Here is a 57671-nt window from a genome sequence, read left to right as displayed (position 1 = left end):
CCGAAGGCGTAGCGCGTCCCATCCGCCGTCCACACTTGCCAGTAATACGGCGCCGGCACGCCGAAATCGCTGAATCCTCCGAACGGCAGCGCCGTCCCGTTGCACGACGTCCCGAACGTGCAGCGATACACCCGCACCGGCGCGTAGTTCTGGGTCACGAATTCGTCCGCCCCGTTGGCGCTGCCCTTGTAGATCAGGTTGTATTCCACGCCGCCCAGGCTGAGCTTGTATTGGTCATAGGTGATCAACTCGTAGTATTGCTGGAACAGCGTGCCCCACTGCGGCGACCAGGTGGTGTACTGGCGCTTCTCCAGCTTCACCCCTCGGCGCACGTGCGGCACGTCCAGGCTCCAGCCTGCGCCCATGCGGTAGTCATCGCCCGAGCCGCCGCCTTCCGCGCCGGCGCTGGAGTAGGCGATGGCCAGGTTGGGCTGCACCCCGTCAGGCAGTTCCGGCAGCTCGATGCTCTGGGCGTAGGTGGCCGACCCACGAAACGGGCTCACCCCGCCCATGTTCGGGGCGAACTTCCACGGCTCCGGCCGCCCGGCCGGCACCTGGAAGATCATGGTGTAGGACGAGAAGTGGCGCAACGGCGCCGTCAACACACCCTGGGCGGCGTTGAAGTGCGCCGGCACGGGTTCGTAGACGACCTGGTGCACCTCGACGGTCTTGGCGCTGCCGTCGGCCAGCTTGGCCTGCTCGGTGCGCGTGCTCACCCGCTGGTAGGCCAGCGCCGGCTCGACGCCCGCGGCCAGCAGCGCCTCGCTCAGCAGCCCGCGCAGGTCAACGGTCGCCGTCACCGGCGCGGCGAAGACCAGGTCCGGCTCCACGCGGAAGGTCAGCGCGGGCAACCCGCCGGCCTCGGCGCGCTCCAGGAAGACGCTGCCGCGCAGCGCCACGCGCGACGCCAGCGCGCCGGGGGCGAAGGCGAGCGTCACCCGCCCGCCGGGCAGCACGAGCGTCCCGCCCTCGGCGGACAACGCCGCCTCGGCCGGTGCGGCGCCGATCACCACCGCCTGCGCCAGCGCCTCGACACTCAGGCCGCCGGCCTCGCCGAGCTGCACCTCGGGGATGACCTTGAGCGTCACGCTGTCTTCGTCCCGCTCAGGCGCACCGGCTTTGACCGCGCTCGCCTGCACCTGGAAGGGGAACTCGGCCAAGCCGGTCTGATCCACGCCGGCCTTCGCCCAGCTCAGCATGCGCGTGGCGGGGTCGTAGCTCGCCTCCTGGGCGCTGCCGGGCACGTAGTCCAGCCCCTCCGGCAGGGTCAGGCGCACGCTCAGGCCCTCGAGCGGCCGGCGTGCACGCAGCACCAGCGTCGCGGCCAAGGTCTCGCCGGGCAAGGCGTAGGCGGGGTCGAAGGCGACGTGGGCGCGCAGCACACCCTCCGGCGGCAGCAGCTCGGGCAGCGGGGCGGCTTCCGCGGCGAGGGGTGGTTCGGCCGCCGGGCGGCCTGGATCGCCGGCCAATTCGGGCAGGCGTTGAAGGGCAGGGTCGGCGGGTGGCTGGGCTGACGGGTCGAACAGGCGGTTGAAGTCGGGGTGGCCGGGGACGATCACCGCACCGAGCGGGTCGTAGTTCACCGGCCGGGCCGGCGCGCCGGCGGACTCGACCGGCGCGGCTACGCCGGTCTCGGCCGGCGGCGTTTGCGGGGGGGGGCGAACGAGAGCGACATCAGCGCCAGGGCGGCGCTCAGCACGAGATTCAAACCTGCTTGCGAGCGAAGGCGTACCGACACGCACCGCGACATGCTTCCCTTCTGTGAATCAGCCGGCAGATGGTCTCTCTTACGACACAGGAGTATATGCCCGCGCCGCTGGGATGCAAGTGGTGCATTTCAAAATGGGGAAGCGCGGACTGGCCCGCAGCGGTATTCGCTTCGGTCGCGCCGGGATCAATCCCAGCGCCGAGCATACAGGCAAGCCGCGCGCATCCCGCCCCTTTCCGCCCAGGCGTTTACGCCGGGACAGCTCTACGTCTGCCCTCGTTGGCGAATGCACCCCATAGCGGCGCTTGCGCGTATCATTCAGGATCGTCCGCGCTCTGTTGGCACGTATGTAGGCACAGCGCTTGCTTCCCCTAAGTTGGTCTGATCTATAGTTTCGACTTCGGTATGCAGCACCAAGTGAACGCGGTCGGCACGACCGATCCACTCGCGGAGAACATCAATGCTATGGGCTATCTGCTCGGCGAAGTGATCACCGAGCTGAACGGTCCGGAGACGCTGGCGCTCGAAGAGCATCTGCGCAAGCTGGCTAAGGACAGCCGCGCCGGCAACCCGCAGGCGGCGGAACATCTGCGCATTGCCATCGGCGAGCTGAGCGCCGACCAGGCCTACGAGATGGCCATGGCCTTTACCACCTACTTCGAGTTGGTGAACCTGTGCGAAGAGCACCATCGCACGATGAAGCTGCGCCGGTATCGCGCCGAACGCGCCGCCGGCCAACGGGCCGAACCGGTGCGCGAATCCATCGAAGCGGCGTTGATCGAACTGAAGCGCCAGGGCGTCACGGCGGGGACGCTCCAGACCATGCTCGATCGGATGTCCATCGAGCTGGTCTTCACGGCCCATCCCACCGAAGCCAAGCGCCGCACGGTGTTGACCAAGCTGCGCCGGTTGTCGGACATGCTCAAGGCGGATTCCCGACCCCCAACTTCCGATGGGGCTGGGCAGTGGGGAGCGGGAAGCGAGGAGTGGGGAGTGAGGAGTCGGACGCTTGCTGCTGCCATCAAGCGCGAAATCGCGTCGCTGTGGTTGACCGATCGTGCGCGCACCGCGCAGCCGGCGGTCACGGATGAGGTGGAAACCGGTTTGTGGTACTTCACCGCGACGCTGTGGCAGGTGATCCCACAGCTATACGCCGACTTGCAAGCCGCCCTCGATGCGCACTATCCGGGGACGCGCGCGCCAGAGCGCTGGCTGACGTTCGGCTCCTGGATCGGCGGCGACCGCGACGGCAACCCGAATGTCACTCCCCAGGTCACAGCCGACACGCTGCAATTGCATCGCGAGCACGCCATTGACAAGCTCCGCCACGCTGTGCACGAACTGTCCCACTTGTTGAGCATCTCGATCAACCGAGATACCATCACCCCGGAAATGCAGGCGCTGCTCGGGCGCATCAACGGCGCTTCGGCCTCGTCGCGCGCGCGCACGATCGCGCAGCGTTATCCCAATGAACCTTATCGGATGGTGCTGGCCAGCCTCACCGCCCAGCTTCAGGAGGCCTTTGAGCAAACCAAACTGTACCCGCTGTATCCGTTCAACGCGGCGCGCCCTACGTTAGCGCTGTCGCCCAGCCTATCCTTGCCGCTTACCCTGCCGCCGGCCATCACGCTGCACCAGGTGAAAGAGACCCTGAACACCATCAGCGACAGCTTGCGGCGCGGACGCGCCGCGCTGCTGGCCGGCGGCGAGCTGAGCGACCTGCAGCGTCAACTCAACGTGTTCGGCTTGCATTGGGCGCGTCTCGATCTGCGCCAGCATTCCGCCTGGCACGAAGAGGCAGTCGCCGCTCTCCTGGCCAAGAGCGGCGTCTGTGACCACTACACACAACTTGACGAAGCGCAGAAAGTAGCCCTGCTCACCGCGCAGTTGTCGCAGCCCAACAGCAGCTTGCTGGACCGCATTGGCCCGCTGGATGAGGGCACGCTGTGTGTGACGGAGCCGCTCGCGCTGGCGCGCGAAGCGATCGAACGCTACGGGCGAGAGGCGCTGGGGGTGTACGTCATCAGCATGACGAACGGCTTGTCCGACGTGCTGGAGGTAGCGCTGCTGATGGCTTGGTGCCGCGTGCGGCTGCCTATCGTACCGTTATTTGAGACGCGCGAAGATTTGCGACATGCGCCCGACATCCTACGCGCCATGTTCGCGCATCCGGTCTACCGCAGCATTCTGCGCGCGCAGTCCGACGAGCAGGTCATCATGCTGGGCTATTCGGACAGTAACAAAGACTGCGGCTATATCACTGCCAACTGGGAACTTTACAAGGCGCAAGAGGCGATTGCTACGCTCTGCCGGGAACACGGCATCCGGTTCACGCTCTTCCACGGACGCGGCGGGACGATTGCGCGCGGCGGCGGTCCCGCAGCCAAGGCGATCCTCGCGCAGCCCATCGGCCTGTTGGACGGACGGATCCGCATCACCGAACAAGGCGAAGTGCTCTCCACGCGCTACCAGGACCCCGACCTGGCGCGCCGGCATCTGGAGCAGGTGGCCTATGGGGTGCTGCTCGGCATGTACCGCGCCGAGCATCCGCTCACCATTCCGGCGGAGTGGAAGGCGGCGATGGAGGAGATCGCCGAGTACGGGTTCCAGGCCTATCGCGCGTTGGTGCACGAAGATCCGGATTTTCTGAAGTTCTGGGAGCAGGCCACGCCGATCGCCGAGATCAGCATGTTGAAGGTAGGGTCGCGGCCGGCGTTCCGCCGGCCGACGCGATCGGTGAAAGACCTGCGCGCGATCCCCTGGGTGTTCTCTTGGATGCAGAGCCGATTCGTGCTGCCTGGATGGTATGGGTTGGGCACGGCTTTGGAGGCGATGCTAGGGCGCGGCAGCGAGACGCGCACGCTGCTGCAGCAGATGTATCGCGAGTGGCCTTTCTTCCAGACCACGCTGGATAACGCCCAGCAAAGCCTGGCCAAGGCCGACATGGGCATCGCGTCGCTCTATGCCACGCTAGTGGAAGACGAACGCATCCGTGAGCGCATCTTCGGAATCATCCGGCGGGAGTTCGACCGCACCTGTCAAGCGATCTTCGCGATCGCCGGCCAGGCCGCGCTGCTGGATAACGAACCGGTGCTGCAAAAGTCCATCCGCCTGCGCAATCCCTACGTGGACCCGCTCAACTACATCCAGGTAGAGATGATCCGCCGATTGCGCCGGCTGATGCATGTCGGCGAAACAACGCAGACGCCGGAGGCGGCCAAGCTGCGCCAGGTCATCGAACTCACCATCAACGGGGTGAGCGCCGGATTGCGAAACACCGGCTGAGTACAATTGCGCCCATCGCTTCATGAAAGAGGCACTGTTGAGTCGCTCTCACTTGCTCTGGTTCATCCCCGGACTGCACGTCAAGCGGTGGTTCATCTTGATGGTTGCAGGCGTGACGCTGATCGGCCTCGGCATCGGCTTCATCCTGGTCGAAATCTACCGCGAAGCGCCGCTGCCGGCGATCTTCTACTACCTCACCCTGCAGTTCATCCCGCGCTGGTTGCGTGGGCTCTTGCTCGGCGTGCTGGGCCTCAGCGCCTTCGTGTTTGGCTTGTATCGCCTGAACCGCACGTTAATCCAATCGGTGCGCGGCAACGACACGCAGCCCATTGTCAAGAAATTGGTGCGCCAGTATGTCACCTCACAGGGGCCACACATCGTCGCCATCGGCGGCGGACACGGCCTGGCAGCGCTGCTGCGCGGCCTGAAACAGCACACCGCCAACATCACCGCCATTGTCACGGTGGCCGATGACGGCGGCAGCTCCGGCCGGTTGCGCCGCGAGTTCGGCGTGCTGCCGCCGGGCGACTTCCGCATGTGCATCTCGGCGCTGGCCGACGATGAATCGCTCGTGTCGCAGTTGATGCAGTACCGCTTCGGCAACGGCGATGGGCTGAGCGGCCATTCGTTCGGCAACCTGTTCATCACTGCCATGGCCGAGTTAACCGGCAGCTTCGAGCGCGCCATCCTGGAATCGAGCCGAGTGGTGGCCAGCCAGGGCCGGATCGTCCCCAGCACATTGACCGACGTCACGCTGTGCGCCGAGTATAAAGCGCCGGACTTGGCCCCCGCTACGATCGGCCCTGCGCCCTCGCCTACGCCGGTGCGCGGCGAATCATCCATTGGGAAGAAAGGTCTGCCGATCGAGCGCGTCTGGCTGGAGCCAGCCGACCCGCCGGCGCATCCGGAGGCGATTCGGGCCATCTTGGAGGCCGACCTCGTCGTCTTGGCGCCGGGCAGCTTGTTTACCAGCATCATGCCCAACCTGCTGGTGCCGGGGATCGTCCAGGCGTTGCGCGAAACGTCGGCCCGGTGCATCTACGTGTGCAACTTGGCAACCGAGCGCGGCGAGACAGACCATTTCAGCATGAGCGACCACGTCCGCGCCATTGAGCGACACATCGGGCCGGGCATCTTGGATGTGGTATTGGCCAACGACTATGCCAATCCCAACTTCAAGGCACCCAGCGGCGTGGACTTCGTCCTGGCCGACGCAGAGGTTCAGGGCAGCACGGTCGCTGTCGCACATGCCGACTTGGCCGACGAAACCGCGCCCTGGCGTCACGATCCCGCCAAGCTTGCCGCCGCCGTATTGAAGTTCATCCAAGGCTGAGAGCGCCGCGGCCCTGAACAACCATGATTAATCATTGCCAACAAGCAGTTCACAGGTGAAAACATGTCAAAGACAAAAATCGGAATCAACGGCTTTGGCCGAATCGGGCGACAAGTGCTCAAGGCGCTGTTCGAATATCATCATGGCGCATTTGACGTCGTCGCCATCAACGACCTTTTGGACGCCCATACCAATGCCCACCTCTTCAAATACGACTCGAACTACGGTCGCTTTCCAGGCACCGTGGAGGTGGACGGCACGGATCTGATCGTGAACGGCGATCGCATCAAGGTGTTCGCCGAGAAAGATCCGGCTGCCATTCCCTGGGGCAGCGTCGGGGCCGACATCGTGATCGAATCCACCGGCCTATTCACCGACGCCGACAAGGCTCGCGCGCACCTCAACGGCGGCGCGAAGAAAGTCATCATCAGCGCGCCGGCAAAGAAAGAGGACATCACTATCGTGATGGGCGTGAACCACGACAAATACGATCCGGCCAAGCACCACGTGGTGTCGAACGCCTCGTGCACGACCAACGGCCTGGCGCCGGTCGCCAAAGTGCTGTTCGACCGGTTCGGCATCGAGAAAGGCATTCTCACCACCATCCACTCCTACACCAACTCGCAGCGCCTGCTCGACGTTGCGGCTAAGGATCTGCGCGACGCGCGCGCGGCGGCCATGAACATCGTGCCCAGCGAGACGGGGGCAGCCCGCGCAGTCGGCCTGGTCATCCCAGAGCTACAAGGCAAATTCAGCGGCATGGCCTTCCGCGTGCCCACGCCGACGGTGTCGGTGGTGGACTTCACCGCCGTGCTCAGCCGGAACGTCACCAAAGACGAGGTGAACGCTGCAATGAAAGAATACGCCGAAGGGCCGATGAAAGGCATCCTCGGCTACACCGATGAGCCGCTGGTCTCGATGGACCTCAAGGGCGACACGCGCTCTTCCATTTTCAGCGCGATGGACACGCTCGTCATCGGCGGCAACCTGGTGAAAGTCGTCGCCTGGTACGACAACGAATGGGGCTACTCGTGCCGCGTCGGCGATCTAGCCGCCTATATGGCGTCCAAGATGTAACCTCAGATGCGCTCGACTTGGCCGCAGCGCCCTGGACTCCCTGCAGAGTCGAGGGCGCTGCACTTTATCGGCGAGGATTTCGCGCCACACGCGCGGGTTCGCGCTGCGCTAAACGCGCGGTCTGATATAGTTCCACCTGTGAGAAGCCCAATACCGCGCTGGGTTGTGGCCGGAGCATTGTGCCTGGTCGCCGGTTGCGCCACCGCCCCGCCCATAGCGCCAACGCGCGAAGCGCCGACGACGGCGCCGAGCGAACCTGCGCCCCCCGCGGCAACCCAAAGCCCGCCCACCGATGACCACACCCCACCGCGCATGAACACCATCCGTCCGGAATTCACGCAGGCGACCACGACGTTTGCGCTGGACTTGTTTCGGCGAGTTGCCCAGCAGGACGCCGACAAGAACGTCTTCATCTCGCCGGCCAATGTCGCCATCGCCTTGGCGATGACGGCAAATGGCGCGCGCGGCGAGACGCTGCAGGCCATGCTCGCCACGATGGGAAACGAAGGCGCCACGCTGGACGGGCTGAACGCCGATTACGCCGCGTTGCAGGCGTTGCTCCGGCGCGACGATCCCGGCCTGGTCCTCACCATCGCCAACTCGCTCTGGGCGCGGGCCGGCGTTCCCTTCAACGCAGATTTCCTGCAACGCGCGCGCCGCTTCTACGCCGCCGAAATCAGCGAGCTGGACTTCACACAACCCAACGCCCCAGGCGTGATCAACGGTTGGGTCAGCGACAAGACCAACGGCAAGATTCCAGACCTAGTGGACGACATCCCCGAAGATGCCGTGCTGTTCCTCATCAGCGCCATCTACTTCAACGGCGCCTGGCAGACGCCTTTCAACGCAGAACTGACCCAGGATTTGCCCTTCAACCTGCTCGATGGATCGCAAAAGCAAACGCCAACCATGTTTCGATCGGGCACCTTCGAATACCTGAAGGGGGGTGATTTTCAGGCCGTGCGCCTGCCATACACAGGCGATACGCTTCGGATGGTCGTTTTCCTGCCCGATGCAGGCCGCACGCTGGCCGAGTTCGAATCCATGCTCACGAGTGAGAACTGGGCGACCTGGCGCACGCAATTCGCTCCTCAGCAAGGGGAACTGTTCCTTCCCCGCTTTAAGGCAACGTATAACATCGCGCTGAACGACGTACTGCAAGCGATGGGCATGGCAGCCGCCTTTGACCCCAGCAAGGCGGATTTCTCCGGCATGCGGCCGATTCCTCCCACCATCTTCATCAGCAGTGTGCGACACCTGGCCTATGTAGAAGTGAACGAAGCCGGCACCGAGGCTGCAGCAGCGACGTCCGTTCAGGCGGACACCACTTCAGCAGGGCCGATCGAGGACAGATTCACCATGCGCGTGGACCGGCCTTTCTGCTTTGCGATCGAGGACAGCAGCACGGGCAGCCTGATATTCATCGGCGCGATCGTTGAGCCTTAAGCGACGCACAGGCGCAAAGCCGCGCACCCCTCCGAGCGACGCCTCATCCCTTGCGAGCCACGCCGAAGAGGTAGGCGCCTATCTCAGGCAGCGGTTCGTCGTATAACGGCCTCAGGGAGCGCTCTAACATCCTGAGTAAAGGATTCTTCACGCTGGGGAAGAGCACCCACCGGCCGGTCAATTTCTTAGAGATGAGATTCGGCAGCCCAAAGTAGTGGCCCAGTTCGAGCGCGCGCAGCGCGCGGGGAGAGAAGTAGTACCACACGCGCTCGACGGTGAACCCGGCGCGCCTCAGGCGTTCACGCCACACGGCTGGGCTGTCGCAGTGATGGTGGCGCGCGATGCGATTGAAGAACCGGCGATAGGCATCGCCGGCAATTACGGCGCCAACCAACCAATCCGTAAAATGATCGGAGGGGGAACAGAAGAGCAGATGCCCGCCGGGTTGCAAGACGCGATAGCACTCGGCGAGCACGGGATCGAGATCGGGAATGTGCTCCAAAACCGAGTTGCTCACGATAGTCCGAAAGGCGCCATCGGCAAAGGGCATATGCGCGCCGTCGGCCAGCGTGAGCAGTCTATGGGCCTGGCGCATGCGCGACTCCCACAACGGGCCGCGCCATGGATCGAGACCAACATCCAGGGGCCGGGAGAAGGTATGCGCAGCGAAACTGCCATCGCCCGACCCTAGATCGAGCACCGGTTCGACGACCGGAAGTTCCTGATAGAACCGGGATTCCACCGCGCGCAGCAGGGCGCGAAAATAGGGCAGTTCGACGAGCTGGTTCCACAGGAAGTCATACCCCGGCGGCTGCGCGAAAGCGTTCCTCATCGTAGGTCGGTGTCGCCCTCCAAAGGAGACCGGATTCTAGCACCCGGCCCTCGGCGCAGCCAGGTCATCGCGCCCCCGACCCAGGCGCTGAACTTGTGCTATCCTAAGCTGCGCATCTCCACATCGGCTATGGGCTTCGTTCACCTGCACGTGCATTCCGAGTATTCGCTGCTCGATGGCTTCGGCAATATCAAGAAGCTGGTGCGGCGCGCCAAGGAGCTGGATATGCCGGCGCTCGCATTGACCGACCACGGCGCGATGTATGGCGCCATCGAGTTCTTCGATGTGTGCAGCGAGTTGGGGGTCAAGCCCATCATCGGCATCGAGCTCTACCTCTGCAAGCGCGGGCGCCGGATGCAGGACAAGGATGTCAATTTCGACCGCAGCCCACATCATCTGCTCCTGCTGGCAATGAACAACGAAGGCTACAAGAATCTGATGCGGCTCTCGTCGCTGGCGCAATTGGAAGGCTACTACTACAAACCTCGCATTGACCACGACGCGCTGGCGCAGTACCACCAGGGCCTGATTTGCACCTCCGGCTGCCCATCGGCCGAGATCCCGCGCCTGATCCAGCAGGGACAGTTCGAGCAAGCGCGCCACGTGGCGCAGTGGTATCTCGACCTGTTCGGCGACCGCTTCTACTTCGAGCTGCAGGATCACGACCTCCCCGAACTCAAACTGATCAACGAGACGCTCATCGCCTGGTCGAAGGAGATGGGGGTGCCGCTGATCGCCACCAACGACGTGCATTACGTGCTGCGCGAGGACGCGCCGTCGCACGACCTGATGCTGTGCATCCAAACCGATGCGCTGCTGAGCGACAAGAATCGGATGCGCTTCAACAACGACTCATACTATTTGAAAAGCGAAGCGGAGATGGCCGAACTCTTCGGCCAGATCGCGCCCGAAGCGCTGACCAATACGCTCGCAGTCGCCGACCGCTGCGACGTCACCCTGAAGTCGAAGACGTTTCACCTCCCCCACTTCCAACTGCCGGACGGCTTCGCGTCGGACGCCGACTATCTGCGTCATCTGTGCTACCGGGGCTTTGAGGAGAAGTACGGCATCCCGGCGCAAGCGGCGTCGGATGCCTCAGCGGATGAGCCGATTGACCTGACCCGCCGTTCCCCCCTCGCGCTGCCGGAATCGCGCAACAACCCGGCGCTGCGCCCCAGCGCGCTGCGCCAGCGCCTGGAGTATGAGCTGAGCGTGATCATCGAGATGGGGTTCGCCACCTATTTTTTGATCGTGTGGGACCTCATCCGCTTTGCGCGCGAGGCCGGCATCTGGTGGAACGTGCGCGGCAGCGCCGCCGGCAGCATGGTGTCCTATGTGCTCGGCCTGAGCTACATTGAGCCGGTCAGCAACGATCTGCTGTTCGAGCGCTTCCTCAACCCCGGGCGCGTGTCCATGCCGGATATTGATATGGACTTCCCCGACGACCAGCGCGGCCTGTTGGTGGACTACACCATCGCCAAATACGGGCGCGAGAACGTGGCGCAGATCATCACCTTCGGCACCATGGCTGCGCGCGCTGCGCTCAAAGATGTGGGGCGAGTGTTGGACATTCCGCTCAATGAAGTGTCGCGCATCACGGCGCTCGTGCCGGCCATCCCCGGCAAGCCGATCACCTTGACGCAGGCCCTAGAGCAAGTGCCCGAACTCAAGCGGCTCTATGAGGGCGCGCCGCACGTGCGCGAGCTATACGACCGCGCCGTCAAAGTCGAGGGCACAGTGCGCAACGCCGGCACCCACGCCGCCGGCGTGGTCATCGCCGACCGCCCGCTGATCGAATACACGCCGTTGAACCGCTTGACCGGCACGCCGCTCACCCCGCAGCTCAACGCCGTCACGCAATTTGAGATGACGCACCTGGAGTCCATCGGCCTCCTGAAGATGGACTATCTCGGCTTATCTACGCTGACCATCATGCGCAAGGCCTGCGAATTGATCGAGCAACGCCATGGCGTCAGGCTGAACCTGACCAACATCCCGATCCACGACCGGCGCATCTACGAGCTGTTGTCGCGGGGCGACGTGCAGGGGGTGTTCCAGGTGGAAGGCACCGGCATGCGCAATCTGATGATGCAGATGAAGCCGACGCGCTTCCAGCACGTGGTGGCGGCGCTGGCGCTCTTCCGGCCCGGGCCGATGGAGTACATCCCCACCTATATCCGACGCATGCACGGCGAGGAACAAGTGGAATACCGGCACCCCGACCTGGCGCCGGCGTTAGGCGAGACCTACGGCATCTGCATCACCGGCGATGCGGTGTTGTTCGACCCCATCACCGGCCGGCGCTGCCGCATGGATGAAGCGCAGCATGTCCCCGATCTTCATCTGCAGAGCGTCGCGGAGGATCTTTCGCCGGCCGTCGGCCGCGTCGTTCACTGGGTACACAACGGGAAGAAACCGGTGTATCGATTAACGCTGCGCAACGGCGCCAGCATCAAAATGACGTCCGATCATCGTGTGCTGACCGAGGATGGTTGGATGCCGCTGAGCGCGCTCAAGCCTGGTGACTTCATCGCCACGCCGCGACAGTTACTGGGGCCGAGCCGCGATTACGATCGAGACCGTCTGCGTGTGCTGGCTTACCTGATCGCCGACGGCGATTTGGGCAATCTCGCCGCCGTGAACTTCGTCTCTAAGGACCCGGCCTTGCTCGACGAGTATCGGCGCTGCTTGCGCGCGTTCCCGGATGTGCGCGAGACGAAAGTGCAGCAAGCGCGTCAGGTTTGGCGAATCGGCGCCGCTAAAGCGCAGGCATCGGCATATCACGAACCCAATGCTGTGTTAGCCTGGTTGCGCGAACTCGGGCTCAAACATATGCCAGGCGCCGAAAGAGGGGGATGCCGGAGCGATGAAAAGTGCGTGCCAAACTTCGTATTCGGTTTAAGCCAAGAGGCGATCGCGTTCTTCCTCGCTTCGTTGTGGGATTGTGATGGCTACGTTGGGCGTAAGCTATGCCACTATCGCACAATCTCCGCTCAGCTTGCCCATGACATCCAAACACTTCTGCTTCGCCTGGGCATTCGCTCGGTCATTTACACCAACGCCTACCATGCCCCTAGCCGAGGCGCGCGACTCGCTTACCAAGTGACGGTCTATGAGACTACAGCATTAATGGAATGGCTCGCGCCGTTCATGCTCACCCAGAAGCGAGCAGTTGCTTGCAAGAGTCGCGACGGACACACGATTCGCCGTGCCGACTTCATCGCCGAGGTCAATGCGGCGCTGTCTATCTCGCGCAAAGCCATGCAGCGCAACTTTGGCTTGAGCGCCCAACACTTCTACCCCCGTGCGCTTCAGCGTCCGCGCATCAGCGCATACGTTGTCGAGCCGCTGGCGCAAGCAGCACCCCTCCCTGAAACCCTCAAGCGATTGAGCGTGATCTGGGAAGAGATCGTCAAGATCGAGCCGGCCGGGATAGAGGACGTTTACGACCTAACCGTTGAGGGCTTCCACAATTTTGTCGCCAACAACATCATCGTCCACAATTGCGTATACCAAGAGCAGATCATGCGCCTGGCGCGCGACATCGCCGGCTACTCGGTGGGCGAGGCCGACACCATTCGCAAAGCCGTCGCCAAGAAGAACGCCGAACAACTGCTGAAGCACAAGACCAAGTTCCGCGAGGGCGCCGTCAAGAAGGGCTACAGCGCCGAACTGGCCGACGCCATCTTCGGCGACATCGAGTACTTCGCCCGTTACGGCTTCCCCAAGGCGCACGCCGCCGACTACGCGGCCATCACCTGTCAGACGGCCTGGCTCAAGGCCTGCTATCCGCTCGAATACATCTGCGCGCTGCTCACCTGCGAGAGCGGCAACACCGAGAAGATCACCGCCCTGATCGCCGACGCCAAGTTGCACGGCATCAAGATCCTGCCGCCCAGCGTAAACGCCAGCGACGCCGATTTCACCATCGAAACCCCGCCGAACTTCAAGGCCAAGGACAGCATCGGCGCGATCCGCTTCGGCTTGATGGCCATCAAGGGAGTCGGTGAAGGGCCGGTGCGCGCCATTGTCGAGGCGCGCAAGCAGGGCGGGCGATTCAAGTCGCTCGACGACTTCTGCCGGCGCGTGGATATGACGGCGCTGAACAAGCGGGCGCTCGAGTCGCTCATCAAGGGGGGCGCCTTCGACGACTTCGGCTCGCGCCCGCAATTGCTGGCGGTCGTGGATCAGATGATCGGCGTGGCCACGACGGCGCGCCGCGCCGCCGAGCGCGGCCAGGGCATGTTGTTCGGCGGGCTGGGCGACGCCGGCGGTGAGACCCTGATCGTCCTGCCCAAGCACGTCCGCGAGATCCCGCGCAAGCAACTGTTGCAAGACGAGAAGGAGCTGCTCGGCACCTACATCTCCGCGCACCCGCTCCAAGCGCAACTCGACGCGCTTCAGCATCAGATCACGCACACCAGCGCCTCGTTGACCGAAGGTGACAACGGACAGAAGGTGGTCGTGGCCGGCGTAGTCAGCTCCATCCGCCCACACACGACCAAGGCCGGCAAGCCGATGGCCTTCGGCGAGCTGGAGGACATGTACGGCCGGCTGGAACTGACGATCTTCCCAAAGACCTGGGAGAAATTCCAGGACAAGTTCCAGAAAGATAAGGCGCTGCTGGTGTGGGGCAAGGCCGAAGTGCAGCCGGGCGGCACACCGAAGATCCTGGTCGAGAAGGTCCGCGATTCATTCGAGATCGCCCGCAGCGCCGACGACGCCCCCGCCGCCTATAGCGACATCTCCGAACCCAGTCATGCCGTCGCCGAGGAAGTCATCAACGCTTACTTCGACTCGCAGCCGGCCCAGCCAATGCACGCGCCACCGCCATCTTCAACCGATGCAGCCGCCCTGGACGAGATCAACTTCACCGATGACAACATCTCGCCCCCTCATCCTTTCCCGTCCGGCACCGATGATCTGACCGTCACATCGCGCCATGGAGCAAACGAGGCGGCGCCGTCGCTCGACACATCGAATGACGGTGGGCAGCCGGCGCTTGCTGCTGAGGGCGAGCCTGCAGCTATCGAAAATCCGCATCCGAGCGCGAAGGACTCCCCCTCCATTTCTGCCGACCGTAAGCCGCTGCACATCGTCATGCACCGCAACGGCGACCCGCGGAGCGACGTAGCCAAGCTGGAAGCCGTATTGCAGACGCTGCGCAAATATCCGGGCGATCAGCCATTTGCCCTGACGCTGCAGCAGGCGAACGGCAAGGCCGTGACGCTCGACTTCCCGAACGACGCCACGCGCGACTGCCCAGAACTGCGCAGAGAACTGACCGCGCTGTTGGGCGCGCAGTGCATCGTGTGACGGACGAACGCCAGCCCAGCCTGACGGTCGCCATCCTATGCGGCGGGCAATCCCGCCGGATGGGTCAGGACAAAGGGCTGATGCCTTTCCTGGGCCGGCCGCTCGTTCAGCGGGTGGTCGAGCGCGTGCGGCCGCTCTCGGGCGAGATTGTCCTCGTCACCAATCGCCCCGACGACTACCGCTTCCTCGGCTTATCCATGCTGCCGGATGCGTTGCCCGGCCGTGGACCACTGGGCGGTGCGTTCACTGCGGTGATGGCGTGCCGATCTACTGCGCTGGCGCTGGTGGCCTGCGACATGCCGTTCGTCAACGCGGCTGTGCTCGCCCGCGCCTACCAGGTGTTAGCGGCGGAAGGCTGCGACGCCGTGGTGCCCTTGACGGCTAACGGGACGGAGGCGCTCCATGCAGTCTATCGCGCAGCGACCTGCGCGCCGGTGATGAAAGCCGCCCTGGATGCCGGTGCACTGAAGATGGACGGTTGGCTGCGCCAGGTGCGCACGCGCTTCATCACGCCGGACGAGATTGCCCGTTTCGATCCGGAGGGACTGGCCTTCGTCAACGTTAACACGCCGGAGGATTTTCGCGCCGCTGAACAGCGCGCGAGGAGATAGCGCAGTGGGTCATTCGGACGCCGCCGGTGCGTCGTCGTTCGCCTCCCAGCCGATGATCCACACGCACAAGCCGGCCAACCCAATCGTGGCCAGGATCAAGAACAACCACTGGTTCCACAGCAGGCCGACATCGCGCGCGGCGATGATGAGGATGATGACCATGCCGGCGGCCAGCGCAATCCACGCCGCCAGCCGAGGATGCTTCTCGGCGAACGCTTTCAGTCTCGTCAGCATGCGCGGATTCTAATCCGGCTCATGGGATCAGCCGGCTGCGCGGGCGCTTCTTCGGCGGCGATGGCGCGTCCGCGTCATCCGCCGCTGGAGCCGCGCCGTCCGAAAGATGCGGCGACGATGGCGCGTCAATCACCGGTGGGGATGGAGGCGGTGCGACGTCCATCGGGCTGGCCGGGAACTCGACGTACTGCCGGTTGGGCGACATGCGGCTCAACGCCTCGATGATCTGGGCGCGCATCACCTGGGCCAGCTCATAGGGCGCGTATCGGGCAAGATCGAGGGCGTTCGCCCGGCGCTGGGCGATCTCGGCGAAGCGGTAGCGCAGTTCCGCCGGGGGTGTCACGCCGAGCAAGAGCATCTGCGTCGGCTCAAGCCCCAATTCGCTCACCAGGTCCTTCAGGAGGCTCAAGGTGCGTCGCTCGATCTCCTCAAACACCAGGCCGCGACACACCTCATCAACGGTGAACGCCGGGAGCACCTTCTGCAGCACGCCGCGCGTGCGCCAACACAGCGCGTCACGCCGGTCTTCCCGCGTCCATTTCACGACAAGATGCGTGATCTCGTGCAGTGCGCGCTCCGGTGCAAAATTGAACATCAGCCCCATCTCGAGATCCACCGGCAGCCCATCGCGCGTCTGGATGCCACGAAACGGGACTCGGATCGCATCGGGCGCAACGTTGATTACGGCGCGGACATCCTGGGTGAGAGGGTCAATGGTGAAGAAGCCGGGTCCGCGGTGCAGCGCGTGAAAGCAGTCGTTCTCATACACGACGGCGACTTCGTCTTCGCCCACCCAGTGCCGGCCGAATAAGCGACCGAGCGCGCGTTCCAGGCGATGAAAGAGCGGGAGTCGTTTGTCAGATGGTTTCATAGCACGAGTTGGCATGCGCCGTCCGGATAGATCCGCAGGCAATCGAGCTTGATCAGGTCGAGCCGGCGCTTCAGGCCGGCCAGATATTGCGACAACCGAGCCTCCGGGCTGCCGCCATACTGACGCGCAAGCGATTCGTGGCTGAGCATGTCCGCGAGCAGATCGGCGCGCGACACCGGCTTCGGATAGCGCTCGCAAATGCGCCGCAGCAGGCTCAGCTCGACCAGGCTCAGGTCGCGGATGGGATAGCCGTTGATCCGCACTTCGTTCCGCGCCGAGTCGAACTCGAAGGAGCCGCGGCCGGCCTGCGATGGAAGCTGCGATGCGACGAACGCGGCGAAGATCGGCGAACGGATTGCATAGCCGCCGGCCCGCGTGTGGATCACCCCCTTGGCCTCCAGCGACCTCAGCCCATCGCGCTCGGTCGGCGCCGTCCCGCACGCGACGGCGATCAGTGCGGCCTGCTCTTCTGCCTCCAAGCTCTCCCAGATATGCCCGCATTCGGGCAGCACGTCGCAGTGGGATTGCAATCGGCTTAGTGTTTCCGTCGCGCCGACACGGATGCTCGGCTCGCGATGCATCGCCGTCAGGATGGCGCGCAGCAGGCCGGGATGGTTGCCCGACCAAGCGAGCAGCGTCTCGACCGCTGCCGGTGATAGCCCGCCGATACCCCACTGCTCACTCAACTCTCGCACCAAGGCGCGGGCATCGTCATCGCCATACGGGCCGATGGCGATGGTATGGGCCGCCACCAATTCGTAGAACTCCTGAAACTGGGCTTCGGCCCGCAGGTAGGCCAGCTCGCGCCGGGTGAAGGTGGCATACATCAGCTTGCGCTTGTGATCGTCGCGGAACGGCCTCAGACCGTTCAGGGTCGCCGTCGGCGCACGCTGTGCCACGGGGTCGAAGTCGTCCAGCAAGACGAAGAGCTGATCGAAGCCGGATCGAAAGACCGTAGCGAACGCATCCTTGAGGTTGATTCGCGCGCGCTCTGCCGACGCCGATGCGATGGCCTGGTCGCGCAGCGCCACCACTTTCGCAGTTGCGCCGTTGGGTGAGGGAACGGCGTCTTGCAAGGCGCGCACCAGCGCGTCGAGCATCAATCTATGCAGGGCGACCGGCGTGTATTCGGTCAGATCGGTGCAGTTGACCAGGACACTCAAGCAAGCTGCGGCGCGCGCGCCGAGGTGATAGGCGAGCACGTCGCGCCGGGCCAGGTGCCGGGCAACGTTGGACTTGCCCGAGCTGCCGACGCCGACGAGCGAGCACGACTCACCGCTCGTTAGCACATCCAGCACCCGCCGAATCAGGTCACGGCGGAAGCTTACCGGTCGGCCGCCCATGGTTCGTTCGTCCTTCATCTGTTCCATCGCTCCCTCCCGTCTCTCCCCCAAGGCCGCCCTCGTCTCCGTCCATCAGCTTGTAGCCCTTGCCGCGCACGGTGATGAGATAGCGCGGGCGGTCGGGCGCCGGCTCGATCTTCTTGCGGATGCGTTTTACCAGGGCGTCCACCGCGTTGTGATGTAGCGCTTCGAAATGTTCGTTGGGGTTGAGTGTCTCGAGGATCTCCTGGCGGCCATATACATGCCCCGGCGCACGGGCGAGGATGGCCAGCAGGTCGAACTCGCGCGCGGTCAGGTCGGTACGCGCCTGCCCGCCTACCCACACGGTGCGGGTGTGCTCATCTACCACCAGCTGGCCGTTGGCCGCCGGCACGCCGTGCTCGCCGACGTACTGCGCGAAGACCGGGCTGAAGAGCTGGCCATCCCGCACCAGCCCTTTGAGCACGAGCCCCTCCAGTGCCAGGGCATCGTGCACGGGTTGCCCGCGCGCTATCCGGTAGAGCGCCATCTGCTCGTCCGATGGCACGCTCATCCACAATTTGTGGCACTCCTCGCGGACTGCGTCCCCCGGGGTCGCCCGTCCATTCGTCACTGCGTCGAACATGGCCCCGATCAGCCCGGGATGCCCGCCGCTCCTCTCGACCAGGGCTGCGCGCATCTGTGGCGTGAGCTGCCGGCCGCGGCGCGCCTCGATCTGTTCGACCACCGCATAGGCATCGCCGAGGCTGTAGGGCGGCAGGCCGATCACCGAGCGCGAGAACAGCTCGTAGAAGCCTTCGCAGTCGGCCGGCGGGCGGATGCGTTTCGGGTGATTGCGCACCACGAGCAGGTAGCTCAGCCAGGCTTTGTTGCCGTCGCGCAGTGCCCGCAGGTTGGCCAGGGCCAGCGGCGGCAATGTGCGATACGCTTCGTCGAACTCGTCGAAGACGACGCGCAACTGGAAACCGCGTTCACGGCAGAGCATGAGCGCGGCCAGCTCGACGTGCCGGCGGGCCAGCAAGGCATTGTGGCCGGTGATCACCTCGCGGCGTAGGGCGTTCAGCTCGTTGCGCAGGCCGTGCAGGTCCGTATGCTGGCCACACGCTTCGACCATCGCGGTGAGGATCAGCTCGAAGAATCCCCACTCCGAGATTTCGGCCAGGCGGTTGCAATCGCAATAGGCGAACAGGGTGGTGGCGGCGTGCTCGCGCAGGTAATGGGCGCGCGTCTCCGGCTCGAGCATGAAGCGCAGCAAGCGCGACTTGCCCATGCTGGCGCCGCCGACCACGGCGCACGACTCGCGCGTGCGGATCAGCTCGAAGAGCGGGATGAGAATTTCGGCGCGGTAAGCAGGGTTCATGGCCGCAACGGCGAATTCACTTCACATCAGGTTCAACCGGAGTGATGCTACCAAGATGTTCTGGCAGATCCTCCGGTCGTGGCCAGTCGTTGGGTGGCCAGTCACTGTTCCATGCAGCTAATCGCTCGGCGATGAGCGCGGCGCTCAGCAACGCGCGCATGCGCGCCGCGTTTCGCGCGCTGGCGTCCACGTCGGAGTATTTGCGCAGCAACGAGATCAACGTCTCCATCAGCAGCGCCCAGTAATACTGTTTCATTTCGGCCAGTTCGCCGGTCAGCTCATGGGCCAGTTGGCGTAGAACACAAATTGCGTCGAAGGCTTTCCGCAACTCACGAATGACGCTGGAATCTAAGCCGCCAATCTCGTGCCAGGGAAGCGACTGAGGCTTCACATTTCCTTTACGAGGCGCAAGCAAAGCCATATCCATTGCATATGACAAGCGCAACTGCTCCGGCGCTATCGGTGCGAGCCGAAGACGAATATCGGCTTCTAGTTCGGCGAAGTCGCGCAAGATATAGCCAGGACCGGATCGCTCGTAATCCAGCACGTATGTTTTGCAGTGCTCATCAACGAAGATGTTGCCGCTGTGCAAATCGCCGTGAGTCAGCGCTTCCCAGCGCGAGCGGAAGGAGGATTGTCCACGATGCTCATAGGCCCACCTCACAGGATCGCGTAGTTTGAGTGGTACTCCGAGCAGCAATGCCGCATCAAACTTTTTGTCGTTCTGAGCACAGTAGTCTTGAATGCGGCTCTCGAAGTCGGGAGTAAACATGTGGCTGATGTAGTAGCCATAGACCGACTGGCTGTCTGCGCCACGGTGCTCTTTGTATAGCGGGCCCAACGTCACGTTGAACAAATCTTCGAGGGCTCGCGTCACTTGCTCGCTTGATGCAGCAGGATACCATGCCCGAAACAATCGGCGATCATCGCGGGCGATGTTGGTGTAACGAATCGCCCCGATATTCCAGAGAGTGACGCTATGTCCTTTGTCCTCGATGCGCGCGCAGCGGTCGGTGAGCAGCAAGCCCTTAACCCATGTCTTGTAATTGTCTACTTCGCGCTTGATCTTCTCTGCGTCAGCCACTTTCACGACTTCTCGCTGTAGTGGGAGACGATCAGCACGGATGGGTTCAGCGATATAAACAGCAGAGCGTGCAGGTACAGTAGCCGTCGTCTGAGAGGGATAGGGCGCGTCGGGCACGATTAGATGCAACTTTTCGATCCTCGGATTTTCATCACGATAGAGGAGTACAAGAGCGCACCGAATCTCTTCTTCACTGGCCTCTGGTGTGTCCTTCAATGTTTTGCTGCACAGTTCGTCATAGCCTGGGCCATCTGGTTTTAGGCTACAGGGACAGAACTTCTCTAAAGCGTTATACACCTCACCCATGAGCTTATTCGGATCGTCACCTTTCTCGAAGAAGCCGACGATGTTGTCGTAACGCCTAGACCGGTTGGTGGCCGGGATGTTGCCGTAGGCAGTGACGATGATGCACATCGTCGGTGCAAGCGCGCCGGCCAGCATCAATCCACTTTCATCGCCTTCAGCTCCGAACAGGCGCATATCCACGATCGCCACGTGGCAGCGATGTCGGCGCGCTTTAGCCTTCGCGTCTTCGATCAGTTTCTCGCCTTTCCCTTCAGCGACAATGGGCTCATAGCCCCGATCCCGAAGGTCTTCAGCATGGTCCTGGCTAGTTTGGAGGTCATCATCCACAACTAGTACGCACTTTTTGGTGTTACATTTACTACAGTTCAACTCATCCAGGCGATTACCCATCTGGTTCATTGCGCGCCTCCTTCACTTCCTCGCGCGACGCGCAGGGTAATAGCAAAAACCGCTCCTCGACCCGGCTCGCTCTCTACCAGGCGCACTGTCCCGCCCATGGCCTCGACATATTGACGGACGCGGAGCAGGCCGGTCCCACGCCCTGGCCGATCGGGGATCGCTTGTTGAAACAGAAGTGGGCGCAACGCCGGATCTATGCCCGGACCATCATCCTCGATGCGCACCTCGGCCCACTGGCTGGCCCTGAGCCGGGTGCGCACGGTCAGCCGACCAGCAGCCCTCATCGCATCGAGGGCATTCCCCACCAGGTGATCCAGTGCCCATCTGAGCGCCTTACAGTTGACCTCTACAAGCATGTCGCCACAGTTCAGGTTGAACTCGAGTTTTATATTCCTCGATAAACGCTGCTGACATGCCTCCTCAACCACCTCACGGATCAACGTATCGCAAGGCACGGGCTTTATGGGTGGCTCATGGTCGCTCCCTTGTGCTTCGTTGCCCAACTGCGCTTCATGGAAAGCTAGCCGCAGCCGCTCGGCGCTCTCGTCTATCTCCCGCGCCCAGCGGCGGCCATCGTCGGAGAGACTCGGTTCCTTGCGGGATAACCGCAAGGCGCGCCGCCGGATCTTCAACAACTCCGTCCGAGCGACGTGCGCCAAATCCACAAACCCTCCGGTGGCCATCGCCAGCGACGTCTGATAGACGAGCCGGTTGACCAGCTCGGCGCGTTCCATCACTAGGCTGATCTGGCGGGCGATGCCGCGCACTTGTTCCTCGTCGTCCTCGTCGAAGGCAGCAGGTCTCGAACTCTCCAGGATCAGGACGCCGAGCAGGTCGCGTTCCACGCTCATCAGCGAGACGCACAGCTCGGAGTTCATGCCCTCGGTCCCCGGCAGGAAGTAAGGGTCTGAGCACGCGTCTTTGCAGTTGTAGGATTGGAAGTCTCGCGTCTGGAGCGCCAGCCGAGCCACGTGGCCTGCGATGCTGCCATCGTCGATTTGTAAGGTTCCGGTCTCGCTCACATCCTCGAACGGGTAGAAGTCAGGCGAGGCGGGGGTGACCTTCAGGACGTGTTCCGCACGCTCATAGGTATAGATGGCGACGTGAGCGTACGGATAGTGATCTTTTATTAGCTGCATGATCCGGCGCAGCGCCTCATCCTTGCTGGAGGTGGTGGCAGCCAATTCGGCCGCCCGCTGGTGAGACGGGTCAGGGCGCTGCTCGAGCACATGAACGCTGGAGGTGGTGGCAGCCAATTCGGCTGCCCGCTGGGCCAGATCGCGTTGATCACGCTGCCGCTCCGCGAACTCCAGCAACAGCGCGTCGCGGATACTGCTGGCGGCCAGCCCGGCTAGCACTTCGAAGAGGAATTGCTCTTCTAGGGCGAAGATATGTGGATGACGATAGCCCAGGAGCATCACGCCGACGTTCTGGTCTTCGGCCCGCAGCAGCAAGGCGGCGAACGAGCGAATATCCTCGCGAGCGACGAAATTGCTGCTGGGAGAATGGACTTCGGCTTGCGGGGCGAAAGTCGGCCGTTTGTCCTCCAGGACGCGCTGGATGATCCCGCCTTCAGCCGCGCGCTCCCTATGGAGCGCGTCCAAGTCGCGCACGCCGAAGTGCGTCCCTAGCTTCATCTCTTTGTTATCCATGCGCACATGCCAGAGGGTCAGGAGCGACAAATCCGGCGCAACCTCGCGCACGACCCGCCGAATTTCGCCCAGAGTCTTATCCAGGTTGATCGACGCAGCGATTTCGTGCGCCATCTCCAGCACGCGCCGCCGGCCTGCCAGGCAACGCGCATTGTCCAGCGCCGGCGCAGCGACGCCAGCCAAGCGCTCCAAGGCGCGGGCGTGCGCTTCGCCGAACGCATCCGGGAACGGCGCCTCCGCGTTGATCGTGCCGATCGCTTCCGCCGAGCCATGCTGATCAATGCGCAGGATCGGCGCGACCACTTGGCTGCGCGTCCCACGGTTGTGGACATCGTAGAAAGACGCGCGCCATTCGGGTGCCGTCACGTCCGCCGCCAGTTGGGTCTGCCCGCTGTACAGCGCACACCCGATGATGCCTCGCAACGGCTCGGACTCTCGGTCGCACTGGAGCGCGCCGCTCGCATCGAGAAAATATTCGCGGCGGATCGCGCGAGGTTCGGAGTCTGCCGGGTCATCGGGCCGCTCCCAGTCGCGCAGGTTGACCTCGACGACGAGCTGCGACAGGTTCAAGACGTCGCGGGCCGCATCCAGCAAGGCGCGAACCACGTCCTCCTGGCGCGCACCCGGCTGCAACGCCGCGGCCATCACCCGCTGGTGGATCACCAGCTCACGGCCACGGGCTTTCGCCTCGGCCTCGGCCGCCTCAGCTGCGGCGCGCGTCTGCTGCGCCGCGCGCCAGTTCTGGATCGCCACGGCAGCCAGGCGGGCGAACATCTCGGCCTGCGTCCGCTCAGGGTTGCCGAACACTTGTGGCGACCGCCAATACAGGCGCAGCGCGCCGAGCGTCTCGCCCGTCTCCATCGCGCGCACCGGCGCGCAGATCAGCGCGCGAACCCCCTCTTCGTACAGCACCGGGTGCTCGCTGACTAGCTTCCCAATGTCGGACGCCTCATACTTGCCGACGTCGGGTACCACAAGCATGCCCTCACGCAGCGACTTGGCCGTCAAGCCGTCTGGACGCGGCTTGCGTATCGGATCGGACACCTTTCGCCAGCCGGCATGGCCCGCGCGTTCGACATCGTAGGTCACCTGCGCGCCGTCCTCCGTCACCGGCACGATCGAAGCGCAATCCATGCCGGCCACCGCGAGCGCGACCTGGCAGATTTCGGTCAGCGTGTCCCTCAGGGACGGTCGGTCGGCGTGCGAGAGGATGTCGCAGGTGAGCGCGTTCAGCCGCTCGTGCGCCTTGCGCTGCCGGTGGTCTTCGTAGATCAGTGCGGCCTGCGCCAGCAGCGACTCGAGGTAGTCGAGCGCGAGCTTGGGGATGGGCTTGCCGTCGTGCGCGTTATCCACGACCACCAGGCCGATCACCCGGCTTCCGGCGCGCAGGGGGACGACGGCGCAATCGTGCGCGCCGAAATGGGTGACGAACAGCTCTGGCAGGCGCTGCGCCACTTCGCCGGCCGAGATGCACATGGGCTTGCCCTCGCGCAAAACGTCCTGAAAGGCATCTCCCCTCTGTGGTGGTAGGGCGATCTCCCAATCGCACACATAGCGATGCAGCGGCGTGAGCTCCAGCCTGCCCTGTCTCAGCCGTTCCAAGGCCTGGTCGAAGTCCATGTGGTTATCCCGGTCGGCTTCCCAGGCGGCATGCGCCTCAGCAGGGTTGAAGTGGCCTACGCCGGCACGGCCGATCACCTTCGCCCCGCCGTCCCGCGCTAGGAACAGCGCGGCGCGGTTGAACTGCAGGCCGTAGTCAGCCGTAGCCACCGTCAACGCAGCCAGCCACAGCGCCGCTTCGTCCCGCTCGTCCACCAGCTTCATCATCTCTTCGCTGGCCCGCTGGAGCAGGCGCAGCCGCCGGCTGTTCTGCGCCTGCTGCTCCTCAAGCCGCGCGACCCAAATCGCGCCCTGCACATGCTCGACGACCTCGACGAACTGCTCGAACTCCGTCCAGGTGAAAGCATGCGCCTTCTGGTTGTTCTCAAGGGCGATCACGCCGACGGCTTGGCCCTTCACGCGCAGTGGCGCGCCCATCCACGAACGGGCCGGCTTGCCGAAGGTCTGCAGACCGTGCTCGACGCGGTAGCGTTCCGCATCTGGCGCGAAGACTGGTTCGTTGCGCTGGATCACGTGTGCCAACAAGCCGGGTTTCGACAAGAAGCGCCAGACCGGCGGCTGCCAGCGGCCATCCTCATAGCGCACTCGGTAGTGCAAGTAGCGTCGGTTGCCTTCCTCCTCAACCAGCGCAGCGATGAAGTTGTGCGCATTGGTGAAGCGCCTCAACTCCTCGCGCAGCCGCTTCAGCACTTTGTCCAGGTCGCTGTGGGCGGCCTGGGTCATGATGCGCGCGCCGATCTCGTTCAACCGGCGCCGGCGCTCGTAGCGCCAGGCGCGGGCCAATACGGTGGACGCGTCCCGGCAGAACTTTCGTAGCAGCCGAAGTTGCTCAGGCGTAATCTCGCGCGCCTGCGTGACGTTGTCGAGCACGAGCAGGCCAATCGAGCGCCCCTCGGCGCGCAGCGGTGCAACCAGCCAATCGCCGAGCGGGGGGGGGCGATAACCTTCGGCCAGCTTTTGGCGGGTGAGATAGCTCGGGCCGAGTTCCTCGCCGTGAAAGCGCGTGAATTCCGCCGGCGATGCCAACGCGTGGCGGGCGTAAGGAGACTGGTCGAGGGGGATGCGTGCCTTCGGCATCTCGACCGGCGCATACGCACCGTCGGCGGCCAGCCCAACCAGGGTCTGCATCGCGCCATCATGCGCCGACGCATCTTCAAGGCCGTCCACCCACCATAGCCGCGCGCGCTCGAACCCCATCTGCAGGCTGCTCTGGACGATGACGTCAGCAGCCTCCTTGCGCGATTCAGCACGATCCGCCTGCCGCGTCGCTTTATCCAGCGCGCGCAAACCATGTAACCAGCGCAGCCGCCAGATCAACTCCGGTATTAGTCCGTCCGTCTTCAGGAGGTAGCACAATGCGCCGGCCTGCAAGGCGCGATAGCCGACTTCGAGATCGTCGAAGCCGGTGAAAACGATCGCCTCGGCGTCCGGCTGTAGGCGCATGAGGTCCTCCATGGCGGAGATGCCATCTTCGCCAGCGCCTAGCCGCTCATCAATCAGGAAGACGTCGAACGTCCGCGAATCGCCCTGCACAAGCTGCTTGGCCGCTTCCAGCGTCTGGGCAACGACGGCCTGGATCGGCACGTCAGATTCGCATGCCAACCGGTCGGCCAGTAGGCGCGTGAATAGCGGATCGTCATCCAGGATCAGCGCGCGAATCATCTCATCACCTCCCCCTTCGTAGAACCTCAGGGCTTCGAGCAGCCCGTTGCTGATCAAACCCCTCCCGGCAACTCCACGACCATGCGCGTGCCCCACAACATAGCGCTCTCGGCGACATAGACGCGCCCATGCATCGCCTCCACCAGGTGGCGCGCGACATATAGGCCCAACCCACTGCCGCCGTCGCTGCGCGTGGTGAAGCCCAGGTCAAAGATACGCTGCACGTGCTGGCGATGGATGCCCGGCCCGTCGTCCTCCACGCTGACGATGGCAACCGGCCCGGCACGGCGCTGCCGCTCCTCGACCCGTACGCGCACGCGGCCCACGTGGCCTTGCCGATGCTCCTTCTTGGGCCGCAGCAGCGCGATCTGCTGGACCGCATTCATCATCACATTCAGCAAGACGTGTTGCAAATAGATCGGGTTGGCGCGCACGATGACCATGCGCTCGGGCATTTCGACTTCGACATCCACGCCGGCGCGCTCGGCCTCATCGCGCAGCATCTGGGCGGCTTCCTGCGCCTCCTGCTCCACGCGCACGGTGCGGATGCTCGACTGCGCCGTGAAGCGCCGGAACAACTCATTCATGTGCGACAGCGACGCGATGCTCTGCGCGGCATTCGCCAGCATGCTCCGTACGCGCTGCACTAGGTCGTGCGCCGATGCCGGCGAGGTGGCCAGCGCGCGCTCGATTTCATCCAGTTGCCGCTTCAGGGATTGCACTGCGTCGCTCGTCATGGGGATGCGGTTGTTCATCTCGTGCACCAGCCCGCGGTTCAGTTGGCCAAGCAAAATGTCACGCTGAACGGTGACGATGCGGGCGACCACCTCACGACGCTCCAACGCTGCGCCGACGGCCAGCGCGCCGGCCCGCGCTAGCTCGCGGCGCACCTCGTCGAAGGCAGTCGGGCGGTCGTAAAAGAAGAATAGGGCGTAACGCTGCGCCGCATCGGTGAGCACCGGCGCGCCCAGGCACGCTTGGAAGCGCAGCAGGGGCAGCAGATAGCGTGCCTTGCCGGCAGCAGCCTCGACATCCTCAATGAAGCAAAATTCGCGATCCTCGGCCACGTCGCGCACCGGGCTATGGATCAGGTTCAACGTCGCTTCGGCCGCCAGCTGCTCATCGTTGCGCGGAAGCTCAATCTCTACCTTGCGAGCCGAGGCGTCCAGCTTGAACAGCACGGCCAGTGAGGCACGGGTCAGGCGCTGGGCGCGCAGCACCGCCTGCGCCAACAGCCGCTGTGGTTCGGCGTAAGCGCTTGCCGGCGCCTGCAGTTCATGCGCGGATGCCTGCTCCGCCGGGCCAGTGGCGCTCAGCGACATGAGCACCTCCAGCAGGTCTTCGGCCCCGAAGGGCTTCGGCAACACCCGCACGCCGCGCACCATCAACTGCCTCAGCGCCGGATTCGCTTCTTCATGCAGGCAGCTCCAGTCACCCGAAGTTAGCACGCCGCGCGCCTCCGGCGCATTGTCCAAGATGCGTGCCAGCGCCTCTGGCCCCGACATGCCCGGCAGGTGAACATCCATGATGACCATGTCGAACGGTTCGCCCGCAGCCACGCGCCCGAGGCCCTCCTCGGCCGTCGCAACCCCCACGGCGTATTGGCCGGCGCCTCGCAGCCACTGCACCCACCGGTCGCGGTACTCGCCGTCGTTATCCACGATCAATACGGCATACGTGCGCGGCAGGACAGCCAGGCCCAGCGGCAGGCGCACCGCTTGCTTCGGCGCAGCGAGCGACTCGGCCGTCGGCTTGCCGTTCTGGCGCGCGTCGTCAGTCCAGCGCACGGCGCGGATATCTCGCATGGTCAGGGCGATGCGGCGCTGATGGAGGTCAATCTGCTGCACCACCACCTTCACGGCGTCACCCGGCCAGAACGCATCGCCGATCGGCCGCTTGCACCAGGCCGGCAGGTTCGACTGGTGTAGCAGGCCGGTGACGCCCGGCTGCAGCTCGACGAAGACGCCGTACGGCTGCACGGCCGTGACGACGCCCTCGACCAGTTGGCCGGGGTGAAGCCAATCGGTGAGGGTGAGCCAGGGGTCGGCGTGTGCCAGACGAATGCTCAGCTCCGGCGATTCACCGCCCCGCTCGTCCAGCATCACGGCCTGCACTTTGACGCCTGGCCGGTAGGTCTGGCGCCAGTTTCGCCGCTCCTCTGCCGTCCAACCCAGCTCGCGCTCGCGAATGACGGCCGTCCGGCCATCCTCGAGCTTGACCAGCAGGCCAAACGGCATAATGCGGATCACCTCGCAGGTAAAAAGCGCGGTCAGCGCGGGCGCGTTCGACATGCTGCAATCATCCTAGCATATCGCTGGCTGTCAGAAACGCACAAGTCTACGACGGTTCTATGACTTTTCTGACAGGGAGCAGAGTCGGAGGGTCAGAGGTCAGACCATCAGAAGTCAGAGGTTCAGAAGTCAGAAGGTCAGATTGCAGGTCAGAGCGATCTGGCCTATCCCTATAACGTCCGCTAAGCTCAAACGCCGGCGGCCAGCACACGAACAGCCGACTTAAACAGCGCCAGCCCTAATCCCCCGCGTTCACCGCGCGTCCAGCGCGGGTGCTGCCAGGGATAGATATGGTTCTCCGGATGCGGCATCAGGCCGAGCACGTTGCCGTGCGCATCACAAACGCCGACCATGTCCGCGACCGAGCCATTCGGATTGTCGGGATGACCAAGCTCGGCAAAATACACATCGAGGCCGAGCGCCACCAACCGGCCGGCTTCGACCGCCCCCGTCCATGTGAAGTGTTATCCTTGACCTGCAGCATGGCGCAGCGCCGAGTTGAAAATAGTCAAACTGACGGCTACGATTGTGCAGAGACAACTCGCGCGCTCACGAGATGCCTGAAAGATCGTTGCGTCGTCGGGGCCGCATTCGAGCATGCAATATGAAGCCGACTGACACCGCCAAGCATCAACAGGAAGTCGAATGGCAGTTTGATACGGACGACCTCGACGCGGTAAAAAGCTGGCTGCGCGAGCGCGCCCACATCGGCGACCTGCAATTACGCTTCGACGCGCCGAAGGAGCACGTTGATGGCTACTACGACACACCCGACTGGCGGATCTTTCGGGCGGGCTACGTGCTGCGCATACGGCAGGTCGAAGGCGAGCCAGCCGAGGTCACGCTCAAGTCATTCGGCGCTCGGAGGGATGGGCTGCGTCAGCGGCGCGAAATCAACGAGCAACTGCACCTCAAGCGCGCCGGAGGCGACTCCATCATCCGTAGCATAGTTCGCGCGCGCGGGCCGGTCGGCCAGCGCCTGAAAGCCGTGTTGGGCAGGCGCGCAGCGCACACCCTGCGCCACCTCTTCGATGCGCGCACCCGCCGCCAGCGCATCGGCGTGTACCAAGATAGCGCGCAACTGGCCGAGATCGCCCTTGACGAAGTGTCTATCGCCGCCGATCTGCGCCACAAACCGATGCGCTTTCTGCGCGTCGAAGTGGAACTCTCGCCCGAGGCCCCATCAAGCGGCGCGCGCGATGTTGTAGCGGCCTTCGTCGCCGAAATGCGCGCGGCCTGCCGGTTGCAGCCGGCAGCCGATTCCAAGTTTGAGCTTGGCCTGCGCGCACAACATTTGCAGCCGGAGTTCGCGCCTGACCTCGGCCAGCCCGCGGGCGCCGCCCAACTGAATGACGACCCGCGCATCGGCGATTTGGCATGTGCCTTATTGCGTGAGCATTTCACGCGTTTTTTGAAGCAGGAGCCGGCAGTGCGGCTAGGCGAGGACAACGAAGCCGTGCATCAGATGCGGGTAGCCACACGCCGGCTGCGCACGGCCCTAAGACTCTTTCGCGATTACTTGCCGTCCGCCGCGCAGGCGCTGCGCGACGAGCTGCGCTGGGTGGCCCGCCTCCTCGGCAAGGTGCGCGACCTGGACGTGCAATTGGCGCACCTGGCAGACTGGCGCATCAACGATGCGCTGCACGCCTTGGATGACGTGACCGCGCTTTTGACCCGTCGGCGCGAGCAAGCACAAGCCAAGCTGCTCAGAGGACTCAACTCGGCGCGCTACGAGCGACTGGTCACCGAATTGACCGGCTTTTTGCGCGACGACGCGAGTCTATACGCAGGCGAGCAATACATGAAGCCGGCCCGCCAGGAGATGCCCGGCCTGATCCGCCGCCGCTACGACAAGCTGCGCAAGCTGGGCGACGCCATTCGGCAGGATTCGTCGCCGAGTGAATATCATGCGCTGCGCATTCAATGCAAGCGGTTGCGCTATGCGCTGGAATTTGCGACGCCGCTCTACCAGAAGCAGAAGGCAGCGCGCGCCTATCTGTCGCGCCTGACGGCGCTGCAAGACTTGCTCGGCCTGCTCCAAGATGCGTATGTCGCCATCGAGGAGATGCGTCGCCTGAGCTTGGCGTCACAGCATGGGTTGTCGGCGCAGGCCATCTTCGCACTCGGCGAGGTCTCGCAGCGCTACGCCCAACAGGCCGAGGCGCTGCGCGCCCAGTTCCCCCAGGTCTATCGGCGCATCAAGGGCAAAGCCTGGAAGAAGCTGTGGCGCATCCTGCGATGCCCCCTCTAACAAGGCAATCCATCGTGCCAGAGGAGACGCATGAAGACATTGATCTTGGTTCGCCACGCCAAATCGAGTTGGGATGACCCGTCGTTGCCCGATCACGACCGTCCGCTGAACCCACGCGGCCAACGCGATGCGCCCAAGATGGGCGAACGCCTGGCGAAGCGCGGCATCCGTCCAAACCTCATCTTGTCCAGCTCTGCCACGCGCGCAATCCACACGGCGCAGCTCATTGCCGAAAAGATCGGCTATGCCCGCGAGGCTATTGTGGTGGACCGGCGCATCTATGGCGCGCAGGTCAGCACCCTGCTCTACCTGATCCAGGAACTCGATGACGTGCACGAGCAGGTGATGCTCATCGGCCACAACCCAGAGTTGACCGAGCTGGCGCATCGCTTCAGCAACGACATCGAAGACCTGCCCACCTGCGCCGTGGTCGAACTCACTTTCGACGCGAAGCATTGGGTGGACGTAGTGAACAGCAAGCCGGTCGAGGTGCACTTCGACACACCCAAGAAGCATACTTGAGGCGCACGATGCTCAAGCCGGCTCGGTTTGCGCTGTTGGCGTGCGGAAGCCGGCCGCAACGCCCGGCCGCGTCGCCATGTAGGCGCATAAGCCAAGTGGACCAGTGAGCAGAATCGCGATCAGCCAATAAGTCTGCGCTTGCGCCGCGACGCCGCGACGCTGCATGTCAGCCTGGGCCAGCGGCAGCACAACGATCTGGTTGAGCGCGATGTCCAGCCACATGAACGCCAGGCCGAGGTTGCGGCTCATTGTGTCCACGAGTTCCGGCAGCGAGCCGCGCGGCAGGAAGAACGCGCCGATCAGGATCACGGCGGCGCACAGGATCCACCACAGCCATCGCAATTCGAGCAGGCGCGGCGTCTCACGCTTGGTCAGGTCCCCGGCCGGCCGGCGCGCCATGTACACGCTGAGCGCGAGGATGCCGACGACGAACATGGGGACGACATAGAACGGCCAGCGCATCTTGCGACGCAGCGCATCGTCAATCACCAGCCCCGCCAGCGGCATAAGCAGTATGCCGAAGTAGTTGAAGCCCCACAAAAACCAGTTGTCGCGCAGCAACGCGCTGGGGTCCTGCGGCGGCAAACTCGGCCAGGGCAGGTTCAGCGCGATGACGAGCAACAGACAGACGACGAACAAAAGCCAATACAACCAAGCGATCGGCGAACGGCGCATGATGCGATTGTAACCGCGCTCGTCTCTACAATAATCCTTCGGTCCAGCCAACCATCCACAGCCCCGCGGACGCCCAGAAGGTAAACGGCATGGATGACCGCGGAGGCCGGCGTTACCAACCCCGTCTAGGCTGTGGTATTGATCAGGACATCTTTTAAGGCTGACGCAGGCAACGCTTGTGCCCTCCCCGGTTTTGCGCCTGCAGAGAAATGCGACCCCGCCGAAACTATAAAGCGGTAACGACTGTTATAATCACCAAGGCTAAAGCCAATGCCGTTCACCGTCTCTGATTTTCACGATCTGGTTGAGTTGCTGGAGCAACAGCCAAGCTGGCGCGCTGAGATGCGCCGCTTGTTGCTGACGGATGACATTCTGCGGCTGCCCAAGACGGTGGAGAACTTGGCTGCTACTGTGGATCAATTTGCGCGCAGCACCGAAGAACGCTTCCGCCAAGTCGAGAAAACACTGGCCGACTTGGCTGCCGCCCAGCAGCGCACCGAGCAGCGCCTCGAAGAGCTCGCTGCCGCCCAGCAGCGCACCGAGCAGCGCCTCGAAGAGCTCGCTGCCGCCCAGCAGCGCACCGAGCAGCGCCTCGAAGAGCTCGCTGCCGCCCAGCAGCGCACCAGCGAACAGGTCGCCCGTCTTCAGAACATCATCGGGGTGACTGTGGAAGAAGAAGCCGCCGCTGTTCTGCGCGTTGTGCTCGAAGAGAAAGGTTACCACATCCTGACCGAGGCGCTATATCTGCGGCTGAACGGAGACGTAGACGTTGCCCAGCAAGTGGAAGACGCTCAGGGGCGGCGCTTATGGGCTGTATTGGAAGCCAAGACGCGTCTGGGATGGCAGGCGGTAGAAGCCTGGGCCAATCGTATGCGATCGGAAGGGTTCCGCGCCGCGCTGCGCCGAGTTGGGGTAGAAGGCCCATTCCTCGTGTATGTGTATGGGATGCGGGCAGACTTGAGCGCGCGCAAGGCCGTCGAGAAGTTCGGTGTAGGCTTATTGAGCAGTCAGGGCGAGATCGTGCCGCCCAACGAAGAGCTACCCGCTTAGTGCGCGCAGCGCTGGAGATATAAGCACAGCAGCGCGCCGCCAATTGGCCTTCGGCTGCAGCTCCCTGCCGCTGCGCTCGGCCTCATCGCCGAGAGCAGCGCGAGCCGCACGTTTGCATAGGTGCATTGACGCCTGCCGTTGCACATCTCTGCCGGTGGGTCGCTCTTATTCCGCGTAAAATTCGCCTGGGCTGCTCACCGCTATGCGTCTTGACCGAATGGATCGCGCCGCTATTGGCAGCATCCTCGCCCTCATCTTGCTCATCACCTTCTTCATCGTGCGCGGCGACCAGGTCGGTGTGCGCATCACGCGAACCTCGCCGGCGATGAACGCCGACCGCGCCCCTACCCGCAGCCTGATCGCCATCACATTCAGCGAGCCGATGAGCGCGACTACGGTAGAGCAGCGCCTCGACATCACGCCGCCGGTCCCTGGCGCTTGGCGCTGGAACGGCAACACGGTCTTCTTGTCGGCAGCGCAGCCGCTGCAGCCAGACACGCGCTATACCGTCACGCTCGCATCGGGCGCAGCGAGTGTGCGCGGCCGACGGGTGCTGCGCGACGTAGTGTGGACTTTCCGCACCAGTCGCCCGCGCTTGCTCTACCTCGCGCCGGCCAGCGGCGCTGCCAACTTGTTTGCGATGGATCCACACGACGGCACGACGCAGCCCCTGACGAATGAGCCATACGGCATCTACGACTTCGCGGTTAGCCCAGATGGGTCGCGCATCGCCTATAGCGCCGACCGTGGCGCAGAGTATGCGGAGCGCGACATCTACATCATCAATCGTGATGGTTCTGGGCGAGAGCAGCTGGTGAAATGCGATGGCCAGGTGTGCCAGGCCATATCGTGGTCGCCCGACGGGGCGCGCATCGCCTTCGAGAGGCGGGAGTTGGTGCAGGGCGCTGTCGGCCGCTCGCCCGGGCCGGCACGCGTCTGGCTGGCCGACGTCAACACCAAAGAAACCGCGCCGCTGTTCGGCGATTCGCAGCAGATCGCGTCGCTGCCACGCTATGCGCCCGCCGGCGAGAAGCTGGCCTTCTACGACGGCAGCACCAACAATATCGTGGTGCTCGACCTCGCTACCAATCAGCGCGTTGAGCTGCCCAGCGTGCTCGGCGATCCGGGCACATGGTCGCCCGATGGCAACCAGCTCATCTACCCCGAACTGGAAGCGTTCGACGCCGGCCGCTACGACCAATTGCTGCGCGCCGACCTGCTCGCCAACACCATCACGCCGGTCACGCCGCTAGGGGCGGCGCGCAACTCCGGCGCAGCCTGGTCGCCGCTGGGGGATGTGGTGGTATTCGGCCGGCAGGAGACAGGCGGCGGCAGCGGCATCCTCGGCCCACAGATGTGGCTGATCGCCCCCGACGGCTCGAACATGCGCCGGCTCACATCCGAGCCGGAGGTCAGCCACGGCGCTTTCGCTTGGAGCCCAGACGGTCAATGGATCGCCGTTCAGCGCTACAACCTGCTAGAGATCAACGCGCTGCCAGAGCTATGGTTGTTCAAGGCCGATGGCAGCGCGCGCCGCAAGTTGATCGCCGACGGCGCACAGCCGGCGTGGCTGCCGTAAAGGCTATACACTCAGCCGCTATAATCGCGCTGCTCACGTATGCGAGTGCTCATCATTGGCGGGGCTGGGTTTATCGGATGCAACCTGGCCGCGCATCATCTCGACAAAGGCAACCACGTCATCCTGCTCGACAACCTCTCACGGCCGCGCACCCATCACAACCTCGACTGGCTCCATCGCAAAGCGCAAAGCGAGGGCCGCGCTGATCACTTGAGCTTCCACCCAGTGGACATTCGCGACTTCCCGCCCCTGCGCCGCGTTTTGGCGGAGACCGAGCCGGACTTGGTCGTGCATTTAGCCGGTCAGGTGACCGTGACAAAAAGCGTGCTCAACCCGCGCGAGGACTTCGAGATCAACGCACTTGGCACGTTCAATGTGCTGGAGGCGATTCGCACGCAGCCGCGCCCGCCGGCCATGATCTATGCGTCTACCAACAAGGTGTATGGCGGTCTGGAGGACGTCGCCGTGGTGCTGGACGGCATGCGCTATCGCTATCGCGACTACCCGAACGGCATCGCGGAAGACCGGCCGGTAGATCCAAAGTCGCCCTATGGCTGCTCTAAGTGCGCCGGCGACCAGTATACGCGCGACTACGCTCGTATTTACGGCCTGCGCACCGTCGTCTTCCGCCAGAGCACGATTTATGGCCCTCATCAGTTCGGCCTCGAAGATCAAGGCTGGCTCGCCTGGTTGATGATCGCGACAGCCACCGGGCGGCCGATCACGATCTATGGTGACGGCAAGCAAGTGCGCGACATGCTGCACGTGCATGACCTGATCGCCGCCTACGACGCTGCCTGGGAACGCATGGACACCGTGGCCGGCGAAGTGTTCAACATCGGCGGCGGCGTAACGAACACCCTCACCATCTGGTCGGAGACCGGGCCCTGGCTGGAGGCGCTGGCCGGCCGGGCTATCCCCGTCACCTACGCCGACTGGCGCCCCGGCGACCAGCGCGTCTTCATCAGCGACAACCGCAAGGCCGAGCGACTGCTTGGCTGGTCGCCGAAGATCGGCATCCGCGAAGGCGCGCAGCAATTGTGGGATTGGGTCACCGCTAATCGTGACTTGTTCTCCTAGCCGCGTCCGAGCCGGCCGAAGTTGGCGAACGCATCACAGTCTTGGACGCCGCCTACGCGGTGCGACCTCATCGCAGCGCCATCCCGCGCGATTCGGGGCGCAGCGTGGTGTCTCGCGTAAGACTCCAGCCATATCACAAAAGACCGCTTCCTCCCGCTCGCGCGCAGCAAGGTTTCGTCCATCGAAATCTGCCCCGCACAGGTGCGCTTGGCAGCCTGGCGACGGTGGCGCACGACGAAAATCGCCCGCTATGGCGCGTACAATGCCGCTCGAGCATGGAACTCGATCAACTCTGGGAAAGCATTTTTAGCGAGGACGCCGAGCGCGTGCGCAACGCATGGCGCTGGCTCAGCCTGCAAGAACGGCTCTCGGTGATTCAGTTTTTAGAGCGCGTCACCCAAGACGGGCAGCGCATCGCGGCGCAGCGTATCGCAGCACAGTTCGCGCTGGACACATTGGCGGGTGACGCCGACGCCCCTCCATCCGGCGATCACCTGCCGGAGGGGGCGCTGGATTTTGCCCGCAACCTGGCGCGCGAGACTGCGCAACGGCTCAAGGCAACCTTCGGTCAACTCAGCGCCACGCTTAAGCATGACGGCACGCTGGTCACCCAGTCCGACATCGAAGCCGACCGCCGACTCAGCGACGCCATCCTCGACCGCTATCCCACGCACGGCATCCTATCCGAAGAACGCGACCAAATCTTTCGCGGCCAGGAGTGGTGCTGGGTTATTGACCCCATTGACGGCACGACCAACTTCACATGGGGCGCGCCGACGTGGGGCGTGCTGATCGGCCTGCTGCACTTCGGACGGCCCGTGTTAGGCGTGGCCGACTTTCCTATGACCGGCGAGCAGTTCTACGCCGCGCGCGGCAGTGGCGCCTGGTTGAACGAGAGACCGATTCGCGTCGCGGCATTAGAACAAGACCAGCACACCGGCGAGCCGCTAATACACAAGACGCAGCTTTTTGCCTGCTGCACGCGAACGCTCCAACGCGGGATGCCGGATATTCCCACGAAGTTGCGCGTCTTCGGCACAACCGGCTACAACCTGGCCTTGGTGGCTAAAGGGGCTTGTCTCGGCAGTTTAGATATTCTCTCCCATGTGTGGGATGTCGCTGCGCTGTGGCCGCTGGTCGAGGAGGCCGGCGGATGCATCCGAACCAACCTGCAACGTGAACTCTTCCCCTTACAAACGGGTCGAGATTACGGCGCAACAACGTTCTCCATCCTCGCAGCCTGCTCACCGCACATGATGGCTTACCTGGAGCACCGATTAAGCGACCGGTTTTTAACATAAATAAACCACGAGTCGCTTCCACTCCTCCAGGCTCAATGTCTCAGCGCGCCGGCCAGGCTCAATGCCACTCTGTCTAAGCGCCGCCTCTGCTTCAGACTTAGTGATCTTCAACCCAGCAGCCAGAGTGTTGCGCAACTGCTTACGTGGCTGGCTGAAGCCGGCTTTGACTACGCGAAAGAACTTCTGGGCGTCTATAGCGGGCGGCCGGTTGTGCGGCGTGATCCGCAAGATGGACGACTCGACCCCCGGCTGAGGGTAGAACTGGTTTGGGGAGATTCTGAACAGCAAATCGGGCCGTCCATAGAACTGCACACTAACAGCCAGGAGGCTCATGTCCGGCGGTTGCGCGGTCACGCGTTTGGCCACTTCAGTCTGCACCGTAAGCACGACCGATGCTATGGATAGGCCGCATTCGAGGATGCGCCGGATGGCCGCCGATGTTATGTAATACGGCAGATTGGCAACAAAACGAGTGACCTGAAACGGTCTGCCAAACATGCGCGCCGCATCCTGGGCCAATTGAACGAAATCCACTTTGAGCGCATCGCCGTGAACGATGGTGACATTCTGCGCCTCGCCCAGCTCCTCCCGCAGCGCAGGGATCAGCGTTTGATCGAGTTCGATGGCAACAACCCAGCCGGCGCACTTCACCAGGTGCTTGGTCAGCGCGCCGGCGCCTGGGCCGATCTCAAGCACCAAGTCGTCCTGTCCGACCTCGGCCGCATCAACGATGCGGCGTGCAGTAGCTTCATCGGCGAGGAAATTCTGTCCCAGGCTTTTGCGCGGAACGATGCCATGGGCCTTTATTCGGCTACTCAAGGCGATAGCGGATTTGATTAGGGACAGGGGTTAGCAGATAGACATCCACCCAGCGGTACCACAGCTTAAGGTTGTCGTCGTCGTAGCCCAGGTCTATGCGCTTGCCGATGATCGCGCTGCCGGTATCGCACGCGTTACCGATGCCGTAGCCCGGCACATAGACGTTCGAGCCGAGGCTAATCACGCGCGGGTCCACAGCTACAATGCCGAAGCGCATGCGCTGCCCACAGCGCGCCAGCCCGTACCACGACTTGCTGCGTGAGACGCCCGCGGTGCTGGCCGAATAAGATGTCGCCAACATGCGGATCTTGCGCCAGTACTGCACCGGCCCTTGCGGCGTATCGAGGGTGCGGATGACGATCTTGGTGCCATATTTGTAGATGCGCGGCTGAGGCGCTCGGGCGACAAAATCAGCAATCAATTCACGTTTGACTTCAAGGCCGTCCTCGAATGTGACCAGGCTGCGCCGTTCGCGCACCCCCGGCGTGCCATCCTGGGCCAGCACCTGCGTATCCAACTCAAGCTCCGGGTCAGGCTCCCAAACCGTATCGAAGGGGATGTACTCATGCGCGATTTGAATTTCGCGTTTGATGCGCACTACGCGAATCTCAGCATTCGGGATCACCGGGGCATCGAGCGCCGGCTGGGCGTAGTCCTGCTCAAGCAGCACGATGTTCATCTCGGCCAGCACATCGGCTACGGTGTCATGCAATGTGCGCGTGCGCAACTGGCGCCCATCCACCCAGATCGTGATTGGCTTGGCCCGCTCGATCGTCACCTGCATCCCTGGTTGCACCGGCGTCCCAAGGCCCGGCGCAACCCTATCGGCCAGGTACACCATGAACCCAGCCTGCAGCAGCGCCTCGCCGACCGTCCTGGCCGACGTTGTAATGACGAGGGGCTGGCCGCCCACCTCCTGAATGGTGAGAGGCACGGCACGACGAAATTCAATGCGCGCATCCGGCAGGCGCACCGACTCAGACGCCCATCGCGGTTGCGGTGCAGCGGGCAGCGTGTCTTCAAAGCTGCCGTTGACCGATAACCAATCGTTGATGCTGAGCGAATAGCCTAGGTCGGCAAGGACTTGCGACCCGCGCGTTCGTTGCGTTCGCAGCAATCGCGGCTCTTCGTCGTCCACAGACAACTGCACCAACTTGGCGCGCTGAACGACGATCGTATCATTGCGGTTGAGAGGAGCGGTCTTCTCCGGCAACACAATGTCCTCAGGCAAAAGTTCGACGCCGGCCTCGCGCAGCGCTCCCTCAACGGTGGCCTGATGCGTGCGCACGTTGATGACCTTATCCCCATCAACGATAGTCACCGGCGTAAAGGTGTTGAGGTAGCCTACGGTCAGCAGGCTAAACGCGCCGAGGATGATCGGGATAGCCAGCCAGGGCAGCCGAAAGGCACGAAGATTGCCGGCCGATAAAGGGGGTTCCGACACAGACTTCTTTTCGGTCATGACCGCTGGATCGCTTTGAATCCCAAAATGTGTGTTGCCGGGCATCCCTACGACGCCCGAAAGAGACTTCTTACCGTTGCTACCTTCCGGTCCTGGCGGGGTTCGAAGGCTTCCGCCGCGCAGGACCCGGCAACACGCCAGACATGATAATCAGTTGCTCGGATCTGTCAAATGTGATAAATTCTACGCTGAAACTTGCGCCCATAGCTCAACTGGATAGAGCACTTGACTTCGGATCAAGGGGTTGTGGGTTCGAATCCTGCTGGGCGCGTCCATTGCGAGGGTCAGAATGCTCAAGCGTTCTGACCCTCATGTTGTTTCATGTAAAATTTCTCCGTGAAACACACACATGAAGACAAACCCAAGACAAGCGGTATTAGTGATTTCGATCTCGGCTACATCATGGGTATCATCGTCGGTGAGGGGTCATTCACCGGCGACTGGCGTAACCCCTGCCTGCAGATCAAGTTGCACCAGCGCGATCTCGCCGTGCTCGAGTTTCTACAAAACGCGCTGGGCGGCAAAATCTACGGGCCATACCATCATGGCGACAGACACTATTCAATGTGGATGCTGCGCGGCGACGAATTGGATCAAGCCGTTGACCTGTTCGTCCGACATCTCCCGCCCAGCCATCGTCGCAGCCAACTTCTGGCCTGGTTAGCAAAATATGCCCAATGGAGCGAGCGATACGCCGACTATCTGAGACCCACCAACAACCCAGAATCCATCTCATGAACGACCAGATTCTTCCCAAACTACGCGAGTTGTTGCTCAACGAATTCTCCGAGCCCGAGTTGATCGCCCTCTGCAAAGAGATTGGCCTCGACTACGAAGCGTTGCCCGGCACCGGCGCCTTCGGCAAAACGCGCGAGATCCTCGCGGCAGCGCGCGCCCAAGACAAGTTACGAATGCTACAAAACCGACTGCGAGAATTGAAACCCGAAGCCTATGCGATCAGCATCGGCGCCGCGGTCACACCGGCGGAGGCGCAGGCCGACAGCCCGGCACATTCCGAGCGAGGAACGAAAGCCGGCTCTCCCGCGCCTCGCACGATCCTACCGCTGCTGATGTTGCTCGCCTTGGTGATTGGCGCATCGTTGATTTTCCCCACACTGAGCGGAAATCCTGCAAGCCAGGCGGCACCACAAGCCGTCCCAGAGGTGACGTCTACCTCGCGACCCCAACCCACGCTCGCGGCGAGCGCGCCGACTGTTCAGCCAGAAACCATCGCCGCAATGGCAACACCGGCCGACAGCCCATCGGCCACGGCCGATGGCTTCCAAACCGCTCCGGCCGAAATGCCAGAGACAGACAGCAGCACAATGGCTACTTCGACAGCACTACCCACACCCGAGCCGACAGCGCTACCCACGCCTGAGCCGACGCCAACTCCCCTGCCGTCGCCAACCGCAACCGACGCGCTCTCCGCTGAAGAAGCGCATCCAGCCGCTATGACCATCCGCCAAATCAACGACCAACTCCTGCTGTTCTACTCCGGCAAAGCGAGCGCTGAGGACCTGGAATATTTCTGGACGAGCAAGGCGCTGAAGACGGTCGTGGACTTCGGCAACATACGCCTGCCACGCGCGATGCGCATCGCGCCCAATCGGCGCGACGCCCTAGAAATTAAGCACGAGTATCTCCGCGCGCCTCGGATCATCTCGGAAACAGAGAGCAGCGCAGTCGTTGCCAGCCGCGAATTCTGGCACTATGCCAACTCATTAAATCGCAACGAGGTCTGCGAAGTGCGCGACTACATCTACGACATGGTGCGAGATGAGGAGCGCTACCGCGTGCGTTCGATACAGAGCCGGTTAGTGCGGTCGGGTTGCGAAAGCTGAAACCGTGCGCCGATGACCAGAATCAGCCTTTGGCATGGCAGCTCAGGGCTTCCTTGGTGATGATGACCGGCTGAGCATAGCCCTCGATCGATCAGGCCGGCGATTGTGACGCGCGCCCAGCGCACCTGGACGCTCAACCCGTCTGAGTTGCTCGCTCATGTATCCATGCCACTGTGTCACCCGCCGGCGGCGTGTGGATATAGCGGCTGTACCGCTTCAACATTTGTTACAGCGTAGCCGGATGCAGTTTAACATAAAGTTTAATTTTGCCAGGGAAACAGGTTTCCGGTCACCGGCGGCAGGGTCGCGCATCTACCACTGCTCTACCGATGAGCGCCATCGTGCAGCCGCTTCATCAAGGTCAACTTAACTCACCTCTCATGCAAGGCCGATACACTGAAATCTAGCCGTCGGCTGGCGCGTGAGACGATTCAAACGCGGCAGAAAGGACGCCTAAGGAGGCAAAATGACCGAACAAAAAACCGTTGCCGGAAACGGCAACCGCACGGCGACGTGGACGCTCATCGGCGTACTCGTTGGATTTTCGCTGCCGATCTTCATGTGCGTGTGCTTAATGTTGGCCACGCTGGTTGGCTTCGGCGCATCGCTCGGCTCGCTAGGCACCCCCACAATGGCGACGAGCGGGACGGCGATCATGCCACGCCACATCTCCGGCCCGCTCACCGGCCCGGCGGTGGCCGTCATCAGCGTCAACGGCCCGATTGTCAGCGGCGAGGCGCCGGAGTTCGACCTCACCGGCCCTGCGGCCGTCGCGGCTTCGGGCAGCATCGTCCAGTTGATCCGATCGGCAGCACGCGACCCGGAGGTCAAGGCGATCGTGTTGCGCGTGGACTCGCCGGGCGGCAGCGTGATCGGCAGCGACGAGATCTACCATGCGCTAAAGCAGGCGAACAAGCCGGTGGTGGTGCACATGGGCGCGCTGGCAGCGTCAGGCGGCTACTACGTCAGCATGGCTGCAGACCACATCGTCGCACATCCCGACACGCTCACCGGCAGCATCGGCGTGATCAGCGAATTCACCAACATTGAGGGCCTGTACGAGAAGCTGGGCTTGAGAAGCACGGTCATCAAATCTGGTGAGTTCAAGGACTTCGGCAATCCCACCTCACCTTTCACCGAAGAAGACCGTAAGCTATGGCAAGCGGTGATTGACGAGACTTACGAGAACTTCGTCAAGATCATCGCCGACAACCGCGGCATGACGGTCGAGGAGGTGAAGCAATTGGCCGACGGGCGCATCTACACCGGCCGGCAGGCGCATGCGCTCAAGCTAGTGGATCAGCTCGGTTACTTGGATGACGCAGTCAAGGAGGCTGCATCGCGGGGCGGCATCACCGGCGAGCCGCGCGTGATCGAGTATCGCCGCCAGACGCCGTTCGCGCAGTTGTTCGGCGTGTCCGTGGCACGCGCGATCCTGGTCGCCCTAGGTGTGCCGGTCGAGCGGCTGAACGCAGCGCCGGGCGCGCTGGAGTATCGGTAGCCCATCGGCGCAACGACCGGCCTGGCGCCCATGCGATTGCGCATCGGCAGTCGCGCGTGCGATTCGTCAGCGGGGTAATTCGGCGCTACAGCGCTACGGCCTGCTTGATGATGGGCCCGGCGACGGTGAACGCCACGCGCACCGTCTGGAGCGGCGCTTCGTCGCCCAGCACCTCGATCAATGCGACGAGCGGCGTGCCCTTGGGGACACCCCGCGGCAGCCACATCGTCGGCGCCGGCCGACGCTCCATCGCGCCCACCAACGAAGTGCAGCGCAACACCTCGCCATCCTCGGTCAGGATGCTCACGTCAATCGAAGGGAATTCCTTGAACGGCGTCAGGCCCATCTCCACCGTCACGCGCGTGCCATCCGGCCAGGGCATCACGCGGTAATCGGTGATGCGCGCGTCGCTCGGCGGGCGTGTCGGGAGCTTATCGAACGGCCGACCGTTCGGGTTATCGTAGAACTGGATATCGTTAGGCATGGCGACATTATCCCGTTTTCACGGAAAGCACTGCGTGAGCGGCTTGGGACGACGATGGCCCCATTGCGACCAATGAGCCGTATTGAGAAGGGATTGATCATCGTCGCTTTCTTCGTGTGGAGCGCGATGATGGTTGGCGCGGGATACGTGGGCCGCATGTTGCTCGCCCCGGTTGAACTGCGCATCGAGCGCATTGACCACTACGGCAGCAATCCACACGCATTGCTCGACGAAGCGTGGGGCCATGTGCGCGACCATTTCGTCGGCGTGGTGCCCAGCGATACCGTGCGCGAGTACGGCGCCGTGCGCGGCGCGCTGGCCACGTTGAATGACCCCTACACGACGTTCGTCGAACCCCAGGCGCGCGCGCTGGAGCGCGATCATATGCGCGGCAGATTCGGCGGCATCGGCGTCAGCTTCACCCGCAACGAACGCGGGGAGATCGTGCTATCGCCCATGCCCGATGGGCCGGCGGCCAAGGCCGGCGTGCGTGAGGGCGACATCCTGGTCGGCATAGACGGCACGCCCTTGCCTTCGCCAGCCGACCTGGAAGATGTTGCGCGTATCCGCGGCGAGGTCGGCGCGCCGGTGACCATCGAGGTGCTGCGCGGCCCACAACGCGAGCGATTGACGTTCACCATCATCCGGCAGACGATCGAGGTGAACTCGGTTGAATGGCGCACGATCACCACGACGGTGCGCGGCGCGTTGGCGACGATCGGCCACGTTCGCATCCGCAACTTCACCGAACGCACAGGTGAAGAAGCCAAGCGCGCACTCTCAGCGCTGTCCGCCGCGGACTCTCAGGCCTATCTCATTGACCTGCGCAACAATGGTGGAGGTTCACTGGCCGCCGCAGTAGAGGCAGCCAGCGAATTTCTGAACGACGGCATCGTCGCTATTGAGCAGCGGCGCGATCAACCTGAAATCGTGCATCGCGTGCGAAAGGGACACACCAAGCCGACGAATGGCAAACCCATCGCCGTATTGGTGAACAGCAACACGGCCAGCGCAGCGGAAATCTTCGCCGCCGCGATTCAAGATCACAAACGGGGCTTGCTCATAGGCGAGAAGACCTTCGGCAAGGGATCGGTGCAATTGATCTTCGACCTGTCGGATGGGTCAGCGGTGCGCGTGACGGCAGCGAAGTGGCTCACGCCGGAGCGACGAGCACTGGACGGGGCCGGCCTGACGCCGGACATCGAAGTGGTCGGCTCCGAGGACGCACAGCTCGAACGCGCCATCCGCGTGTTGAGCGAGGCCATAGGCAACGCCCGACGATGAGGTGGCGATTTGCAGAAAAAGACACGACGGGTTACACACGAACCACAGGTGAGGTAGATGATGGATAGATCGGACTCGGCCAGCAGCAGCCTGGTCAAAAACATCGCGCTGGGGTTGCTCGGCATGTTCATCGGCGCGCTGATTTTCATCCTCGGCATGACCGCCGGCGTTGTGTTGTCGCGCCCCGGCGGCCTGCTGTTCACAGGCGCCTCGCCCTTTCCGCCGAACGTCGCCGCGAGCGCCGGCGATAGCGACGCCGCAGCCGGACAACAGGAATTGAACTTTGCGTTAATCAACGAAGTGATCAACCGTTTACGCACACAATGGTATGGCGAGATGCCGTCGAGCGCGCAGCTCACTGATGGCGCGATCAAAGGTCTGGTCAACGCGCTGGGCGACGAATTCACACAATACGTCGAACCGCGCTTCGCCAAGCTGATGAACGAAGACATCACCGGCACATTTGAGGGCATCGGCGCGACGCTGAAACAAACGCCGTCGGGAGGCGTTCAGGTTGTGCGCACCTTTCCCGGGATGCCGGCCGATCGCGGCGGCGTGTTGCCCGGCGACATCATCGAGGCGGTGGACGGCGTCAGCACGCAGGGCCTCAATTCGACCGAAGTCGCGGCGATGGTGCGCGGGCCCCGCGGCACGACCGTGACGCTGACCCTGCGCCGCGCCAATCGCTCGCGGCCCTTCCAGGTGACGCTGGTGCGCGAGCGCATCGAGATCCCGCTCGTCTCAAGTCGGATGGTCGGCGATGGCTCGATTGGTTACATCAGCCTATTCGACTTCAGCCAGCCGGCCAGCAAGCAACTGGAAAAGCACCTCAAAGCGATCCTGGAAAAGCAGCCCAGGGCGCTGATCTTCGATCTGCGCGATAACCCCGGCGGGTTGCTCAGCCAAGCCAAGGAAGTCGGCGATATCTTCCTCAAGCGAGGGACGTTCGTCATCGAGCGCGACTATCGCGGCAACAAGAAGGTCACATCAACATCTGATCGCGGCATCGCGCAGGATATTCCCATGGTGGTGCTGGTCAACGGCGGCTCGGCCAGCGCGGCGGAGATCGTCGCCGGCGCGCTGCAGGATAGGGGGCGCGCCACGCTGATCGGCGAAAGAACCTTCGGCAAAGGGTCGGTGCAATCGCCACAAACGCTTTCCAACGGCGGCCAGTTGCGCATCACCATCGAGCGCTGGTACACGCCGAACGATCGCGCCATCCACGGCGTGGGCATCACCCCCGACTACGTCGTGAGTAACCCGCCGGAAGACGCGCGCGACGGCAAAGATCCGCAACTCGAAGCGGCTATCGAGTTCCTCATCACGGGGAAGACGCCGGCGCCGACACCCATCCCAACCGTCGCCCCGACACCGCTGCCATGAGATTTGCTTCTGGGCAAGAACAGGCCACACGCGCTGCAGACGCATCGGACAGGGCGTGCGCTTCCGACGCATCCGCCCTGTTGGCCCATCTGCCCAGAGCGACATGGCTGGCGCCGGTCGCCGTGTTCGGCGGCGCAGCATCCTCCGGCGCCGCCTTCGCGCGCCCTGGCTGGATGTTGACGCTGGCGATGGCCATGTTGCTGAGCCTGGCCTGGGTAGGGGTGTGGAGCACGATCGCCAGCGTGAACTGGTCCGCTCCCCTGTCGCTCTGGCAACGCTGGACACAAGGCGCGCCGCTCAGGACGCTCCCCTACACTCAGCCGGATTCCGACGCGGCATACGTCTCGCTCCGCATCGGCCAGCTCGTGAATTGGCTAGAACGCGAACTGTTGCCGCGCTACGGCGCAATCCTGCTTTTGGGGTTGATGGGGCTGGCCATCATGATCGTGTTGGCGGCGGCGCTGGGGCCGGCAGCAACGCTGTTAGCCATCGGCGTGATTTGCCTTGCCCAGGTCGCCGTTGTCGCCTGTCGCGGAGATGGCGCTCCGAACGCCTTTCTGGAGGGCGCAACCGTGGTCGGGCTGCCGATGCTGCTGGGCGCTGCGACCTTCGCACCGGTTACGCCGGACGTGTGGCTGGTCAGCGTGGCGATGGCCATAGCGTCCGCCGGCATTCGCGCAGGAGCGCCGCGCATGCGCAACGCCGGATATGTGTTAGCCATTCTGGCGGCCACGCTCACGCGGCAGCCCATCGGCGCGTTCGCCCTAGCAGTCCTCTGGGCGCCGCAGTTGATCCTAAACTTGCCACGCAACAACTACGGCTGGCTGGCAATTGGCCTATTGGCGTTCGCCGTCGTGCGGGCGGCTGCCGGCTAGTCGTCAGCGGCGGGTCGCGCCGGCTCGCATCGGTTGCGCCTGCCATCGCAGAAATGCCCCTGGCCCTTTTCTTTCGCGCGGCGCTTATAATCTCCGTCAACCTCCATCGTGGTGGAGGGCGAGCACTTGGACTATCGCGCCAACGCGCGACGATCAAAAAGGAGCGCAAAAAGCATGCCACACCTCGGACCGTTAGAGATCATCATCATCCTGGTCATCGTCATCCTGCTGTTCGGCGTCGGCCGCATCGGCAAGATCGGCGGTGAGCTGGGCAAGAGCATTCGCGAATTCCGCAAGGGCCTGGAAGGCGACGAGCCCAAGAAGCCGAGCGAGACGAAAGCTGAAGGCAGCGAGACACAGGCCTCGTGAACTGAGCGGCGGAGCGTCATCTTCCTGCGGTTCTCTCAACATTTCGGATGGCCAGATCGCTCTTCTCTGCGCTCTCGTCGCTTGGGCCGTTTAGCGCGATCTTGAGCGTGCTGCGCGAGGTAGACGTGCGCCCGGCGCGCATCGCGGCGGAGACACCCTTTCTGATCGCGTTCGTCAGCCGCGACGCGCAGTTTGCCGAACATCTGGCCGCCTTGATGTATCGCGGCGACCGACCGACCGATACGCCGCCTTATCGCGCAGCCATCGGCGCGCCGATCACCGACGCCGCGCCAATCTCGCGCGCGAACGTTGTGGTCATCGTCACGCGCGACACCCCCCAGCTCCTCGACGAAGCATTGCGGCTGAAGCGCGCGTTGGAAGCGTCGGACGTGCCCGTGCTCATGTGCTTCGTGCAAGAGCGCGGCGCGCCTCCGCCAGCGCAGAGCGTCACCTCCGGCCATGCCGTCACGTTGCCGCTCGATAACGGCGCGCTCGACGAGCAGACGGCGATCGAGCGCCTGACGGCAGCGATCCGCCAGCTCAACGCCATTGACGATCTGGCCCTGGCGCGTCATCTGCCTGCCTTTCGCGCGCCGGTGGTCCGCGCGCTGATCGAAGACGTCGCCACGGCCAACGCCACGTATAGCCTGGGCTCCGGCCTGCTGCAAATTAACCCTGCCACCGGCCTGCCGGTCGCCGTCGCCGACACCGTCATCCTGACGAAGAACCAGGCCATCATGGCCTACAAGATTGCGCTGGCGATGGGGCTGCCCGCAGATTTCAAACACATCATGCCGCAGATCGCCGGGGTGATCGGCGGCGGCCTCATCCTCCGACAAGTCGCGCGCCTGGCGATCGGCTGGCTGCCGGGGCTGGGCATCGCACCCAAGGTGGCGATTGCGTTCGCCGGCACCTTCGCCATCGGCGAAGCCGTCTATCGTTGGAGCCGATCGGGCGAACGGCTGACCGAGGATGGGCTGAAGGCGATCTACGCGCTGGCCCTAGAGCGCGGCAAGGCGCTGGCTGCCGGCCTACGTCAGCGGCGCGTCTCGCGCCCGGCCAAAGCAAAGGCCAACCCGTCCGAGCAAGCGATGATCGCGCTGCCGCCTTCGCCCAGTCACAACGGCGCGGCGCGACCGCATTGATGCGCTATGTTGAAAGTTGGCGATCCCGTCCCTGAGTTCGAGTTGATGTCCCAAAATGGCCCGGTCAAGTCGTCCGACCTGCTCGGCAGGCGCTACGTGCTGTATTTCTATCCGGCCGACGACACGCCGGGCTGCACGAAAGAAGCCTGCGGCTTCCGCGACAACCTGCCCAAATTCGAGTCGCTCGGCGTGCCGGTGTATGGCGTCAGCCCGCAAGATGTGTCGTCCAAGCAAAAATTCGCCGCCAAGCACGCGCTGAACTTTCCGTTGCTGGCCGACACCGACCACAAAGTGGCCGAAGCATTCGGCGCCTGGGGCGAGAAGAGCATGTATGGCAAGAAGTACATGGGCGTCCTGCGCACCACGTTCGTCATCGGCGCCGATGGCAAAGTCGAACATGTCTGGGAGAAGGTGAAGCCGGAAGGCCACGCCGAGGAAGTGTACCGCTGGTTGAACCCGACGGCTGAGGCGGCGGCCGCGCCCCGACCAACGAAGAAAGCCGCGCCGGCCAAGAAGAAGGCCGGCGCGAAGAAGTGACGGCCGTCCGCGCTCGGCGCGCGCGAGTCGGGTTCTTGTTTCGCGCGCCACGCAGACCATCATCGCCGACAATCGCAGCCTCGATGCACCGTGGATGATTTCACCCCCGACGTCCTCGTCATTGGCGCTGGCCTGACCGGCGCGATGATTGCCGCGCAGTTCGCCGAGCGCAACGCGCGCGTCGGCGTCGTGGATGCCCGGCGCGTCGGCCAAGGGGCGACGCGCCGCGCGCTCGGCTTGGCGACGCTCAGCCCCCACATGGCGCACATCCAGGAGACGAAGCATGGGCTCCAGCGCCTCAAACGCCTCGCTGCGCAGCACGGCGCGCTGCTCCAATCGTGCAGCGCGCTCCATCTGGCGACCGCTCCCGAAGGCGAGCGGGCCTTACAGCAACTCGCCGAAGCCGCGCCGGACGCCGGCCTCGAGTGGACGACCCAGCGCGACCTGTTGCCCCCCGGCTTCTCAGGCGGCCTGTTGGTGCACGATAGCGCGCTGGTGGACATTGACCGGCTGCTCGTCCGCCTGTTGCGCCATCCCAACATCGCGATTCGCCAACACGCCGAGGTGCTCCGGCTGGAGCGCAGCGACCGGGCGACCTATGCGCTGTGCAAAGACCTCACGATCAAGGCGCATTGCGTCGTATTGGCGACGAACGTCTACGTCGGCTTGCTCTCACCCTACTTAGCCGATTCGGTGCGCGGCGCGCGCGGGGCGATCTGGTCCTCGCAGCCGCTGCGCGACACCGGCACGCTCGGCCATCCCTACACCGGCATGCCGCTGCTCTTCGACGATGCGCAGTGGGCACTGATGCCGGGCAAAGACGGCGAGTGGCACAGCGCCGTGTGGCTCTGGCGCGAACGCGACGCCGACAAAGACCCTTCCGAAGTGTTGCGCCGCTTCCTCAGGCGATTCGACCTGGGCAAGCCCGAACAGACCCGCCGATGGATCACAGGCGTGACGACGACTACTGACGACGGCGCGCCGCGCGTCGGCCGCCTGGATGTCGAAGGCAACTTGCTTTATGCCCTCGGCCTGGGCGCGTATGGCTTGGCCTGGGCGCCCGTCGTCGCCGAGCAAATCGCGGCGTTGGCATTCGCAGGCTGAGCACTGGCGATGAGGCTTGCCCTAGTGGTCGCAACCGCGCTGTTTGCGCTCGCTAACGCCGCGCGCGCGTTCCTCGCCGTCCAACAGGCCGCGCGACTGCTGGATTTACCGGCTGCCGCGCCGGCGCCTTACGTCGCGCTCATGAGCGTCGCCTGGGCCATTGCCTTCGGCGCCTGCGCCGCTGGGCTGGCGCGCGCGCGCCGCTGGGCGGCGCGTGTTACCATCGTGGCCATTGTGTTGTATCAGGCCAATCTTTGGCTGAACCACTTGGCCTTCACCCGTTCGTCCGAAGCGAGCGCGCGCGCTGGCTTCGGCGCTTTGCTGAGCGCACTTTCCATCCTGTGCATCGGCGGGGCTGCGCTATGGCTAGACGTTCGGTCCGCAGGGCGCCAGGCCGAGGCACAACCATCGCCAAAATCCGATACCTGAATTTGATCATTTGACCGCACCATGCCCGACTCACCCGATCCTCGTATCCGCAAGCTGCGCGAACTACGCGCACAAACCCTGGTCGCCGGCGGCGAAGACAAGATCAAAGCGCATCGCGCCAAGGGCAAGCTCACCGCGCGCGAGCGGCTCGATCTATTGCTCGACCCCGGCTCGTTCCGCGAGATAGATGCCTTCGTCACCAACCGCCCCAGCGGCATTGGCATGAGCACCCAGCACTGGTTGACCGATGGCGTGGTGACCGGTTGGGGCACGATTGACGGCCGGCTCGTTTACGTGTTCTCTCAGGATTTCACGGTGATGGGCGGCAGCTTGGGGGCCGCTCATGCCAGCAAGATCGTCAAAATCCAGGAGATGGCGCTGAAGAACGGCGCGCCGATTATCGGCATCAACGACAGTGGTGGAGCACGCATCCAGGAAGGGCTGATGTCGCTGGTGGGCTACAGCGACATCTTCCTGCGCAACACCCTGGCCAGCGGCGTGATCCCGCAGATCAGCGCGATCATGGGGCCGTGCGCCGGCGGCGCGGTGTATTCGCCGGCGCTGACCGACTTCATCTTCATGGTGAAGCACACCAGCCACATGTTCCTGACTGGCCCCGACGTGGTGAAGGCGGTGACTCATGAGGATGTGACGTTTGAGGAACTTGGCGGCGCGTTGGTCCACAACACCACCAGCGGCGTGGCCCATTTTGCTGCGGAGAGCGAAGGAGATTGTCTATACCTGATCCGCAGGCTGCTCGGCTATCTGCCCAGCAACAACATGGAAGAGCCGCCATGCGTGAAGAGCAAGGACGATCCACTGCGCACCGACGACGCGCTGGATACGATCGTGCCCGATAACCCGAACAAGCCGTACGACATGAAAGAGGTGATCACCAGGATCGTGGACGACGGCCATTTCTTCGAGGTGCAGGAGCACTACGCGACGAACATCATCATCGGCTTTGCGCGCCTGGGCGGCCATTCGGTCGGCATTGTGGCCAATCAGCCGGCGGTGTTGGCCGGCGTGCTCGACATCAACGCCAGCGAGAAGGCGGCCCGCTTCGTGCGCTTCTGTGACTGCTTCAACATCCCGATTGTCACCTTCGAGGACGTGCCGGGCTTTTTGCCGGGCGTGGCCCAGGAGCACGGCGGCATCATCCGCAGCGGGGCGAAGTTGCTCTATGCCTACTGCGAGGCGACCGTGCCGAAGATCTGCGTGATCACGCGCAAAGCCTATGGCGGGGCCTATTGCGTGCTCAGCCCGCGCGCCACGCGGGGCGACCTGGTGCTGGCCTGGCCGTCGGCCGAACTGGCCGTGATGGGCGCCGATGGCGCGGTGAGCATCATCTACCGCCGCGAGATCGCCAACGCCGAAGACCCAATCGCCAAAAAGGCCGAGTTGGTGCGACAGTATCAGGAAGAGGTGACGAATCCCTACGCCGCTGCGCAGCGCGGCTTCATTGACGACATCATCGAGCCGCACGATACCCGCCCGCGCTTGATCAACGCGCTCCAGATGTTGCGCAACAAGCGCGACGCTAATCCGCCCAAGAAGCACGGGAACATTCCGCTGTGAGCACGCCACCTCCCTGGCACTTGACCGGCGACGGCTTCATCTGGCTGTTTCGCTTCTCGCGCGCCTTTGTCGAGCGCGACGGCTTCATGGCAGATTGGCAGCGCGCTCACCTTCAGGACACGCTCGGCGCGGTGATGCTGGTGAATTACCACGAGACCAGCGCAGGGCCGTATCACGAATTACTCTTCATCCCCGGGCGATTGCAGTTGATGGGCCGGCGCCTGTTTTCGATCAGCAAAATCTATGTGAGCACCGAGGCGAGCATGCGCGGCGGCATCGAGAACTGGGGCATTCCCAAAGAATGTGCTGCTTTCGCGCGTGAGCAACACGCCAACAGTAGCGTCTCCTATCGGGTCATGTATCCTGGCCGGGTGCTTTTCTCCGCAACGCTGGCGCCGTTTGGACCGCGCTTCCCCATCTCGTCCGCACTTGTGCCCTTGGCCGTGGCCCAGGCGCGGAAGAGCGATTTGCTCATCACGCGCCCCACCGCTCGGGGGACGGCGCGGCTGTGCCGTGTGCGTGAACTTAAGGTGGAGCCGGCATTCTTCCCCGACATCACTGCTTGCCGTCCGCTGGTGGTGATCGCTGTGGAGCGATTTCGGATGACCTTCCCGCCGCCCGAGGTGGCGCAGGGATATTTCATCAGAACCGCGCACGATGTCGCCGCCGCGCCGGGGACGGGCTGAGTTTGTGTCAGGCGGTTGATCGCAATCGGCGGGCCCACGCCACCAATGCGTTCAGTACTTCCCGGAGCTGGTCGCGCGCTTCCGGGTCGGTCAGCGCGCCGTCGGCGTCGAATTTTTGATGGGCCAGGGGGATCATCAGTTCTGGCCTGGGCAGCATCAGCAGGTTGAGATAGCCGGCGATCTGGCGGAAGTGAAGCTGGGCGCGCACCGTGCCGAAGCGCCCGCCCGCGCCGATAATAGCCGCCGGCTTGCCGTTGAAGGGCTGCTCATTGTAGGGCCGCGACGCCCAATCAATCGCGTTCTTCAACACGCCGGGGATCGAGTAGTTGTATTCCGGTACGGCGAACAGCAGCGCATCTGCGCCGGCGATCTGTGCTTTGAATGTGCGCACGGCTTCGGGGGGCGCGTGCTCATGATCCTGGTTGAAGAGCGGAATGCCGGATAGGTCGGCGATCTCCAGCGAAGCGTCTGGGGGCAACATCGCCTGTGCGTTGCGCAGCAGCGCGGTGTTGAACGACCCGCGCCGCAGGCTGCCGGAAATGCCCAGGATGTGAACGTGTATGGCCATACCGCGCGCAATTATCGCCGAGCGCGCATGTCGCGCGAGTAGGCGCCAGTTCGGCGACCCAAGCGGCCTGATCTGCGGCCGGCGCATCCCTGCAGCGCCCTCTGTGGCGGCGTGAATGGCGCGCTGCGATGTTGACGTGTGCCATCTCGCACGCTCCGCGCTTGGGGTTCACTTCAACGCGGAGGCGCCGATCACGCTTCGCGCCGGTTGTGATTCTACGACTTGGACACGATGTCGGTAGGCTTCTCCTGCTTGGTCAAGGAAGCCGTTTCGGCTGATGCCAGGTAGGCGTTGAGTAACGCCTTGAACACCTTGCCGTGGTTGGGCACTTTGAGATGGAGCAACTCGTGCACAATCACCTCGCGGCGAAACTCGGCGGGCTGACGCAAGAGGTTAGTATCGAAGGTAAGCCGGCCACGCGAGGAACAACTCGCCCATTTGCGTTTCATAGGGCGCAGGTGAATCTCCCGCACACACTCTGTAACGCTGAGGCGCTTCGCCCACGCCCACACCTCGGCATGAAACACGTCTATCGGGACGGCTTCTTCCAATGGCTGCCAATCCGGTCTTGTCTCTTTCTTCATTCGGCGGCCCTCCGCAATAGGTTCAGGATGGCGTCCGCCCAGGCGACAACCTCGCTGATGCCAGCCGCCAGCAACGCCTTGTACAGGGCTGTGCGCAATTCGCCTTCCTGCTTGCGGCTGCTCATCCAGTGCGGCAGAGCAGCAAAAGCGTCCTCCATCTTCTGCGCGACCGCCCGGGCCTCTTCTGCCGGGACCTGATGGGTGCGCAGCCACCATTCCACGGCAAACGCCTGCGGCGCGTAGGGGCGATCCGACAGATCGCCCATTTTGCTGCGGCGTTCTTCTTCAGCTTCTCGGAGTTGTCTCACCAAGTCCTCTAATTCCTGCAGTGCCTGCTGGGACTCAATGAGGCGCTCCTCAAAACGCCGGCGAATCTCTTCGGCGCGCTCGCCGATGGAGAGCAGGTAGGGAGCAGCGCGCCCCTGTTCCTCCACCAGACGGTGTAGTTCCTTCAGCAGGTTGAAGACTTTGACCGTTTCGGGTCTTTCCGCGGTCAGGAGCGCCAGCAACGCGGCCGGGCCGATTTCGTAGGTGGCCTGTGGCTCACGGAGGGCATCGGTGCGGCTGTGCTGCTGAACGATCTCAGCCGTCTTGCGCAGGAAGGATTTGTCCACCGGCACGTGCGGCTCGTAGGCGGCGCGCAGCAGGCGGTACATCTCCACCAGCCGCTGATAGTCTTCCAGGTAGGGGCGTAGGAAAGGATCGGGGGAAAGGATTTCGTAGATTTCCTCGACCTCGCGAAAGTAGCGGTAGAAGGCTTCCCGCGGCTCCTTATCCCGGAAGTGCTCCAGCACGGTTTCCGCTGCCTTGTCTGCGGACTTGCCGGCATATAGAGGCAAATAGTCGGTCCGGGCTGTGCTCATCAGGGCAGCAAAGCGCTTTTGCAGCACTTCGATGCCCTCCACCACGCCGCTCACGTCCTGCGAATCGAAGGCCAGCGCCCGCTCCAGGTTCTCGAAGACGCCGACGAAGTCGAGAATCAGCCCGCTGGTCTTGCACTGACCGTCCTCGCTCTCGTACGGACGATTGACGCGGGCGATCGCCTGCAAGAGCACATGATCCCGCATGGGCTTGTCGAGGTACATGCAGTAGAGGATGGGGGCGTCGTAGCCGGTGAGCAGTTTCTCGGTGACGATAAAGATCTGCGGGTCCTCACCCGGCTTGCGGAAGGCGCGGCGCAGACGCGTTTCCTCTTCCTCGCTCAGGTGATAGCGCTTGAGGTGCGGAGGGTCGTTGTGGCCGGCGCTGATGACCACCGCGCTCCACTCCGCAGGCAGGTAGCGGTCGAGAGCTTCTTTGTACAAGGCGCAAGCCTCGCGGTCGGCGGCGACCAGGAAGGCCTTGTAGCCCATCGGCTGGACATACTGCCGGAAGTGGTCGGCGACAAAGGCGGCGACTTTGTCCACCCGCTCACGGTTCTTGAGCATGTTGGTCAGCGTCACGGCGCGGTCGAGGACGCGATTGAGTTCCTCCACCTCGGCCACGCCCTCGAGTTCCGCCAGGGCCCAGAACTCGCGCTCCATCGCCTCGCGGTCGGCCATCAGGTCGTTCGGGGCCAGTTGATAGTGCAGCGGGACGGTGGTGCCATCCTCGATGGACTCGCGGATGGAGTATTTGTCCAGGTAGCCCTGCGGGTCATCGGCGCCGAAGACTTTGAAGGTGCCCTTGCCGTGCGCCGTGCGGTCAATGGGCGTGCCGGTGAAGCCAATGAAGACGGCGTTGGGCAGCGCGCCCATCAGGTAGTTGCCCAGGTCGCCGCCGGTGGAGCGATGGGCTTCATCTACCAGCACAAAGACGTTGCGCCGCGTGCAGAGAGCCGCTGGCATGTCGTCGAATTTGTGAATCATTGAGACGATCAGCCCGCGCGTATCGGCCTTGAGCAGGTCGCGCAGGTGGCTTTTAGAGCGCGCCAGGTGCACCCGTCCGAAGCCGACCGCTTCCAGGTTCTGGAACAGTTGGCTCTCCAGTTCGTTGCGGTCCACGATGAGCAGGACGGTGGGATTGTCGAAACGTCCGTCCTCAATCAGGCGACGGGCGATGGTCAGCATGGTATAGGTCTTGCCGGAGCCTTGCGTGTGCCAGATCAGGCCGCGGCGGGGCGCTTTTTGTGCGGTCACTGCCTGATAGGAACGCGCCAGAACGCGCTCGGTGGCGCGCATCTGGTGCGGGCGCAGGACAATCTTCTGCAGTTCGCCGTCCTTGCGGGCAAAGAGGATGTAATCGGTGAGCACGCGCAGCACGCGCCGCGGGGCGATGAAGGCTTTGACGAGCGTCTCGAAATCGGCGGCATTGGTTGCTTCGCGCCAGTTGAAGAGCGCCTTACGCGAGAGCGACCAGGTGGCGCCGTAGAAAAATTGCACCAGGTGGGTGAGGGCAAACAGTTGCGCCTGCGCCATCAGGTCGGGTGCCTCCTGATGGTAGCGGCGTATCTGATCGAAAGCCTCGGCGATGCCCTCCAGGCGGGTCGCGGCTTTGGTCTCGATGAGGATGACCGGGATGCCGTTGATGAGGAAGACCACATCGGCGCGGATGCGGCGGGCGCCGCTCTGGAAGGTGAACTCGTCGGTGACGTGGAAGCGATTGGCCTCCGGGCGTTCCGGGTCGAGCAGGGCAAGATTGCGCTCGCGCCGCTCGGCCTGGACGAAGACGGTCTTCAGCCCCTTGAGGTACTCCCAGGCCTCACGGTTGCCCTCGATGTCGGCGCGCACGGTGAGCAGGCGGCGGATGACCTCTTCGGACTGAGCGGCCTCCGTCACCACGCCGGGGTTGAGGCGCTGGATCTGCTCCACCAGCACAGGATGCAGGAAGGGCTTCTCCTCGCCGCCACGCATACGCAGGGCTTCGTCGGGGGGAAGATATTCCCAGCCTGCTTCCACCGCGTAGCGGATGAGCGGGTTTTGGACGGTGTGACGTTCAGATGCCAGGGTCATGGTTGCTCCTCCTGCTGGAAACGTGCGACAAATTCCGCCGGCAACCGTCGTTTCGCCGTCATCAACTCATGCAGCAGCGAGCGGAACAGTTCCTGCGCGGCGCGCGCATACGCCTCCTCCGCCTCAATCCGCCGATCCACCGTTTGCAGGATGCGGGCGATTTCGTGTTGTTCGGAGAGCGGTGGGAGGGGGATGGGAAGAGAAACAACAACTGCTTTTGGAAGACGTTGTCTTCCTGTTGTGCCTTCCATCTTGGATGCAAGATTCTGACGAACTTCTGCCTGCAAAAGATATAGAGCAAGATATTCTGTCAAAATCTCTCCTTTAGGGCGTATCGGGAAGACTTCCGTAGACGCATAGCCCCAACCGCCTGGAATATCTTTCACAATACCCTGTTTGCCGTTTTCAAGACAGGGGGTGATCTTTGCTAGCAAAAGATCACCCTCGGTAACAAATACACCGCTTCTTATCTTTTCTATCGGCTTCAATTCCCATTAGGAGATAAAAATCCCATTTTCTGGAATAAGTGCCATTGGAATGAATGGGAGCAGATTGTGCTTTTCTTTTGGAGTACGGGCAGGTCTAACCTCCGCCACCTCCCCCAACCGCACCACCCGCCAGTGGGTGGGGAGGGGGCCGAGTTCGGTGTCCTGCAGGGGCACGGCATCCCGTACTCCTACGGCCACCGGCCCATAGGTGAACAGGTGGCGCATCAAGCTCTTTTTCAGTTCGCGCAGCGCGGCGACGACCCGCTCGCTGGCCTCCTGCGCCCGCTGCACCGCCCGCAGCACATGCGTAATGGCGCGCTGCTCGGGGAGAGGAGGAAGGGGAATTTCAAACTCCGCCAGGTCCCTGAACGCAAGACTTCGCCTCACGCTTCCCCTGGCCATCGACATCCTTTTGATTTCGCGTTGCCACCTCGTGCTCTTCAAGACGAGGAACAAGAAGTGGGGATCAAGCCCGCTGTTCGGGCGAACTCTGAAGACGACGTAGGCTGGGCTCACCAATCCACAAGGGCGGTTTCCAAGCAACGCCAACGATCCCACATTGATACGATAAGGATTGTAGGCAAAATCCCCAGGCTCTACCACCTTGTAATACCGCTTGCGGAGTCAAGGTGTGCTAAATAAACTTGGCGTATGAGAACAGGACGACCGCGACAACCGATTGAGATCGCTGAGAGCGTCGAGCAGTTGTATGCCCTGTATCGCCAGGAGAAGGA

The 57671-nt window shown here is 63.4% G+C and carries 44 protein-coding genes, 1 tRNA gene and 1 other RNA gene (1 of these 46 running past the window's edge); 26 read left to right on the top strand and 20 right to left on the bottom strand.

The genetic code is table 11. The features are described 5' to 3' along the window. On the bottom strand, positions 1–1742 hold the start of the coding sequence (locus GXH28_RS16850; RefSeq protein WP_169238891.1) for an RHS repeat-associated core domain-containing protein. The gene continues 4447 nt to the left of window position 1, outside the view; 1742 of the gene's 6189 nt are visible here — the first part of the coding sequence; the start codon lies at positions 1740–1742; its stop codon lies beyond the left edge, outside the window. A 371-nt stretch (positions 1743–2113) separates the two neighbouring features. On the opposite strand from GXH28_RS16850, the gene ppc reads away from it, so the two are divergent. The 4 genes from ppc to GXH28_RS10035 all read left to right on the top strand — a co-directional run bounded on the left by ppc (position 2114) and on the right by GXH28_RS10035 (position 8849). After that, the gene (ppc, locus tag GXH28_RS10050; protein WP_169238890.1) at positions 2114–4993 is read left to right on the top strand and encodes a phosphoenolpyruvate carboxylase; all 2880 of its coding nucleotides are present in this window, start codon (positions 2114–2116) and stop codon (positions 4991–4993) included. Positions 4994–5015: 22 nt separating this feature from the next. Then, the gene (locus GXH28_RS10045; RefSeq protein ID WP_169238889.1) at positions 5016–6326 is read left to right on the top strand and encodes a gluconeogenesis factor YvcK family protein; all 1311 of its coding nucleotides are present in this window, start codon (positions 5016–5018) and stop codon (positions 6324–6326) included. Between the two features lie 63 nt (positions 6327–6389). Then, on the top strand, positions 6390–7403 hold the full coding sequence (gene gap, locus GXH28_RS10040) for a type I glyceraldehyde-3-phosphate dehydrogenase (protein ID WP_169238888.1): 1014 nt from the start codon (positions 6390–6392) through the stop codon (positions 7401–7403). 138 nt (positions 7404–7541) lie between these two features. Then, the gene (locus tag GXH28_RS10035; protein WP_169238887.1) at positions 7542–8849 is read left to right on the top strand and encodes a serpin family protein; all 1308 of its coding nucleotides are present in this window, start codon (positions 7542–7544) and stop codon (positions 8847–8849) included. 43 nt (positions 8850–8892) lie between these two features. Here GXH28_RS10035 and GXH28_RS10030 read toward each other — a convergent pair whose 3' ends face one another. After that, entirely contained in the window at positions 8893–9681 is a 789-nt protein-coding gene (locus GXH28_RS10030) for a class I SAM-dependent methyltransferase (protein WP_169238886.1), read from the bottom strand. A gap of 9 nt (positions 9682–9690) precedes the next feature. On the opposite strand from GXH28_RS10030, the gene dnaE reads away from it, so the two are divergent. Then, positions 9691–14997: a DNA polymerase III subunit alpha gene (gene dnaE, locus GXH28_RS10025; RefSeq protein ID WP_169238885.1), complete on the top strand. Its 5307-nt coding sequence runs from the start codon at positions 9691–9693 to the stop codon at positions 14995–14997. Further along, positions 14994–15608: an NTP transferase domain-containing protein gene (gene mobA / locus GXH28_RS10020; protein WP_169238884.1), complete on the top strand. Its 615-nt coding sequence runs from the start codon at positions 14994–14996 to the stop codon at positions 15606–15608. The genes dnaE and mobA overlap by 4 nt, the downstream gene beginning before the upstream one ends. Positions 15609–15617: 9 nt before the next feature. Here mobA and GXH28_RS10015 read toward each other — a convergent pair whose 3' ends face one another. The 8 genes from GXH28_RS10015 to GXH28_RS09980 form a co-directional block, all read right to left on the bottom strand. Then, positions 15618–15842, bottom strand: coding sequence for a hypothetical protein (locus tag GXH28_RS10015; protein WP_169238883.1), 225 nt, complete (start codon positions 15840–15842; stop codon positions 15618–15620). Between the two features lie 19 nt (positions 15843–15861). Then, entirely contained in the window at positions 15862–16713 is an 852-nt protein-coding gene (locus tag GXH28_RS10010) for an SPFH domain-containing protein (protein ID WP_169238882.1), read from the bottom strand. Next, a complete protein-coding gene (locus tag GXH28_RS10005) occupies positions 16710–18074 on the bottom strand; it encodes an AAA family ATPase (RefSeq protein WP_169238881.1) in 1365 nt (454 codons plus the stop codon). The genes GXH28_RS10010 and GXH28_RS10005 overlap by 4 nt, the downstream gene beginning before the upstream one ends. Continuing rightward, the gene (locus tag GXH28_RS10000; RefSeq protein ID WP_169238880.1) at positions 18025–19395 is read right to left on the bottom strand and encodes a winged helix-turn-helix domain-containing protein; all 1371 of its coding nucleotides are present in this window, start codon (positions 19393–19395) and stop codon (positions 18025–18027) included. Before GXH28_RS10000 ends, GXH28_RS10005 begins: the two co-directional genes overlap by 50 nt. A 16-nt stretch (positions 19396–19411) precedes the next feature. Further along, positions 19412–21112 (bottom strand): phosphotransferase, encoded by a 1701-nt coding sequence (locus tag GXH28_RS16845; protein ID WP_169238879.1) that lies wholly within the window; start codon positions 21110–21112, stop codon positions 19412–19414. A 68-nt stretch (positions 21113–21180) separates the two neighbouring features. Next, positions 21181–26175, bottom strand: coding sequence for a GAF domain-containing protein (locus GXH28_RS09990; protein ID WP_169238878.1), 4995 nt, complete (start codon positions 26173–26175; stop codon positions 21181–21183). Further along, positions 26172–28409, bottom strand: a complete 2238-nt coding sequence (locus GXH28_RS09985; RefSeq protein ID WP_169238877.1) for an ATP-binding protein — start codon at positions 28407–28409, stop codon at positions 26172–26174. Before GXH28_RS09985 ends, GXH28_RS09990 begins: the two co-directional genes overlap by 4 nt. Positions 28410–28597: 188 nt before the next feature. Then, a complete protein-coding gene (locus GXH28_RS09980; RefSeq protein WP_320447945.1) occupies positions 28598–28834 on the bottom strand; it encodes a phosphoribosylformylglycinamidine synthase subunit PurQ in 237 nt (78 codons plus the stop codon). Between the two features lie 179 nt (positions 28835–29013). Between GXH28_RS09980 and GXH28_RS09975 the strand changes: the two genes are divergently transcribed. Further along, positions 29014–30660: a CYTH and CHAD domain-containing protein gene (locus tag GXH28_RS09975; protein WP_169238876.1), complete on the top strand. Its 1647-nt coding sequence runs from the start codon at positions 29014–29016 to the stop codon at positions 30658–30660. A gap of 30 nt (positions 30661–30690) precedes the next feature. Further along, positions 30691–31182 carry a SixA phosphatase family protein gene (locus GXH28_RS09970; RefSeq protein WP_169238875.1) on the top strand — a complete coding sequence of 164 codons (492 nt, stop codon included), beginning with the start codon at positions 30691–30693 and terminating at the stop codon, positions 31180–31182. Positions 31183–31194: 12 nt separating this feature from the next. Here GXH28_RS09970 and GXH28_RS09965 read toward each other — a convergent pair whose 3' ends face one another. Next, on the bottom strand, positions 31195–31857 hold the full coding sequence (locus GXH28_RS09965) for a hypothetical protein (RefSeq protein WP_169238874.1): 663 nt from the start codon (positions 31855–31857) through the stop codon (positions 31195–31197). Positions 31858–32127: 270 nt separating this feature from the next. Here GXH28_RS09965 and GXH28_RS09960 point away from each other — a divergent pair, with 270 nt between their 5' ends. The 4 genes from GXH28_RS09960 to GXH28_RS09945 all read left to right on the top strand — a co-directional run bounded on the left by GXH28_RS09960 (position 32128) and on the right by GXH28_RS09945 (position 36867). Beyond that, on the top strand, positions 32128–32907 hold the full coding sequence (locus GXH28_RS09960) for a hypothetical protein (protein ID WP_169238873.1): 780 nt from the start codon (positions 32128–32130) through the stop codon (positions 32905–32907). 202 nt (positions 32908–33109) lie between these two features. Beyond that, entirely contained in the window at positions 33110–34486 is a 1377-nt protein-coding gene (locus tag GXH28_RS09955) for an Ig-like domain-containing protein (protein WP_169238872.1), read from the top strand. A gap of 39 nt (positions 34487–34525) precedes the next feature. Next, positions 34526–35566 (top strand): GDP-mannose 4,6-dehydratase, encoded by a 1041-nt coding sequence (locus GXH28_RS09950; protein ID WP_169238871.1) that lies wholly within the window; start codon positions 34526–34528, stop codon positions 35564–35566. 275 nt (positions 35567–35841) lie between these two features. Beyond that, positions 35842–36867 (top strand): inositol monophosphatase family protein, encoded by a 1026-nt coding sequence (locus GXH28_RS09945; protein ID WP_169238870.1) that lies wholly within the window; start codon positions 35842–35844, stop codon positions 36865–36867. Here GXH28_RS09945 and rsmA read toward each other — a convergent pair. The 3 genes from rsmA to ffs form a co-directional block, all read right to left on the bottom strand. Beyond that, a complete protein-coding gene (rsmA, locus tag GXH28_RS09940; RefSeq protein ID WP_206156795.1) occupies positions 36859–37686 on the bottom strand; it encodes a 16S rRNA (adenine(1518)-N(6)/adenine(1519)-N(6))-dimethyltransferase RsmA in 828 nt (275 codons plus the stop codon). The two genes, GXH28_RS09945 and rsmA, sit on opposite strands and share 9 nt — an antisense overlap. Continuing rightward, a complete protein-coding gene (locus GXH28_RS09935) occupies positions 37679–39130 on the bottom strand; it encodes a ubiquitin-like domain-containing protein (RefSeq protein WP_206156794.1) in 1452 nt (483 codons plus the stop codon). Before GXH28_RS09935 ends, rsmA begins: the two co-directional genes overlap by 8 nt. Before the next feature lie 50 nt (positions 39131–39180). Then, positions 39181–39280: signal recognition particle sRNA small type (gene ffs, locus GXH28_RS09930), an RNA gene on the bottom strand. Between the two features lie 65 nt (positions 39281–39345). Between ffs and GXH28_RS09925 the strand changes: the two genes are divergently transcribed. From GXH28_RS09925 to sppA, 4 genes are all read left to right on the top strand, one after another. Continuing rightward, positions 39346–39419: transfer RNA gene (locus tag GXH28_RS09925), tRNA-Arg, on the top strand. Between the two features lie 65 nt (positions 39420–39484). Then, the gene (locus GXH28_RS09920) at positions 39485–39886 is read left to right on the top strand and encodes a hypothetical protein (RefSeq protein WP_169238868.1); all 402 of its coding nucleotides are present in this window, start codon (positions 39485–39487) and stop codon (positions 39884–39886) included. After that, positions 39883–40992, top strand: a complete 1110-nt coding sequence (locus GXH28_RS09915; RefSeq protein ID WP_169238853.1) for a hypothetical protein — start codon at positions 39883–39885, stop codon at positions 40990–40992. Before GXH28_RS09920 ends, GXH28_RS09915 begins: the two co-directional genes overlap by 4 nt. Positions 40993–41458: 466 nt before the next feature. After that, entirely contained in the window at positions 41459–42493 is a 1035-nt protein-coding gene (gene sppA / locus GXH28_RS09910; protein WP_169238867.1) for a signal peptide peptidase SppA, read from the top strand. Positions 42494–42578: 85 nt separating this feature from the next. Here sppA and GXH28_RS09905 read toward each other — a convergent pair whose 3' ends face one another. Further along, positions 42579–42977, bottom strand: coding sequence for a hypothetical protein (locus GXH28_RS09905; protein WP_169238866.1), 399 nt, complete (start codon positions 42975–42977; stop codon positions 42579–42581). Positions 42978–43049: 72 nt separating this feature from the next. Here GXH28_RS09905 and GXH28_RS09900 point away from each other — a divergent pair, with 72 nt between their 5' ends. The 10 genes from GXH28_RS09900 (at position 43050) to GXH28_RS09855 (ending at position 52367) form a co-directional block, all read left to right on the top strand. Next, the gene (locus tag GXH28_RS09900) at positions 43050–44261 is read left to right on the top strand and encodes a S41 family peptidase (RefSeq protein WP_169238865.1); all 1212 of its coding nucleotides are present in this window, start codon (positions 43050–43052) and stop codon (positions 44259–44261) included. A 57-nt stretch (positions 44262–44318) separates the two neighbouring features. Next, entirely contained in the window at positions 44319–45644 is a 1326-nt protein-coding gene (locus tag GXH28_RS09895) for a S41 family peptidase (protein ID WP_169238864.1), read from the top strand. Beyond that, positions 45641–46519: a hypothetical protein gene (locus GXH28_RS09890; protein ID WP_169238863.1), complete on the top strand. Its 879-nt coding sequence runs from the start codon at positions 45641–45643 to the stop codon at positions 46517–46519. The genes GXH28_RS09895 and GXH28_RS09890 overlap by 4 nt, the downstream gene beginning before the upstream one ends. A 174-nt stretch (positions 46520–46693) precedes the next feature. Beyond that, on the top strand, positions 46694–46888 hold the full coding sequence (gene tatA / locus GXH28_RS09885) for a twin-arginine translocase TatA/TatE family subunit (protein ID WP_169238862.1): 195 nt from the start codon (positions 46694–46696) through the stop codon (positions 46886–46888). Between the two features lie 47 nt (positions 46889–46935). Further along, positions 46936–48033 (top strand): hypothetical protein, encoded by a 1098-nt coding sequence (locus GXH28_RS09880; protein ID WP_169238861.1) that lies wholly within the window; start codon positions 46936–46938, stop codon positions 48031–48033. 6 nt (positions 48034–48039) lie between these two features. Continuing rightward, entirely contained in the window at positions 48040–48570 is a 531-nt protein-coding gene (gene bcp / locus GXH28_RS09875; protein WP_206156793.1) for a thioredoxin-dependent thiol peroxidase, read from the top strand. A gap of 90 nt (positions 48571–48660) precedes the next feature. After that, on the top strand, positions 48661–49674 hold the full coding sequence (locus GXH28_RS09870; RefSeq protein ID WP_169238860.1) for an FAD-dependent oxidoreductase: 1014 nt from the start codon (positions 48661–48663) through the stop codon (positions 49672–49674). Positions 49675–49683: 9 nt separating this feature from the next. Further along, a complete protein-coding gene (locus GXH28_RS09865; protein WP_169238859.1) occupies positions 49684–50103 on the top strand; it encodes a hypothetical protein in 420 nt (139 codons plus the stop codon). 21 nt (positions 50104–50124) lie between these two features. Further along, the gene (locus GXH28_RS09860) at positions 50125–51681 is read left to right on the top strand and encodes an acyl-CoA carboxylase subunit beta (RefSeq protein ID WP_169238858.1); all 1557 of its coding nucleotides are present in this window, start codon (positions 50125–50127) and stop codon (positions 51679–51681) included. Further along, positions 51678–52367: an acetoacetate decarboxylase family protein gene (locus GXH28_RS09855; RefSeq protein WP_169238857.1), complete on the top strand. Its 690-nt coding sequence runs from the start codon at positions 51678–51680 to the stop codon at positions 52365–52367. Before GXH28_RS09860 ends, GXH28_RS09855 begins: the two co-directional genes overlap by 4 nt. A 7-nt stretch (positions 52368–52374) precedes the next feature. Here GXH28_RS09855 and GXH28_RS09850 read toward each other — a convergent pair whose 3' ends face one another. The 5 genes from GXH28_RS09850 to GXH28_RS16365 form a co-directional block, all read right to left on the bottom strand. Further along, positions 52375–52935 carry an NADPH-dependent FMN reductase gene (locus GXH28_RS09850; protein WP_169238856.1) on the bottom strand — a complete coding sequence of 187 codons (561 nt, stop codon included), beginning with the start codon at positions 52933–52935 and terminating at the stop codon, positions 52375–52377. Positions 52936–53150: 215 nt separating this feature from the next. After that, on the bottom strand, positions 53151–53519 hold the full coding sequence (locus tag GXH28_RS09845; RefSeq protein WP_169238855.1) for a M48 metallopeptidase family protein: 369 nt from the start codon (positions 53517–53519) through the stop codon (positions 53151–53153). Beyond that, positions 53516–56449, bottom strand: coding sequence for a type I restriction endonuclease subunit R (locus tag GXH28_RS09840; RefSeq protein WP_169238854.1), 2934 nt, complete (start codon positions 56447–56449; stop codon positions 53516–53518). Before GXH28_RS09840 ends, GXH28_RS09845 begins: the two co-directional genes overlap by 4 nt. Next, positions 56446–56937 (bottom strand): restriction endonuclease subunit S, encoded by a 492-nt coding sequence (locus GXH28_RS16370; RefSeq protein WP_240550315.1) that lies wholly within the window; start codon positions 56935–56937, stop codon positions 56446–56448. Before GXH28_RS16370 ends, GXH28_RS09840 begins: the two co-directional genes overlap by 4 nt. A gap of 6 nt (positions 56938–56943) precedes the next feature. Then, positions 56944–57453: a restriction endonuclease subunit S gene (locus GXH28_RS16365; RefSeq protein ID WP_338140946.1), complete on the bottom strand. Its 510-nt coding sequence runs from the start codon at positions 57451–57453 to the stop codon at positions 56944–56946. Positions 57454–57671 lie beyond the last annotated feature (218 nt).

It is taken from the genome of Candidatus Roseilinea sp. NK_OTU-006, from assembly GCF_012931985.1.
Classification (GTDB): domain Bacteria; phylum Chloroflexota; class Anaerolineae; order J036; family Brachytrichaceae; genus JAAFGM01.
Note: the sequence above shows the minus strand (reverse complement) of the source record. Positions and strands in the feature narration are given on the sequence as shown.

Coding starts and splice junctions, on each gene's coding strand:
- ppc (WP_169238890.1), top strand. CDS start 2,114: ATGCAGCACCAAGTGAACGCGGTCGGCACGACCGATCCACTCGCGGAG.
- GXH28_RS10045 (WP_169238889.1), top strand. CDS start 5,016: ATGAAAGAGGCACTGTTGAGTCGCTCTCACTTGCTCTGGTTCATCCCC.
- gap (WP_169238888.1), top strand. CDS start 6,390: ATGTCAAAGACAAAAATCGGAATCAACGGCTTTGGCCGAATCGGGCGA.
- GXH28_RS10030 (WP_169238886.1), bottom strand. CDS start 9,681: ATGAGGAACGCTTTCGCGCAGCCGCCGGGGTATGACTTCCTGTGGAAC.
- GXH28_RS10015 (WP_169238883.1), bottom strand. CDS start 15,842: ATGCTGACGAGACTGAAAGCGTTCGCCGAGAAGCATCCTCGGCTGGCG.
- GXH28_RS10010 (WP_169238882.1), bottom strand. CDS start 16,713: ATGAAACCATCTGACAAACGACTCCCGCTCTTTCATCGCCTGGAACGC.
- GXH28_RS10005 (WP_169238881.1), bottom strand. CDS start 18,074: ATGAAGGACGAACGAACCATGGGCGGCCGACCGGTAAGCTTCCGCCGT.
- GXH28_RS10000 (WP_169238880.1), bottom strand. CDS start 19,395: ATGAACCCTGCTTACCGCGCCGAAATTCTCATCCCGCTCTTCGAGCTG.
- GXH28_RS09985 (WP_169238877.1), bottom strand. CDS start 28,409: ATGTCGAACGCGCCCGCGCTGACCGCGCTTTTTACCTGCGAGGTGATC.
- GXH28_RS09975 (WP_169238876.1), top strand. CDS start 29,014: ATGAAGCCGACTGACACCGCCAAGCATCAACAGGAAGTCGAATGGCAG.
- GXH28_RS09970 (WP_169238875.1), top strand. CDS start 30,691: ATGAAGACATTGATCTTGGTTCGCCACGCCAAATCGAGTTGGGATGAC.
- GXH28_RS09965 (WP_169238874.1), bottom strand. CDS start 31,857: ATGCGCCGTTCGCCGATCGCTTGGTTGTATTGGCTTTTGTTCGTCGTC.
- GXH28_RS09960 (WP_169238873.1), top strand. CDS start 32,128: ATGCCGTTCACCGTCTCTGATTTTCACGATCTGGTTGAGTTGCTGGAG.
- GXH28_RS09955 (WP_169238872.1), top strand. CDS start 33,110: ATGCGTCTTGACCGAATGGATCGCGCCGCTATTGGCAGCATCCTCGCC.
- GXH28_RS09950 (WP_169238871.1), top strand. CDS start 34,526: ATGCGAGTGCTCATCATTGGCGGGGCTGGGTTTATCGGATGCAACCTG.
- GXH28_RS09945 (WP_169238870.1), top strand. CDS start 35,842: ATGGAACTCGATCAACTCTGGGAAAGCATTTTTAGCGAGGACGCCGAG.
- GXH28_RS09915 (WP_169238853.1), top strand. CDS start 39,883: ATGAACGACCAGATTCTTCCCAAACTACGCGAGTTGTTGCTCAACGAA.
- sppA (WP_169238867.1), top strand. CDS start 41,459: ATGACCGAACAAAAAACCGTTGCCGGAAACGGCAACCGCACGGCGACG.
- GXH28_RS09905 (WP_169238866.1), bottom strand. CDS start 42,977: ATGCCTAACGATATCCAGTTCTACGATAACCCGAACGGTCGGCCGTTC.
- GXH28_RS09900 (WP_169238865.1), top strand. CDS start 43,050: ATGAGCCGTATTGAGAAGGGATTGATCATCGTCGCTTTCTTCGTGTGG.
- GXH28_RS09895 (WP_169238864.1), top strand. CDS start 44,319: ATGATGGATAGATCGGACTCGGCCAGCAGCAGCCTGGTCAAAAACATC.
- GXH28_RS09890 (WP_169238863.1), top strand. CDS start 45,641: ATGAGATTTGCTTCTGGGCAAGAACAGGCCACACGCGCTGCAGACGCA.
- tatA (WP_169238862.1), top strand. CDS start 46,694: ATGCCACACCTCGGACCGTTAGAGATCATCATCATCCTGGTCATCGTC.
- GXH28_RS09880 (WP_169238861.1), top strand. CDS start 46,936: ATGGCCAGATCGCTCTTCTCTGCGCTCTCGTCGCTTGGGCCGTTTAGC.
- bcp (WP_206156793.1), top strand. CDS start 48,040: ATGTTGAAAGTTGGCGATCCCGTCCCTGAGTTCGAGTTGATGTCCCAA.
- GXH28_RS09865 (WP_169238859.1), top strand. CDS start 49,684: ATGAGGCTTGCCCTAGTGGTCGCAACCGCGCTGTTTGCGCTCGCTAAC.
- GXH28_RS09860 (WP_169238858.1), top strand. CDS start 50,125: ATGCCCGACTCACCCGATCCTCGTATCCGCAAGCTGCGCGAACTACGC.
- GXH28_RS09850 (WP_169238856.1), bottom strand. CDS start 52,935: ATGGCCATACACGTTCACATCCTGGGCATTTCCGGCAGCCTGCGGCGC.
- GXH28_RS09845 (WP_169238855.1), bottom strand. CDS start 53,519: ATGAAGAAAGAGACAAGACCGGATTGGCAGCCATTGGAAGAAGCCGTC.
- GXH28_RS09840 (WP_169238854.1), bottom strand. CDS start 56,449: ATGACCCTGGCATCTGAACGTCACACCGTCCAAAACCCGCTCATCCGC.